Genomic DNA, 55101 nt, shown 5'->3' on the forward strand with positions numbered 1-55101 from the left:
CGGAGATGCTCACGCCGCCGAGGATGACCATGGTGATCACTTCCAGCTCCCAGCCCATCGCGATATTCGGACGGGTGCTGCCGATGCGGCCCGTCAGCAGGAAGGCCGCCAGGCCTGCCATGGCGCCCGTCAGCACGAAGAGCATGAAGCGGTAGCGGTCAACCGAAATGCCGGAGAAGCGCGCCGCTACAGGGTTGTTGCCGATGGCGTAAATGCGGCGGCCCCAGCTTGTGGCATGCAGCATGAAGCCGAACAGCGCGGCAAATACCAGCAGCACGGTGAACTCGCGCGGCAGGGATCCGAAGAAATAGCCCTGGCCCCAGTCGGCCATCAGTTGCGGATAGCCGGTGAATGCCTGGTCGCCCAGCACTACGCTGGCCAGGCCGCGGAAAACCGACACCGTGCCGATCGTGACCACGATGGAGGGCAGGGCGAAGTGCGTGACCAGCACGCCATTCAACGCGCCGCAGACAACGCCGGTGCCAACGCCCACGAACAGCAGGGACTCAGGCGGCCAGCCGGCCGTATTCGCCAGGCCCATCGCCACCGAGGACAGGGCCAGGATGCCCGCCACCGAAATATCGATCTCGCGGCAAATGATCAGAAGCGCCATGGGCAGCGCGATCAGCGCCTTCTCGCTGAAATTGAAGGTACCGTCGGCCAGGTTGTCCAGATCGAGGAAATGCGGCAGCAGGGCGCCGTTGATGGCAAAGACGGCGATCAGCAGCAGGACCAGCAGCGACTCCCAGCGCCCCATCAGGGCGCCGAACTTGAAGTTGGGACGGTCGAGAATCGTATAACGTGATGTGCTTGGAGCGGACATGAGCGGGACGGAGTTCATACAGCACTCCTGGCAGTGTTAGTCAGATGCAGCGGCAGGATCTGGCGGCCCTTGCTGCGGCTTCCGCGTGCGTTGATCAGCACCGCGGCGAGGATGACGATGCCCGTGAGGGCGCTTTGCCAGAACGGAGAGACTTTCACGACCGGCAGCGCGTTGCCGATCACGGCCAGGAACAGCGCACCGAGCACCGCGCCCAGCACGGAACCGCTGCCGCCGGCGATGCTGATGCCGCCGATCACGCAGGCGGCGATCACGGTGAATTCGAAGCCGTAGGCGATTTCCGTGTAAGCGACGGCGTAGCGCGCCACCCACAGGTAGCCGCACAGGCCCGCCACGGCGCCGGACAAGCCATAAGTCCACAGCAGGCGGCGCGCAATCGGAATGCCCACATAGCGCGCGGAATGGGGTTCATTGCCGATCGCATACAGGTCGCGGCCGAAGCGGCTGTAGCGCGCCACGTACCAGGCCACCAGCACCGCCACCGCCGCAATCCACACCAGGTGCGTGAGCCCGAGAAAACGCTCCAGCGGGAAGGCGATGAAATTCGCCGGCATCTGGTGCGAATTGACCCAGGCGCCGCCGGACAGCACGAATACCAGCCCGCGATATACGCTCATCGTCCCCAGCGTGACCACGATGGGCGGCAGTTGCAGGTAGCCGATCAGCCAGCCGTTGACGAGGCCCAGCACCAGGCCAAGCGCGGTCGCCACCAGCACGATCACGATGAGCGGGGTGTCGGGCGCGCGCGATGCGATCAGCGCCGCCGCCATGCCGGACAGTGCCAGGTTGGATGCAACGGAAAGGTCCACGCCGCGCGTCACGATCACCAGCATCTGCGCCAGCGCGAGCATGATCAGCAGGGTGCTGTCCGTAAGCAGGTTGCCCAGGCTGGGCAAAGTCAGGAACACGGGAGCGCGCATGCCGACCAGCAGGATGAGCGCGACGATCGAGAGCGCCAGTTGCGCCTCGCGTTGTTTCAACAAGTTCATACCATCTCCAGCGCGGATGCCGCCGCCACAACGCTTTCCGGTGTGGCCTCCTCGCGGCTGAATACCTGCTTCACATGGCCCTGGTGCATGACGACCACGCGGTCGGCGAGTCCCAGCACTTCGGGCAGTTCGGATGAAACGAGAATCACGGACAAGCCCTTCTCAACCAGCTGGCTGACGAAGCGGTGCACCGCAGCCTTGGAACCGATATCAATGCCCTTGGTCGGCTCGTCGAGAATGATCACTTTGGGCTGCGTCGCCAGCCACTTGCCCAGCACGACCTTCTGCTGGTTACCGCCGGAAAGCTCGGACACGTTCTGCGTCAGGTGGGACGCTTTCAGCTCCAGCTGCTCGCTGAAGTGGCGCGCAATCGCACATTCCTCGCTGCGGCGCTTGCGCAGGAAGAAGCCGATGCGCGGCAGGATGGGCAGGGTGATGTTCTGCATGATGGGCAGCGACAGGTGTGCGCCCTGGTGCTGGCGGTCTTCCGGCACATAGGCAATGCCCTGGGCGATGGCGTCCTGCGGGCAGCCGATCCGCACTGGTTTGCCTTCCAGCGTCACGCTGCCGCTCACATTGCTGGTCAGGCCGAACAACGCCTGCATCACTTCCGAGCGGCCCGCGCCCACCAGGCCATAGAAGCCCAGGATCTCGCCGCGGCGCAGCTGGAAGCTGACGTTGTCGAATTCCGTCGGATGGCACAGCTTCTCGACTTCCAGCAGCACTTCGCCCGGCGCTACGTCCGCCTTGGGATAGGCGTTCTGCACGGTGCGGCCCACCATCAGCGCCACCAGCTCGGATTCGCTGATGTCCGCCAGGGCGCCGTCGGCAATGAATTGCCCATCGCGCAGCACGGTGTAGCGGTCGGCCACGGTGAAGATTTCGTCGAACTTGTGCGAGATGAAGATGACAGCAGTGCCGGCGGCGCGCAGCTGGCCGATGATGCGGTACAGCTCATGGATTTCGCGCTGGGAGAGGGAAGCGGTCGGCTCATCGAGGATCACCACGCGCGCATCCTGCGACAGGGCGCGGGCGATTTCCACGAAGTGGCGCTGCGCCACGCTCAGGTCCTTCACGCGGGCGCGTACCGGCAGCGAGACTTCCAGCCGTTCGAACAGCTTCTCGGCTTCGGCTTCGATACGCTTCCAGTCGATGCGGCCGCCGCGCGACGGCTGGCGACCCACATAGATGTTTTCGGCCACCGTGAGTTCATCGAACATCACGGTTTCCTGGTGCACCGCGGTAATGCCTGCGCGCTGTGCATCCTGGGCGCAGGTGAACTTCAGTTCCTCGCCGCCGAGACGGATGCTGCCTTCATCCGGCGTGTAGATGCCGGTAAGCGTCTTGACGAGCGTGGACTTGCCGGCGCCGTTCTCGCCGATCAGCGCCATCACTTCACCGGCGCGGACCGAGAGACCGACCTTGTTCAGGGCCGCGATGCCCGCAAAGCGCTTGCTGATGCCGGACAACTCCAGCACGGGTGCCTGGTTATGCTGCATGGCGAATCAGAAGATCTTGGAGAACTTGTCAACGTTCTCCTTGTTGTAAGTGAACGGCGGCGCCATTGCGGCATCGCCGTGCGAATCCAGCACGATGGAACCCATGCGGCCGGCATTGATGCTGCCGCCTGCCTTCGCATTCGGATCGCCCTTCACGAAGCCATAGGCAGCATAGGTCGCTGCATAGCCAAGGTCGATCGGATTCCAGATCGCGAATTCGCGCACCGCGCCGCTCTTCACATGGCCGGCCATTTCGGACGGCAGGCCCAGGCCCGTCACGAAGACCTTGCCCACCAGGTTCTCGTCCACCACCGCCTTGCTGGCGGCGTTGATGCCCACCGTGGTCGGGGCAATGATGGCCTTCAGGTTCGGATTGCTGCGCAGCAGGCCGATCGCTTCGCGGTAGCTCTTGTCCGACTGGTCGTCGCCATAGACGGTGGCCACCAGTTTCAGCTTCGAGAATTCCGGCTTCGCCAGTTCATCCTTCATCACCTTGATCCAGATGTTCTGGTTGGTCGCCTGGGCGGACGCGGACAGGATCGCGATCTCGCCGGCGCCGCCGATGGCGTCCGAAGCCATCTGGATCTGCTTCAGGCCGATCAGTTCAGCGTTGGAGGGATTCAGGTGCATATTGCGGCCTTCTTCGGCAATCGCGCTGTCGAAGGAGATGACCTTGATCCCGCGCTGCATTGCTTTCTTCGTGATCGGAACGAGGGCGTTCGGATCATTCGCCGAAATGACGATCGCGTTCACTTTCTGGCTGATCAGCGAGTTGACGATTTCGATCTGGCCTTCTGCGCTGGGCGTGGTGGGGCCGGTGTAGATGATTTCCACGTCCTTCAGCTGCTTCGCCGCTTCGTCGGCGCCGGCATGGGCCGCATCAAAGAAGCCGTTGCCCAGGTTTTTCACCACCATGGCGATGCGCACTTTCTCCGGCTTTTTCTCGCCGCAGCCAACGACGGTCGTGAGCATGCCCGCGGCCACTGCCGCGATAACTAATCTTCTGAGCTTCAATGCGATGTCTCCGTGTGATAAAGCGCTGCGGACTGGAAGTCGAAATTCGGTGCGAAAGCGGGGAGCTCACAGGCTGCGGCAGCGCTTCCGGCGCTACGGTCACCACATGCACGCCTGATTGCTCAAGCAACTGCACCGCGGAGTCGGAGGCATTGGTATCGGTGATCACGGTCGAAACGCGATTCAGGCCGCACAGGATCAGGCCCGCCTTCTTGGCGAATTTCGAACTGTCGGCCAGAACGATCAATTCCTCGGCCTGGCTGATCAAACGCTGCTCGGCCTGGATCAGCAGAGGGTCGGCTTCCATCAACCCGAGCAGGGACAGGCCATACACGCTCATGAACATCTTGGCGGCGTAATGGTGCTGGGTGATGTCGTTGTCGAAGGGGCTGAGGATCACGTTCTGCTCACGATAGACCTTGCCGCCGGGCAGAATGATCTCGTTATCGCTCGATACCAGCAGGCGTTCCGCCATCAGGAAGGAATTCGTGAGGATCTTCAGGTGCTTGTCCGTCAGGAACTCGGCCATCATGAAGGTGGTCGTGCCGCCATTGATGATGATCGTTTCACCCTCGCTGCACATGCCGGCCGCGTAGCGCGCAATGGCGCGCTTGCGCTCCGCGTGGCACTGGATGTTGTTCTGGAAAGTTTCGCTCGAAAGCTGGAAGCCGCGCTTCTTCTGCGGCAAATTGGCTGCTCCGCCCCGTGTGCGCGTAAGCAGGTTACGTGCTGCGAGCCAGCTGATGTCCCGCCGTACCGTGGCGGGGGATGCGCTGAGCCACTCGACCAGCTGAGGAACACTGGCAGTCGTATGTTCCGCGAGCAGCTTGAGCAAACGTTTACGGCGCTTGTGATTCACCATTTTCGTCTCCTTGTTGTGTGCCATCCTCAGGTCGTGTGGTGCGTCCGGGTGGTCACTTTATTAAAACAAGGCTAATCATTTCACCGTCCAGCGTCAATCAGAAGTTGATCAATCCGGTGATTATTTGGCGAGCAGATGGTGATCAAATACGGATTTCGATCATCATTATGATTATTCAGTTTCTAGTCATCATGTTGATTGCTTCCGCGTTGACACCACCCGGCCGCCTGATTTCTACTGGCTTCCGGTTGCCGTGATGGCAAAAAACGGACGCAATTCAACACGGAGATAAGTAATGCAAGATTCAAAGCAGAAGGCAGCGATTGAATCGCTGTGGGACGATGCGAAGGCCGCTTCGATGAGCGAACCAGAGCTGCTGTTGTACCGTTCCAACCTGCTCGGATCGGACCTGCGCATCACCAATTTCGGCGGCGGCAATACCTCCGCCAAGGTGATGATGGAAGATCCACTGAGCGGTGAGCAGGTTGAGGTACTGTGGGTGAAAGGTTCCGGCGGCGACCTGGGAAGCATCAAGATCGACGGTTTCTCCACGCTTTACATGGAGAAGCTGCAGGCCCTGAAGCAGCGCTACCGCGGCCTGGAGCACGAAGACGAGATGGTCGCCTACCTCCCGCACTGCACCTTCAACCTGAATCCGCGCGCCGCCTCGATCGATACTCCGCTGCACGCCTACATCGACCGCAAGCATGTGGACCACATGCACCCGGACTCCGTGATCGCCATCGCCGCCTGCGCCAGCAGCAAGGCGTTGACCGCGAAGATCTTCGAAGGAGAACTGGGCTGGCTGCCGTGGCAGCGTCCCGGCTATGACCTGGGACTGAAGCTGGAAGCCTTGTCGAAATCGCAACCTGAACTGAAAGGCATCATCCTGGAGGGCCACGGCCTGTTCACCTGGGGCGATACCGCCAAGTCCTGCTACGAAACCACGCTGAACATCATCAAGCGCGCCGAGGAATGGCTGGCTGCGAATGTGAAGCAGCCGGTGTTCGGCGGCGCCGCGATCGCGCCGATGGCTGTCAAGGAGCGCGCCGACCTGGCCGCCCGCCTGATGCCTATCCTGCGCGGCAAGATCAGCAAGACCGAATTCAAGCTGGGCCACTTCGACGACAGCGACGCGGTGCTGGAATTCGTCTGCAGCCGCGACCTGAAGCCGCTGGCCGCCCTGGGCACTTCCTGCCCGGACCACTTCCTGCGCACCAAGATCCGTCCCTATGTGATCGAATTCGATCCGGCCAAGCCTGATTTCGATGCGCTGGTCGCCAGCCTGGATGCCGGGCTGGAAGCCTATCGCGCCGATTACGTGGCCTACTACGAGCGCTGCAAGCGTTCCAACAGCCCGGCCGTGCGCGATGCGAACCCGATCATTTACCTGATTCCTGGCGTGGGCATGCTGTCCTTCGCCAAGGACAAGGCCACCGCCCGCATCGCCGGCGAGTTCTATGTGAACGCCATCAACGTGATGCGCGGCGCGAACGGCGTGGACTCCTACGTTGGCCTGCCGGAGCAGGAAGCATTCGACATCGAATACTGGCTGCTGGAAGAAGCAAAGCTGCAACGCATGCCCAAGCCGAAATCGCTGGCCGGCCGCATCGCCCTGGTGACCGGCGGCGCAGGCGGCATCGGCCAGGCCGTGGCGCGCCAGCTGCTACAGGAAGGCGCATGCGTGCTGCTGACCGATATCGACCAGGAAGCGCTGACCGACGCCCATCAGGTCCTGAACAAGGTGACAGGCAAGGATAACGTGGCCAGCATCATCGCCGACGTGACCAGCGAGCAGGCCGTGGAAGACGTACTGCGCGAAGCCGCGCTGCGCTTCGGCGGCGTGGACCTGCTGATCTCGAACGCGGGCATCGCATCCTCCGCACCGCTGGAAGACACCACGCTGGATATCTGGCAGCGCAACCAGGATATCCTGGTCAAGGGCTACTTCCTGGTCAGCCGCGGCGCGTTCCGCATCATGAAGCAGCAGAAACTGGGCGGCTCCATGGTGTTCGTGGCGTCGAAGAACGGCCTGGTGGCATCGGCCGGCGCATCGGCCTATTGCACCGCCAAGGCGGCCGAGATCCATCTGGCGCGCTGCGTAGCGCTGGAAGGTGCGCCACATGGCATCCGCGTCAACGTCGTCAATCCGGACGCCGTGATCCGCGGTTCCCGCATCTGGGATGGCAAGTGGAAGCAGGAGCGTGCACAATCGAACAAGATCGAGGCGGACGACGTGGAAGCCTTCTACCGCGACCGCAGCATGCTGAAGCGCAGCGTCCTGCCGGAGGATATCGCGGAAGCGGTGTACTTCCTGGCCAGCGACAAGGCAGGCAAGAGCACGGGTAATGTGATCAACGTGGATGCCGGCAACGCCGCAGCCTTCACGCGATAGTCAGACCGCACAAGCGGCAGAGCAAAGGAGACATGATGAGTGCAGTAATCGACCAGGGCCAGGTGGCCGCACATAACGCCACCCTGCAGGCCAACCTGGATGCCGACTACGCCGCATTGGGCGGCATGCTGTCGCGCCGCGGTGTGGACATTGAAAAACTGACCGCGGCAGCGCAGGGCTTCGCGCTGGCCGTTCCCAGCTGGGGCGTGGGCACCGGCGGCACGCGCTTTGCGCGCTTCCCCGGCAAGGGCGAGCCGCGCAATGTGTTCGAGAAGATGGAGGATTGCGGTGTCATCCACCAGCTGTCTCGCGCGACTCCTCTTGTTTCCCTGCACTTCCCGTGGGATAAGACGGATGATCCGAAGGCCCTGCGGGAGCAGGCCGCGTCCTACGGCCTGGGTTTTGATGCAGTCAACTCCAATACCTTCCAGGACCAGGCAGGCCAGGCGCATACCTACAAGTATGGCAGCCTGACCGCCCAAAGCGCGGAAGTGCGCGCCCAGGCCGTGGCGCATAACATCGAGTGCATCGAACTGGGCAAGGCGCTCGGTTCGAAGGCGCTGACCGTGTGGATCGGCGACGGCGCCAACTTCCCGGGCCAGCACAACCTGCGCGGTTCGCTGGAGCGCTACCTGGACTCCATGCGCGACATCTACGGCGCGCTGCCGGAAGACTGGCTGGTGTACATCGAGCACAAGCTGTTCGAGCCGGCCTTCTACGCGACCACCATCGCGGACTGGGGCACCAGCTTCGCCTGCGCCCAGCAGCTGGGCGAGAAGGCGAAATGCCTGGTGGACCTTGGCCATCACGCGCCGAACACCAATATCGAAATGATCGTGGCGCGCCTGGCGCAGTTCGGCAAGCTGGGTGGCTTCCACTTCAACGACAGCAAGTATGGCGACGACGACCTGGATTCGGGCAGCATCAATCCCTTCCAGCTGTTCCTGATCTTTAACGAACTGGCCGATGCAACCCAGCGCGATGCGGCGCTACGTCCATCCTATATGCTGGACCAGTCGCACAATGTGACCGATCCGATCGAAAGCCTGATGAACAGCGCAGCCGAAGTGCAGCGTGCCTTCGTGCAGGCTGCCCTGGTCGATCGCGAAGCACTGCGCGGCTACCAGGAAGCGAACGATGCGCTGCAGTCGGCGCAGGCGCTGAAGCAGGCTTATCGCACGGACGTGAGCCCCATCCTGGCGATGGCGCGTGCACGCTCGGGCGGCGCGATCGATCCGGTGGCGTTCTACCGCGCGTCCGGCTATCGCGAGCAGGCTGCCGTGCGCCGTCCGGCCAAGGCAGGAGCAAGTAGCAGCGGCATTGTCTGAGCCGTGCGCCGGCTCTCCCTGGCATGCCTGGCGGCCGTAACGCTGGGCAGCGCGGCTGTTGCCGCGTCCTCCGCCATTGCATCCGGCGCCGGTGCGCAGGCCTCCGCGCCTGCGCATTCCGACCGCATCGCTGACGTCCTGGCGCGTGTTGCCACGCCGCCGGACGATGCGCGCGCGATGGTGCGCTGGTGGTGGTTCGGTCCCGCCGTCAAGAACCCCGAGCTGGAGCGCGACCTGCGCGCGATGAAGGCGGGCGGCTTCGGCGGCGTCGAAATTCAGCCCGTCTATCCGATGGAACTGGACGATGCCACGCGCGGCATCCGCAACGTTCCCTATCTCTCTCCCGAATTCCTCGATTCGATCAGCTTTGCCAACAACAAGGCGCATGATCTCGGCCTGCGCGTGGACATGACGCTGGGCAGCGGCTGGCCCTTCGGCGGTCCGCACGTGTCGGTTGCCGACTCCGCCGGCCGCCTGCTGCAGCGCGTGGTCGAAGTGCCCGCCGGCGCGGCGTCCGTCGCGCTGCCGCCTGTCGCCAGCAGCGAACAGTTGCTGGCCGCCTTCATCGGCGCCGGAAATGCCAGGGAGTTCGATGCGACGCGCCTGGCGCCGCTGCCCATCGGCGCATCGTCCGCCGGCCGCACGGCCCTGGCGCCCGCTGCCGCGCCGCGCGTGGCCGTGTTCTACGTCGCCAGCCACACGGGCCAGCAAGTCAAGCGGCCCTCCCTGGGGCGCGGAAGGCTTTGTGCTCGATCACCTGAATCGCCGCGCCATCGACAATCACTTGCGCGTGGTCGGCGAGCCTTTGCTGAAAGCCTTTGGCGACAAGCCGCCTTATGCCGTTTTCTCGGACAGCCTGGAAGTCTATAACACCGACTGGACCGAAGACTTCCTCGCCGAATTCCAGCGCCGCCGCGGCTACGACCTGAAGCCGCACCTTGCCGTGATCTTCACCGGCCAGGGGCCTGATGCCGCCGCGCTGCGTCACGACTGGGCGCTGACGCAAACGGAGCTGGTCAACGAACGCTATCTGACGCCGCTCGACGACTGGGCGCGCAAGCACCGCACGCAATTCCGCTCGCAGACTTATGGTGAGCCGGTGGTCACCATGTCCAGCAACCGGCTGGTCGCGCTGCCGGAAGGGGAGGGGCCGCAGTTCCGCACTTTCTCCTTCACGCGCTGGGCGACGTCGGCCGGCCATCTGTACGGCCGCAACGTGATTTCCGCTGAAACCTGGACTTGGCTCAATTCCCCCGCCTTCAGCGCCACGCCGCTGGACATGAAGGCCGAGGCGGACCGCATGCTGCTGCAGGGCGTGAACCAGTTTATCGGCCACGGCTGGCCGCATACGCCGTCCGTGGTGCAGGAGCCTGGGTACGCCTTCTATGCAGCCGCCGTGTTCAATGACCACCAGCCGTGGTGGAATGTGATGCCGGATGTGAATGCCTATCTGCAGCGCACGAGCTATCTTCTGCGCCAGGGGCGCCGGCCAACGAGGTGGCCGTGTTCCTGCCGGTGGACGATGCCTATGCTTCGATGAATCCGGGTCATATGTCGGTGTCTGCCGAGATGGGGAAGTTCGTAACGCCGGCGCTGATGGAGCAGGTTTTGGACGCCGGGCACAATATCGATTTTGTAGACGCTGAATCCGTGCTGGCGCTGGGCATTACGCATAAGGTGCTCGTGATGCCGCGGGTCTCGCGCCTGTCGCCTGCGGTGCTGGCGAAGCTGGATGCCTATGTGCGCGGCGGCGGCAAGATCATCGCTGTCGCCAGCAAGCCTTCGCTGGCGCCCGGCTTCGTTGACGCGTCGCGCCTGACCGCGCAAGTTGCCGCTGCCTCGCGTGCGCTGTTCGCGCGCAGCGGCGTGCAGTATGTCGCGGACGATGCTGGGGTTGGCGCCGCACTCGCCCGCGCCGTTGCGCCGGACTTCAAGGTCGCATCCTCGGCCTCCGACGTCGGCTTCATCCACCGCAAGCTTGCCGATGGCGACCTCTACTTCATCGCCAACACCAGCAACCGGCCGGTCCGCACCAGCGCCACGCTGCGCGCCGCCCATCGCCACGCGACGTGGATTGACCCCGCCACCGGCGCCGCCAGCCCCGCGTCGTCTACCGTGCCCGCTTCGCCGCGCTCCGCGCTCCCGCTGACGCTGGCCCCCTACGAGTCGCGCATCCTTGTCCTCACCGACGCCCCCGCTGCGCTTCCATCCGCGCTCCGCGCCGCCGCGTCCGCGCTAGGCCAGGCCTCGGCTAGCGGCGAAGCCGTCCTCGCGGACCTTAGCCGGGACTGGCTGGTCACCTTCCCGGGCCGCGCGTCGGAGCCGATGGCCACGCTGCAATCGTGGACAGAAAACGAGTCCACGCGCTTTCTGTCCGCCGAAGTAAGGTACGAGAAATCGGTCAACCTGACCGAAACCCAGCTGCGCGCGCCGATCGCAATCGACTTCGGCGAAGGCAAGCCGCTGGAGTCGACGCCGAAGGTACCGGCGGGGATGCGCGCCATGCTCGAAAGTCCGATCCGCGAAGCGGCCGTGGTCTTCGTCAACGGCCAGCGCGCCGGATCCCTCTGGAAGCCGCCATACCGCCTGGACATCACGTCCTGGCTGAAACCAGGCAGCAACAAGATCGAAGTCAGGGTCGCCAACCTGTCGCTGAATATGCTGGCCGGACAGGAGCGCGCCGACCACAGGCTGCTGTGGGCGCGCTACGGCCAGCGCTTCGTCCCGCAGGACACGCAACTGATTATCCCGCACCCGTCCGGCCTGCTCGGCCCCGTGCGCCTGCTGGCAGGGGAGGCCAAATGAAAGGGCAAGTCATGATCAACTGGATCCGCACGGCCGCAACCGCCGCCGCGAGCGCAATGCTGCTGCTGGCTGCCAGCAGCGCAGGCGCCAAGAACGTCAGCGTCGCCGACTTCGGCGCCAAAGGCGATGGCGCCACCCTGAACACTCAAGCCATCCAGCGCGCCATCGACGCCGCGGCAAAAGGCGGCGGCACGGTAAGCTTCCCGGCCGGCACCTACCTGACCGGCTCCATCTTCGTGAAATCCGGCGTGAAGCTGCGTGTGGACAAAGGCGTCACCCTGCTCGGCTCACAGAAGCTGGCTGACTACCCCGTGATGGCCACGCGCATTGCCGGCATCGAAATGAGCTGGCCCGCAGCGCTGGTCAACGTCTACGAGCAACAGAACGCGTCGATCGAAGGCGACGGCACGATCGACGGCGACGGCAAGATCTTTTGGGACAGCTACTGGAACCTGCGCAAGGAATACGAGCCGCGCGGCCTGCGCTGGGCGTCCGACTACGACGCCAAGCGTCCGCGCCTGGTCCAGGTCTTCAACAGCAAGAAGGTGAAGGTCGGCGGTGGACTGCTACTGCGTCGCTCCGGCTTCTGGACGCTGCACATCTGCTATTCCGAAGAAGTGACCGTCGATAATGTCGTCATCCGCAACAACGAAGGCGGCCGCGGACCGTCGACCGACGGCATCGACATCGATTCCTCCAGGAAGGTGCTGGTGCAGCGCGCCGATATCGCCGTCAACGACGATGCCCTGTGCATGAAGGCCGGCCGCGATTCCGACGGCCAGCGCGTGGGGCGTCCCACCGAAGACGTGATTGTGCGCGACTCCATCGTCCGCGACGCCGCCGCCGGCATCACCTTCGGCAGCGAGACCGCGGGCGGCTTCCGCAATGTGGAGGCTTACAACATCACGGTCGAGGGCAATGTCCCGGTGGGCATCCTGTTCAAGTCCGCCCACACGCGCGGCGGCTTCGGCGAGAACCTGCGTCTCCATGACTTCAAGATGACCAATATCACCGTGGTGCTGCGCATTACGATGAACTGGAATCCGAGCTACAGCTACGCGAAGATCCCGGACGAGATCAAGGACTATCCGCCCTACTGGAAAGTACTCGCCACGCCCGTGCCGCGCGAGAAGGGCATTGCGCACTTCCATGACGTGAAGATCTGGAACATCAAGGCGACCGGCGCCACCACGGCCTTTGAAGTCAGCGGCTACAAGGAAGCGCCGCTGCAGCGTTTTACTCTCGATAACCTGGACATCCAGGCCAGCAAGGGCGGTCATCTCTACGACGTGAAGGACTGGACTTTCAGCCGCGCCAAGCTGGCGCCGTCCTCGCCCGTGGAAATGGAAGACGCCAGCGCTGTTCGCGGCCTGCCGCCCGGCAGCACCATCGTGCGCCCCGCGCGCCCCCAGGAAGATCCATCGAAGAAGAGCTTTGAGGAGCAGGATAAGACATGACCACCCGCAACCAAGCACCCCGCATCGCGTCGCTGGCCGCGGCGCTCCTGCTAGCCGGCTGTGCGAGCGCGCCGGCGCCAACGCAGCAGGCAGCAGGCAGCTACCCGATGCCAACGCCGGCCATGCAGGCCATCATCGACAAGGACACGAGCCGCTTCTTCGGCGACGCGCCGGCAGACGGCGGTCCGCTGGCGCAAGATCTCTCGCCCGCGCTGACCCCGGAAGCAATCGACAAGGCGCTTAGAAAAGTCGCCGACTGGCAGCTGGATCGCACGCAAAAGCACCTTGACCGAATCTGGACATCGGCCGTCCTGTTCACCGGCTTCATGGCCGCCTCCGAAGCGACCGGCGACAGGAAATACCGCGACGCCATGCTGACCATGGCCAAGCAATTCAACTGGGACCTGAAAGGCCCATACCCGAACGCCGACGACATCAGCGTCGCCCAGACCTACCTCGAACTCTACGCCGAGGACGGCGGCCAGGGGCGCATCACCGCCACCCGCGCCCACCTGGACGTCCTCCAGCCGCTGGATACGCTCAGGCCCGGCGATGCGCGCCTGCCCTGGTGGTGGTGCGACGCGCTGTTCATGGCGCCGCCGGTCTGGGTAAAGATGTACAAGGCGACGGGCGACAAGAAATACCTCGACTACGTGCACGAGCAATGGCGCAAGACTTACGAACTGCTGTACGACAAGGAAGAGCACCTGTACGCGCGTGACGTGAGCTACATCCCCAAGCGCGAAGCCAACGGCAGGAAGATCTTCTGGTCGCGCGGCGAAGGATGGGTGATGGGCGGGCTCCGCGCGCACACTCGACTACATCCCGCAGGACGATCCGAACCGTCCCTTCTACATCCAGCAACTGAAGGACATGTCCGCGCGCATCGCCGCGCTGCAAGGCAAGAACGGCCTGTGGCACGCTGGGCTGCTCGACCCCGAAGCCTGGCCGCTGCCGGAAATCTCCGGCTCCGCGCTGTTCGTGTACGGCATGGCCTATGGAGTGAACAAGGGCTATCTGGACGCGAAAATCTACAAGCCCGTGATCGAACGCGCCTGGGCAGGCATCCTGCAGCATGTGTATGCGGACGGACGTCTCGGCGGCATCCAGCAGACCGGCGCCGAACCGGCGTTCTACCGGCCTGCATCCAGCTTCAACTACGGCGTCGGCGGCTTCCTGCTGGCCGCGTCCGAACTCAAGAAAATGGCGGTGAACAAATGACTACGCGTGCATTCCGCATGAAACTCAAGCCCGGCATGGTGGAGGAGTAGAAGCGCCGCCACGATGAACTGTGGCCGGACTTGGCCAAGGCGCTGAGCGAAGCGGGCATCTACGATTACTCCATCTTCCTGGATGAAGAAACCCTGCATCTGTTTGCAGTGCTCAAGCTCAGGCCGGACAACAGCATCGAGGAACTGCCGCAGCAGCCTGTGATGCAGAAGTGGTGGGACTATATGGCGGACCTGATGGAGACGGTGCCGGGAAACCGTCCCCGCGAATGGCCGCTGCAGCCGATGTTCTATTTCGCCTGAACGGGAGTATTCAGCAGGCCGCGGGCGCGCAGCCATTCCTCGGCGCGCTTCGGCCAGGCAGACGCGGTGCCCAGGTTGTCGCGCATGCCCATGCCATGGCTGCCCTGTTCGAACAAGTACATCTCGGCTGGCACCTTGTTGCGGGTGAGGGCCTGGTAGAACAGGATGCTGTCTCGACCGGCACCGCCTGGTCGGCCTGGGTGTGGATCAGCAGAGTGGGCGGGGTTTGCGCAGTGACCTGCTTTTCGACAGACATCAGCTGCATCAGTGCCGGCGAAGGCGAGGCGCCCAGCAGCGACTTGCGCGAGCCCATATGCGCCGCCGGTCCGTCCAGCGTGATCACGGGGTACATCAGGATCAGGAAGTCCGGCCGTGCGGACGTGGCGTCGAGCGCCGCGCCGGTGCGGCCGATGGGATTGTCGAACAGCGTGCCGGCGCTGGCCGCCAGATGGCCGCCCGCCGAGCTGCCCATCACGCCGATGCGTGCAGGATCGATGCCGAATTCCGCGGCGCGCGAGCGCACCAGGCGCACGGCGCGCAGCACGTCCTGCAGCGGGGCAGGGTGGCCGAACTCCTGGGCGCGATAGTGCAGGACAAAGCTGGTGACGCCCAGGGTGCTCAGCCAGTTGGCGTACTGCTCGCCCTCGCGGGCATTGGCCATGCGCACGTAGCCGCCGCCCGGTGCGATGATGACCGCGGTGCCGTTTGGCCGGTCCACGGCGGCGTGCACCACGGTGATCGAAGGTTCGCTGACGTTGGAAACATAGCCGTCCTTGCGCACTTCAGGACCGATATTGCGTGCACCGGGCACGCCTTCGGGCCACAATGGGATATCGGCAGCGGATGCCAGCGCGGCGCTGACGGACAGGATCAACAGGAGCAGTGTTTTTTTCATTCGGAGTCCAGATGGTTAAACAATTTCTTGCGGCTGCAATGCTGCTGGCCGCCGGCGGCGCCGGTGCGGCGGACATGTTCAATGGCCGCGACTTCAGCGGATGGGAGCTGCGCACCGAACCCGCAGCATCCATCGCGAGCGTGTTCAGTGTACAGGCAGATGGCGTGATTACGTCGGCGGGGCAGCCGCTCGGCTTCCTTGCCACGACGGCGAACTACCGCAACTACAAGCTGCACGTGGAATGGCGCTGGCCGGGCAAGACGGGCAATGGCGGCGTGCTGCTGCACATCAGCCCCGGACCGATGGACCGCGTGTGGCCCCTGAGCCAGCAGGTGCAGACCAAATTCGGCAGCGTGGGCGACTTGCTGCCGATGGCCGGCGCCAGCTTCAGCGAACCGCTCACGGGCGACAAGCCGCCGGTGAAAGCGCATATCGCGGCCAGCAGCGAGCGCCCGGCGGGCGAGTGGAACAGCGCGGACATTGTCAGCCGCGACGGCACGATCGAGGTGACCGTCAACGGCGTGCTGCAGAACCGCATCAGCAATGCCGCGCCCCGCGAAGGGCGCATCGGCTTCCAGCTCGAAGGCACGCCTTACGAGCTGCGGAACGTGCAGCTTGTGCCGCTGGACTGAGCGCATCACTTCCGCTTCAGCCACTCCTCGGGGACGGGCACGATGGCAATGTTCATTGTGCGCCCGTCCTCGGACAGCATGGCGGACTGGATCTCGATCTTGGTGCCGTCTGCATTGAAGGTCGGGTGAATATGGTCGGCCGCCGTGGTCTTGTGGCCGGTGGTCAGCATGATCATTTCGCGCGTGCGGCGGTCGATCAGGTACAGGCTGCGGCTGAAGTCATCGCCCACCGCCCAACGTCCGTCGGAGGAGCCGTGGACGTGCCACAGGCCGCTGCCGGAGGGCGTCTGGCCGGCTATCGTCATTTCACGAGTACGCAGATTGACGATGGCGAGGCCGGTCGGCTTCTCGCGCGTGCCGGAATTGCCCCAGCCGGCGTCCTGGCCCGGATTCGCGCCTCCCACGCCGGTTGCGGGCGCATCGACGCCGCCACCGCCGCCCGGCACGGGACGGTGGCCCATGATGGCCATCGCCACTTCATCCTTGCCGATCACCGCCTCGTGCGTCACCCACTCGTAGGGCGCTTCCGGGTAGAGCGGGCGCAGGCCGGTGCCGTCGGCGAGCACGGTCCAGGTGCGCTGCGGCGATTTGCCGCCGGTCTCCCAGCAGAAGACGATTTCGCCTGGCTGGTACAGGTTGGCCTGGATATGGCCGATCTGGAAAGGCACGGACACCACGTGCTTGATTTCGCCCGTCCTGATATTCATGCGCGCGATGCCGTTCGGGCCTGAGCCCATATTGCGCGGGCCGAAGTTGTCTTCGATTTTCGTGCCCGGCTTCAGGTGGCGCGCGGCTTCCGTTTTGCCGACGCGGAAGTAGACCCATTCTTCGTCCGCATCCAGCGCCATGTCGCCCCCGGCTTCCAGTTCGGCGGGGGGTGATGCCGGCCACCCGCTGGTAGCTGTCGGCAGGCTTCATTGTGCCGGCTTTGCTGTCCGCGAATACGCGGGCCAGGTCCACTTCCACGATCTGCAGCTTGCCGGGTGCGCTATCCTTGCGCATGAAGTAGAGCTTCATCGATTTGCGCGCGAGATTGAGCATGCCCATGTAGCCGCCTTCGCTGACCTGGACAAGGTCGCCCGTTTGCTCGTTGACAGCCATCGCTTCGCCGCGCACGCGGTTGGAACGGAACACCAGCCATTGGCCGTCGGACGTCCATTGCGGGTGGGTGGGGTAGATCTTCGAATCACCGTGCGGCTGGCTGGTGAGGAAGGTCAGCATGGTGCCGGTGACCGGGTCCTTGACGACTTTGCGCTCGGAAGGGAAGCGCTTGCCGATCTGGGCGTGGGCGGCGGTGGAAAGGGTGAGCGCCACGCACAGCAGGGCGCAGCTTGTCAGTCGGGTCATCGGTGTCGGGCTCAGTGAGTTGAGAGATTTTGATTGTGTTCCCTTTTGTTCAGTCACATTGCTCATTTTCTTGATTCTTTATACGAGGAACGCTTATGCCTAAAGCCGCTCGCTTAGAATTGGTTCGCATGAACAGCTACCTGAAGGCGCTCGCTTGCGCCACCATTCCAGTCATCTTCTGCGTTGCGTGCGCGGAGCAGCAGGCTGTCCGTCCGGCGGCCGTGAACACCGATCCGGCGAAGGCGCAGGTCGTGCTGCCGGAGCCGGCGAATGCTGCATTGCCCTCGCTGATCCTGATCGGCGATTCGACCGTGCGCAATGGCCACGACGATGGCCAGGGCAAAGGCGCGGAAGGGCAGTGGGGCTGGGGTAATCCTATCGCGGCCTACTTCGATCCGTCAAAGATCAATGTGGTGAACCGCGCGGTGGGCGGGCTGAGTAGCCGCACATACCTGACCAGCGGCCACTGGGAGCGCACGCTGCACTTTATCAAGCCGGGCGACGTGGTCATCATGCAGTTCGGGCATAACGACAGTTCGGCGCTCGAACGACCCGTCCCGCGCGCGCGGCACGATTCGCGGGTCCGGCGAAGAGAGCCAGGAGATCGACAATCTCCTGACCGGAAAGCGCGAGACGGTACACAGCTACGGCTGGTATTTGCGCATGTATATCGCAGAAATTCGCGCACGCGGTGCGACGCCGATCGTGGCGTCGCCGATTCCGCGCAAGGCATGGGGCTCGGATGGACACGTGGTGCGCGCCCGCGGCGACTATGCCGGCTGGGCGGCCGAAGTGGCGCGCCAGCAGAATGTGGGCTTTATCGATCTGAATGAAAACGTGGCGCGCCAGTATGACGCGCTAGGGCGCGATGCGGTGATGAAGCTATTCCCGCTCGTGACGCCGGATGAACGGGTGCATACGAATATGGCTGGCGCGGAGTTCAATGCGCGCGCCGTGGTCGCCGGCATCAAGGCGCTGCGGGTTGCGCCGCTGCTTGCCGCGATGTCGCCTGGCGCTGCGGCGGTGCCTGCTGCCGAAGATGACCGCCCCGTGGTCGATGCTGCCCGCGTTTCCGGCGAACAGCCGCGCGATCCCCGGTTGCCATCTGTTTTCCTTGTTGGCGACTCGACGGTGAAAAGCGGCGGGCAGAATGGCGCAATCGGCTGGGGCGAGCGCATCGCCCAGTATTTCGATACCTCGCGCGTGAATGTGGTTAATCATGCGATTGGTGGTCGCAGCAGCCGGACCTTCTTTACGGAGGGACGCTGGGATCGCGTCCTGTCGCAACTGAAGGCTGGCGACGTGGTGCTGATCCAGTTTGGCCACAATGACGGCGGTCGCATCGGCGACCCGGCCATGAAGAATCGCGCTTCGGGCCGCGGGCTTGGTCCGGAGACGGTTGAGGATACGCGTCCCGATGGCACGAAGGAGCAGGTGCATACCTTTGGCTGGTATATGGCGCGCTACGTGGCCGACGCGAAGGCGCGCGGCGCGGTTGTCGTGCTGCTGTCGCCGGTGCCGCATCGCGATGCGTGGGAACAGGGGCGCGATTTCGCTACCTTTGCCGAGTGGGACCAGGAAGTCGCCCGCAGCGGCGGCGCGCTGTTCGCCGACCTGACCGTGGTCGTCAGCGACGGCTACCGCCAGCTCGGCGCCGCCACCGTGAACGGCTACTTCTCCGACGCCCGGACCCACACCAATGACGCGGGCGCCCGCTTCAACGCGCAGCGCGTCATCGCCGCCCTCAAGGCTCTCCCCGGCGCCCCCGTCACCCCCTGGCTGTCCCCCGACGCCGCCGCCATTCCGCCCGCCGCCTCCGCACACGTCGCCCCTAGCGGAGCTCCCGCATCCGCCACCGCGTCCCGGCCAGCCAGCGCTGGCCTCGCGCTATCCTCTGCCGCGCGTCCGGCCGGCGCGCCGACTGCTGCTGCGACGGCGCTGGCCCAATCCTGCAAGACCTGGGGCACGAAAGGCGCGCTGCTGTACGCTGACAAATTCGACACGGGCCTGAAGCAATGGCAGCCCGAATACCGCCCGGCCCCCGGCGCGAGCATCGCAGCAAGCAAGGGCAAGCTTCAAATGAACCTCCCGGGCGACGCAACTCTCTGGTTCAAGCAAGCACTGAAAGGCAACGTCCTGATCGCCTACAAGCGCAAGATGATCATGAACGGCGGCCCGAACGACCGCCTGTCCGACCTGAACCAGTTCTGGATGGCGAAAGACCCGGACAATAAAAACCTGTTCACAAGGGACGGCACGTTCAAGCAATACGACAACCTTACCCTCTACTACGCGGGCATCGGCGGCAACAGCAACACCACCACGCGCTTCCGCAAATACGACAAAGGCGAGCGCACGCTAATTGCGGAAAACAGCGAACTGCTGCAGCCGAACAAGGAATACAGCATCGAGATCGCCGTGTACGACGGCTGCACGCGAATGAGCGTGGACGGCAAGGAGTATTTCGCCTACCGCGACCCAGATCCCCTGCGTGAAGGCCACTTCGCCTTCCGCACCACCCACTCGCACCAGGAAATCCGCGATTTCAAGGTTTATCAGCTGAAGTAAGAACAAAGAGAGAGACGAACGCATGAACCGAAAGACCCCACTGCTGGCCGCCATCCTGCTCGCCCTGTCGCTGCCCGCATTCGCCGCCCAGCAAGCGCCGGCCAACGACATGACAGCACCGCTGCACCTGATGAAGCCGGACTATCCAACGCCGTATGGCACGCCGACCGTGGCGGAAGTAAGCAAGGTGCTGGACCGCGTGTTCAATTACCTGGACGCGGTCACCCCGGCCAAGGTGATCGACAAGAACACCAACCAGGAGATCAAGGATTTCAGCAAGCTGGATGACAATTCCGTCTTCGCGCCAGGCGACTACCGACTGACCAGCTACGAGTGGGGCGTAACTTACGCCGGCATGCTGGCCGCCGGCGCGGCGACCGGCGAAAAGCGCTACACCGACTACACCAACAAGCGTGTGACCCTGCTGGCCGACCTGGCCAAGCCAACGCTGGCGCGCCTGAAAGCCAACCCGCAAGCCAAGTCGCCGGTGCTGCGCGCGCTGGAGCCGCACGCGCTGGACGATATCGGGGCTCTGTGCGTGTCCTTCATCAAGGCCAAGCGCGCCGGCCTGCAGACGGATGTAACCCCGCTGCTGGATTCCTGCCGTACCTTCATCGGCACCAAGGAGCACCGTCTGGGCGACGGCACCCTGGCCCGCCTGCGTCCGCAACCGGACACGCTTTGGCTGGACGATATGTTCATGGGCGTTCCGGCCTGGGCCAACCTGGGCAAGATGACCGGCGACCGCAAGTACTTCGACGAATCCGTCAAACAGATCCAGCAATTCTCGCAGCGCATGTTCAACCCGCAGAAGAACATCTATATGCACGGCTGGGTGCAGGGCATGGACGCGCATCCTGAGTTCCACTGGGCGCGCGCCAATGGCTGGGCGGTGATGACCATGGTCGAAGTGCTGGACGTGCTGCCGGAAGATCATCCGGGCCGGAATGCCTTGCTGCAGCAGCTGCGCGCGCACGTGAAGGGCCTGGTGTCCTACCAGGACGGTACCGGTTTCTGGCACCAGCTGCTGGACCGTCCGGACAGTTATCTCGAAACCTCGGCCACTGCGATCTACGCCTACTCGATGGCGCGCGCGATCAACAAGGGCTATATCGACCGCGCTGCCTATGCACCAACCGTAATGCTGGCCTGGAATGCCGTCGCCACCAAGGTGAACGAGAAGGGGCAGGTTGAGGGCACGTGCGTGGGCACAGGCATGGGCTTCGATCCGGCCTTCTACTACTACCGTCCGATCAATGTGTTTGCGGCACACGGTTACGGCCCGGTGCTGCTGGCAGGTGCGGAAGTGATCAATATGCTCAAGTCGCAGAAGTTCGAAATCAATGACAGCTCGCTGCAGCTCGTCACGCGCAAGTAAATTTGCCGTTGCCGCCATGCGCCGCGCCGCGGCGGCGCTCTGGCTGGCCGCAGCGCTGCCGTCGTTCGCTGCGGACTGGGTGCACGCCGGCGCGCAGCGCGGCGATTTTCCGCTCGCCACGCGCGCAGCCAGCGCCGCGATCGTGTATGACGCAGCGGATGCGCGGGTTGTCGGCCTCGCAGCACGCGACCTGGCGGCGGACATGGAGCGTGTCACTGGCCGCAAACCCGCCGTAGCAAACGAAGCGCGCGGCCCGGCCGTACTGGTCGGCACGCTGGGCAAGAGTGCCCTGATCGACGCGCTGGCAAAATCAGGCAAGCTCGATGCCGCCAGGCTGCGCGGCGCCTGGGAATCCTTCATCATCACCACTGTGGAAGCACCGCTGCCGGGCGTGCCGCGTGCGCTGGTCATCGCGGGCAGCGATCCGCGCGGCACGGCTTACGGTGTATACGAACTTTCCGAAGCAATCGGCGTCTCGCCGTGGTACTGGTGGGCGGACGTGCCGGTAGCACGCAGGGACGCGCTTTACGTGGGCGCCGGTACGCGCCGTTTCGGTCCGCCGTCCGTCAAATACCGCGGCATCTTCATCAACGATGAGGACTGGGGTTTGCAGCCCTGGGCTGCGAAGACTTTCGAACCTGAGAACGGCGGTATTGGCCCGCGCACGTATGGCCGCATGTTCGAACTGCTGCTGCGGTTGAAGGCCAATACGGTCTGGCCTGCCATGCATCCGGGCACGCCGCCGTTCAATGCCGATCCGCGCAATGCTGCGCTGGCCGATGAATATGCGATCGTCATGGGCTCCTCTCATGCCGAGCCAATGCTGCGCAATAACGTGGGCGAGTGGAAGGCGCCTCACGAGGATTACAACTATGTGAGCAATGCGGACGGGGTGCGGCGCTACTGGGAAGAGCGCATGCAGTCCAATGGACGGTACGAGAATATCTATACGCTGGGAATGCGTGGCATCCATGATTCGTCGATGCAGGGGGCGAAGACGGATGCAGAGCGGGTGGCGCTGCTGCAGAAGATTTTCGCCGACCAGCGCGGGCTGCTGGCGAAATATGCGCTGCCCGAGGCGCCGCAGATGTTCTGCGCTTACAAGGAGGTGCTGCCGTTGTACCGCCAGGGATTGCAGGTGCCGGATGATGTGACCATCGTCTGGCCGGACGATAACTTTGGCTATATCCGCAATTTCAGCGGCGCGGCGGAGCGGGCGCGCAGCGGCGGGGCAGGGGTGTATTACCACTTGTCTTATTTGGGTGCGCCGCTGTCGTATCTCTGGCTGTATACGACGCCGCCGGCGCTTGTTTGGGCAGAGATGTCACGCGCCTACGCTTCCGGGGCGGACAGGATCTGGATTGCCAATGTTGGCGATCTGAAGCCGGCCGAGATTGGGACGGAGTTCTTCCTGCGGCTGGCGTGGGATGCTGGCCGCTGGGGCTCGGATGCCCAGCTGGCTTTCCTGCGCCAGTGGGCTGGGCGCGAGTTTGGTCCTGCGCTGGCGGGGGACGTTGCAGGCATCATGGGCGAGTACTACCGGCTGAATTTTTCGCGCAGGCCGGAGCATTTGCAGTGGTGGCTGCCGAAGAAGGCGCGTCGCCCCAGCGATTTGTCCGCCGCCGAAGTCGAGACGCGGCTGGCGGAATTTGCTTCGCTGCGGCGGCGGGTTGAGGCTGTGCGCGCACGGTTGCCGTCTGCGGCGGCGGACGCGTTCTTTGAGCTTGTAGAGTATCCGGTGCTGGTTTCGGCGCTGGCGAATGAGCGTTTCTTTGAAGGGGAGCGCGGGCGTGTGGACGCGGCGCTTGCTGCTGACGCGGCGCTCACGCAGCTTACCGCGCGCTGGGATGGCGCGCTGGCCGGCGGTAAGTGGCGGCATATCATGTCCGCCGAACCGGCAGATGGACAGTGGCGCTCGATGCGCATCGCGAAGTGGACGCCGCCCGCCAGCGACTTCGAGCGCGGAGCGGGCTCGTCGTCGGGACTGGCCGCGCGCGGTGGAATGCGGATTGAGGCGGAGGCGTTTCAGCGGCAGTTTGCTGGTGCGGGCTCGCGCTGGGAGCGTGTCCCTGGGCTTGGCCGAACCGGCGACGGCGCAGTTGCGATCCTGGGTAGCGCCGCCAGCGCGCGCAATGCGGGCGCTCGCGCGGCCGGGGCGGACGGTGACGAGGGCAAGGGCAACGGTCAGGACGCTGGTGGGAAGGGCGAGAGCGCCGGCGAGGCTGGGGCGGCGCGGCTGGATTACGATGTGGAACTGGCGGCGGGCGAGTACGCCGTGCGCGTGCATATGCTGCCGACCTTCCCCAGCGCCGGCGGCGGGCAGATGCGGCTGGCGGTGGCGCTGAATGGCGAGGCGCCGCAGGCAGTCACAGTGGATGTGCCGGATGGCGGGGCGGCTTGGGCGCAGGGTGTGCTGAATAACGATCGCGTCGCCAGCACGACGCTGCGGGTTGCTGCGTCGGGCCGCCACACGCTGCGCCTTTATGGCGCTGATGTGGGGCTGGTGGTGGATAGCATGGAGATCGTGCCGCTGGGACGGTGACGCGTGCCGAGGACGCGGCGGCGTCAGACGTCGCCCCCAGGGCCCGCACCGCCGCCGCCCGGGCCGCCGCCGCCGGGACCGCGGCCGCCGCCGCCACCGCGCGGGCCGAAGCCTTGGCCGCGATTGCCCGCGCCGGGGATGGATGTTCCGAAGCGGTAGGAGAGGCCGAAGTAGATGACGCGTCCATCAAATTTGCGGGACACGTGTTCGTCGAGGATGGACGTCTGCGTCACCGTCTCCTGGTGATTCTGGTCAAACAGATCGGTCACATTCAGCACCAGGTTCAGTGACGGCGACACGGTATGGCGCAGGCTCACGTTCACCGTTGAATTGGGCTTGCGATAGCCCTGGCCGAACAGCGTGCGTCCCTGTCCCTGCAGGGCAAGCTGCAGCTGGTCCGCATCGGTCAGCGAATAATTCAGGCGAATGCGTCCGCTCAAGCCATTGGCCGTGCGGCGCGCCAGGGAACCGTCAACATCGTAGAAACGGTTTTCACGGCGCGACAGATTGGCGCTGGCATTGAGCGACAGGCCGGGCATCAGCTTCCCGCTCATGGTGAACTCCAGCCCGCCCGCGTGGCTGCCGCCCACGTTATCGCGCGTGGTCAGCAGCACCGTATCGCTGATGAAGTACTTCTTCTCCAGGATGGCATCCTTGTCACGGCTGTAATAACCGCGCAGGTTGGTTTCCAGTCCGGCGACCTTCGTCTCGTATCCCAGCTCGAAGGAATCCGTCTGCGTCGGACGCAATTGCGGATTACCGGACGATACGTTGAATTCATCGCGATACACAATGAAGGGATTCAGGTCATTCGCGGCGGGCCGCTTGATGCGGTGGGCGTAGCTGAAGCGGAGATTGGTTTCCTCGCCTGCCTTGTAGGAAGCGAAGAAGCTCGGAATATAGTCCACATAGCTGTTCGTCGCCTGCACATTGCTGGTGAGCTGGTTGATGTCCAGGTCCGTATACCGGTGCGCAAGCCGCCCAGCACACCCCAGCGCTCGTTCAGCCGCAACTGATACGAGGCATAGAGCGCATAGACCTTTTCCTTCAGCAGGAAGCGGTTGCTGCGGATCGTGTTGACCGATTCCGCCAGCGTGTAAGGATCGATATTCGTGTAGATCGTGTCAAAGCTGTTGCGGTTCTGCGAGATCTTGTAGCCCAGTTTCAGCAGGCCCGTATCGTCCGGCCGCTCATAATCGCCCGTGAAATCGGAGATGCGGTTGTTGGTGTCATTCTCCTGCATGCTGCGCGAATTCACCGTGCCGGGACTCTGCACCGCATATATGTTGCGGTAATCGCTGTCGCTGTCGTTCTTAGAACCAGTGATGCGCAAGTCCAGCTTCAGGTTCTCGCCAGGCGCCTCGAACTTGTGGTCCCAGCGGGCGCCCAGGCCGTAATTGCGGCTGGTGCCGCTGCGCATGGAGTTGCGGACGTAATCGCTGACCAGCAGGTCCGACTCGTCGAAAGTCTGGTAGTGGTCCTGCGAGCGGTTGTCGTTGCTGCGGTGCTGGTAGGTGACGCTGCCGACCAGCGTATCGTTCTTGCCCAGGTTGTAGGTAACGCCGCCGTTGGCGCTCAGCGAATCGTTCAAGCCATTCGAGGTGCCCATCTGCGTGCTGTGGCTCACGCTGCCGTCGCGCGGATCGATGCGGTCGCGGACTGCCTCGCTATCGTAGTTGCGGCCGTCGCGGCGATAGCTCATGCCGCCCTGGTAGCCCCATAGCCCTTCGTTGTAAGTCCCCGAAACCGCCGCATTGCGGCGGCCTTCGACGCCGGTGTTCGCATTGACCACGCCAGAACCGCCGGGCCGGCGCGTGCGCTTCATCACCAGGTTGATGATAGGCCCGCCGCCGGCCTCGTTGCCGAACTGCGCGCCGGGATTGTTGATCACTTCAACGGAATCCAGGTCCTCGGCGGGAATCGACATCAGCCCCGCGCCGCGGTTATCGCCCTGCAGCATGGCGGAAGGCTTGCCGTCGATGAGGATTTGCACATTGCTGCTGCCGCGCAGTTGCACCGCGCCGTCCGGATCCACGTTCACGGAAGGCACATTGTTCAGGGCATCGGCCGCCGAACCGTTCGAGCTGGATACGTCCGACTTCACATCATAGACCTGGCGGTCGATGCGGTTGGTCGGCCGTTCGGCGGACACGGTCACGCTGGCAATGCCTTCGTCGCCGGCCGGCGACGCGGGCGCGGGCGGTGGCGCCGGGCGGGCCTCTTCCTTCTTCAGTGGCGCCCTGGCTGGCACAGGCACCACCGCCTGCTGCGCCGCCGCTGATGCCGCCGCTGCCAGCAGCAGCATGCCAAAGCCGGTTTCCTTCTTCATCATGGGTTCCTGGGCGATTCGTAAAACTCTGCTTCAACGATGGACAGCACGCCGCGCGGCTCGCGATTCGCGCCCGTGTCGCGTACGGCCTTGGGATCGAGCTCGGTGATCTTCAACGCGTCGCCGTCGACCGTGGCGCCGGTCAGTTCGACCTTCACGCTGCTGCCCTGTACGGGTTTGAGCGGCAGTGTAACGTAACCCAGCCCCTTCGGCGTATCGCCAGTGAAGACTTCCTGGTCGTCCACTGTGATGCGGATCGGATAGCTGCGCTCGCGCCAGCCGGACAGCTTGAAGCTGGCTGCCGTCAGCGTGGCCGGATGTTCCAGCGTGTAGGAAATCCAGCGTTTGCCCGCTTCGGCGCTGCTGGTCCAGACGGTGGATTCGTCATCGTCGATCGACTTCGCCGCGGCGTCGGCATTGCTGCCGGCCGTGGCGCCGGTCAGGGCCACCGATAGACGCGAGGGCTTGAACGATGGGCCGGGCGGAGTGGGGCCGCGCTCCAGATAGGAGGGCAGGCCGTCCGATGGGCTGCTCGCAGCCAGCCCGCCGGACTGCGCGACTGAGTGGGTACGCAGCGTGACGGTGGCGGGCTGCAGGCCTTCGGCGCTGGCGCGCAGCGTGATGTCGCCGGCCTGCGTGGTGCTGCGCACCAGCACGCGGTTCACGCCGCCCTCGACCGGAAGGCTGGTCTTCAGGATGTAGTTGTCCGGACCCTGGGCGATGCCGCCGCGCCATTCGGCCGGGCCTTCGAGCCTGAAGTCGACCATATTTAGGGCGACCGGATTGCGGCGGCCGTTGGCGTCCACCACTTCGACTTCGAACAGCGCCAGGTCGGCGCCATCGGCGCGCATGCCCGCCGGGCCGGTGATCGCCCTCAGGCGCAGCGCAGCCGGGGCGCCGGCAGTTTGCAGCGCGGCCCGGGCGACTGGCTTGCCGTCCGCCCCGTAACCGACGGCTTTCAGCTCGCCCGGCTCGTAGGCGACGTCCGCGAAAGTGTGCAGGAAGCCGGCGCTTCTTGCGCCGCGGCCCAGCGAGCGGCCGTTCAGGAACAGTTCTACCGAGTCGGCGCTGGATACGACATTGACGGTCTTGCGCGTGCCGGGCGCGTAATTCCAGTGGCCGATGATGTGGGCGCGCGGCCGCTCGACGTCCACCCAGCCGTCCCACATGACCTGGTGGGCAAAGTAGCCATCCTTCGGGATGCGCATGGCGTCCACCTCGCCGCTGCGGCGGTAGTTCTCGGCGCCGCGGTGATGGGTATTCGTGTCTGAGAAGATGATGTTCACGCCGCCGCTGTTCACGCGACGTCCCGTGCCGGGCCGCTCGGCGTAATAGTCATACCAGCGCAGCACATTCTCGACAGCGTGCGTATCCTGGTTGCGGTTGTAGACGCTGGCGTCCTGGCCCTTGTAGAGCGGGCCGTCGCCGTTCTTGTGGAACGGCGGCGAGAATTCGTCCCAGTACTTGCGCAGGGCTTCATCGCGCGAGTATTCCATCGACCAGAAAGGCTGGCGCGCGCTCTTGTTCACATACAGCATTTCTCCGCCGTATTCGTTAGTGCGGTTGCCCAGCATGTCGCGGCTGCCGGACGCGCGGCCGCCGTGCGCATCGTACTGGTCGCGCAAGGCCTTCATCTCCTGCATATGCTCGTCGGACACGCCACGGTTGCCGGATTCGTAGAACAGGATGCTCGGGCTATTGCGGTTGTAGATGATCGCGTCGCGCATGACGGCGATGCGCTGCTCCCAGCGGCGGCCGGTGACATCGGCTTCGGCGTCGCCGGCGGGCATGGCCTGCATGATGCCTTGCCTGTCCAGCGATTCGATATCCTGCTTCCACGGCGTGGTATGCATCCAGCGCACCAGGTTGCCGTTGCCTTCGACGATCAACCGGTTGCTGTAGTCGCTGAGCCAGGGCGGCACGGACATGCCGACCGATGGCCATTCATTGGACGTGCGCTGGGCGTAGCCGTGCACCTGGATCACGCGGTCGTTCAGCCTGACCATGCCCGAGCCGAATTCGGTCTTGCGGAAACCGGTGCGGGTGCGCACGGTGTCCACCGGCTTGCCGTTCACCTTCAGCGTGGTGTCCACGTCGTAAAGATAGCCATAGCCCCAGCTCCAGAAATTCAGCCTGCCTACGCTGGCTGCTGCGCTTACGGTGCCGGTGGCGCCGGCGGCCAGTGTCAGCTTCGGACCGGAAAAGGCCGCCACGGCCTTGCCCTCGCGGTCGAGGATTTTCACCTCGTAGCTGAAAGTGCGCGGCTGCGCGTATTCGTTGCGCACCTGCGATTCGGCGTGGATGCTGGCCGTGCGCGCGGGCACGTTGAAGTCCGAGGCGTAGATATAGACGCCGGTGGTGCCGAGCGAGGAATACAGGGGCAGGGTCTGATACAGCTTGCCCGTCACGTGCAGGCGTACGTTCTTCGGGATGCCGCCGTAATTGGCGTTGAAATTCTTGTCCGCCCACTGGTAGCGCTGGCCGGTGGCCTTTTCCGCGGTAGTCCCAGGCATTGTCCGTGCGGACGGCGATCACGTTGTCGCCAGCCTGTGCGACATCGCTGATATCGACGCCGAAGGCCATGATGCCGTTTTCGTGCAGGGCCAGCGCCTTGCCGTTGACGAAAACTTCGGCGGCCTGGCGCACGCCTTCGAACTCAAGGAAGATCTTGCCGCCGATAGCGCCGGCCGGCAGCCGGAAGGTCTTGCGGTACCAGGCGATGCCTGTAGTGAGGTCGGCAATATCCTTGTGGAAGGCATCGTCCTCGTTCCAGGCGCGGGGCAGGGTGACGGGCTTCCAGGCGGCGTCGTTGAAGCCGTGCTGGCTGGCGGTTGCCGGATCGCCGACGAACAGGCGCCAGCCGGGGTTGAAGTCGTAGACGGCGCGCTGTGCGGGCGCTGCGTGTGCGGCGCCGGCCACCAGCAATGTTGCGATGGCGAGTGAGCGAGGTGTCATCATGTTAGTGGAGAACGGTTGGCAGCAGCGCCTCGAGCTCATTGGCCCAGCTGGCGTAACCTTCTGCGGTCAGGTGCAGCTTGTCGCGGCTCAGGCCTTTCCAGTTGTCGCCTTCAGGCGTGAACTTCGACGCCAGGTCCAGGTAGAACACATTGCGCTGGTCCGCCAGCGGCAGGAGCAGCTTGTTCGCTGCCGCCATCTTGTCGGTGGCGCGGGCGTTCGGCAGGATGCTGCACAGGATGATTTTCACGCCCGGGAATTTCTGCTGCGTGGCAGCGATCACGGAATGCACGCCGCCGGCGATTTCCTCCGGCGTGTCGCCGATATTATCGGTGCCGATCATCAGCACGGCCACTTTCGGTTTGACGAAAAGAGAGGTCGAAGTTCTGCAGGCGCCACAGAACGTGCTGGGTCTTGTCGCCGCCCAGGCCGAAGTCGAAGGCGCGGTCTTCGAAGCGCTGCTGCCACAGCGGGCCGCCGGCGCCCCAGCGCCATTGCTCGGTGATGGAGTCACCGATGAAGATGATGTCCGACTGGCGGCCCTTGCGCAGGGCGAGATAATCGTTGAAGTAGGTCTGGTAGGGAACGCGCGCTTCGTAATTCTGCGGACTGGCGGCCGTGGTCGCGCCGCCGGCTGCAGCCTGCAATTGCGCGACGGCGCCGGCCGGGACGGCGATCACGGTGCCGTGGCGGATGCGCTGGGCCGTGCCCTCGTCCGGGAAACGCATCTTGTCGCTGACGTCTTCCCAGTTCACGAGGTCGCGCGAGCGCATGGCGCCGTAGTGCTTGTCCTTGTAGGCGTCGAAGTAGACCAGGTATTCGCTGCCGGCCTTGATCGCGGTCGGGCCTTCCACCCACACGCCGGGAGGCGTGATAGGTTTGCTCAACTGGCCAAAGGGGCCTTGCAGGTCGGGCGCTTCGGCGAGCTGCAGGTATTTGTGGGCGGGCACACGGGTTTCGTCCTTCACCAGCAGGTAGTTGCGGCCGTCCGCGCGCAGGAAGGTGGCGTCGATCACGCTGAATCCGGGGTCGTAGAACAGCTTCGTGGGCGTGAAGGTGATGAAGTCCTTCGTGGTGGTGGAATACATGCGGTGGTTGTACTTGCCTTCCGGGGACTCGGCTGGCGCCGGATATTTGTCCGGCACGGTGGAAGCCCAGAAGATCAGGAATTCGCCGCGCTTGTCGTCGTAGGCGATTTCGGGCGCCCAGGCGTTCAGCACTTCCTTTTCATGCGCCATTACCGGCAATTCCTTCTGCTCGGACCAGTTGATCAGGTCTTTGGAGGAGGCGTAGCCGATATTGTTTTCGTTCCAGCCGGAGGTCCAGACCATGTGGTAGGTGCCGTCCGGGCCGCGTACGATGCAGGGATCGCGCATCAGCTTCGATTTGCCGACTTTTGGCGTAAGGAAGCTGCGGCCGCCGGCGACCCTGGTCCAGTTGTAGGCGTCGGTGCTGGTGGCGAAGTGCAGGCCATCTTCGCCGTTGCCTGTGAAGTAGGCGAACAGCCAGGCGGTGCCGGCGTTGTTGGCGGCGTTGGTTTCGTCGCCCAGCGGAACGCTTACCCGGTGCGCCGGGGCTGGCCGGGACGGCGAATTTCTCGACCGCGTCCGGACGCGCCGGATCGAGTGCCGGGACCTCGGTGTCGATGTAGCGCGCGGCGGCCAGCTTGTTGTCGCGAATGCCCTTGATTACCAGCTTGGCCAGCTCATAGCTGCCGTAGTTGTTGTGGTGGGTGTTATCGATTTTGCCCGGTGCGGGGCGCGGCGAAGGCGGCTTTCGATTTTTCCGGTCCCAGCGCTTCGTAGAACGGCTTGCTCATCGCGTTCAGGTCGATGAAGGCGGTCTTTAGTTCCTGCGCGGACTGTTTCGCGGCATTGGCGTAGTCGATCAGGGACGGAACGACCTTGCCGTTGGCGTCGAAATTGCGGCGTTCCATCGAGGACATGATGACCGGGATGCCGCCGTGAGCGCGGATGGCGTCCACGTGAGCCTTGATTTCGTCCTTGTAGGTGGTGAAGGGACCGCCTTTGCCTTCCTTGATCTGCTTCTGGTCGTTGTGGCCGAATTGCATGAGCACCGTGTCGCCGGGGCGCAGTACGCTCAGGATCTTGTCCAGCCGGCGGCGCTGCAGCGAGTCGCGGTAGGTTTCGCCGGATTCGCCGTGGTTGGCAACAGCGATGCCTGGCTTGAAGAAGCGCGGCAGCATCTGGCCCCAGCTGTTATACGGCTCGCCAGGCTGGTCGCAAACGGTGGAGTCGCCGAGCAGGAAGATGGTCGGTGACTTTACCGGCTTGATATCGATCGACTGCACCGACGGGTTGCTGCCATTGAATTCGAGCGTGAGGCGCTCGTCCCAGGCCCAGGCTTCCTGCACGGTTTCGCGCGGCGCCTTCAGTTTGACTTCGCCGGCTTCAACGCCTTTCACCGCGGCGATGCGTGGCGTGCGGATGTTGACCGTGAAGGTCTTGGTGGCCGTTTTCCCGGCGGCGGTGTGCACGTTTTCCAGCATCAGCCGGCGCAGTTCAGCCTTGACCGTGGTCGTTGCTTCTTCAGTGCCGCCGAGTTTTACTGTGACGCTGTAGTTGCCTTCGGGGAGGTCTACAGAGAAGTAGTACGGTTTGCCGCCTTGGGGAGCGGCGCCGGGTTCGAAGCCGTAGCCGCGCGACGGGAGTATGTCTGGTCGGGCGTGACCGTGGCGCGGGCGGATTTCGGCGCGGCCGACGGCGCAGCTGCCGGCGCGGCAGGGGCGAAGTCAAAATGCCAGGTGTCGGTCGTCGGCGACGCGGCAGCGCTGGCTGCTGCGCAGATGGCCAGCAGCGCGGCGCAGGCCTGGTGGACGCCGCGCGGCAAGCGCGATGCCGCTGGCGGCTGCGGGGCGTCGGACCTCGGGCGGGCGGCGGAGAGATGGGCACGCGTGAACATCATTTCAACTCGATCTTGATTGGCGAGCGAACGCGCGCGCTTTCGGCGGCGATGAACTGGTCCCAGGCGGCCTTGCTGGCGTATGGACTGCCGCGGCTCCACGCGGCGCCAATGTAATAGCGCAGCGGCTTGCCGGATTCCACGGGCGCGGTGATCAGCTCATTGAGCGAGTCCTCCGCGTAGCCCGACGCCGAGGGCACGATGACGGCGACGCCAAAGGCGCCATTGCTCTTCTGCTCGACCCACTGGCTCAGCGAACCGGCGCCACGGGCGGGGGCGACGACAGGTGATTGTCCCTTGTCTGTCGGATTCTTGTTCAGGCCCAGCGCGGCCGTGAGGCGGGGCGCGCCGGAGAATGTGAAGGTGCTGTCGATCTGGTCGAAGTAATGGCCAGCGTCCACGGTGAAACGCTTGACTTTCAGACACCTTGGCGCCGGCGGCATCCCAGCTGTCATACGACAGTTCGAAGATGGCGCGGATCGGGCCATTGGCCAACACCTTCCAGCTGGCGTAATTGCGGCCCGTGTACAGCGCCTTGCCATCCCAGATACCGATGCCGCCGGCGCCGCGCGAGCGGCCGACGTTGTACATGTCCATGCCCTCGCCTTCGTCCTTGTGGTAGTGGTCATGGCCCTTGTTGTACCAGCGGTCGACGATAGGATAGCTGACGCGCTTGAACCAGATATCGAGGCCGCTGGTGACCAGCACTTCCTTGTCGCTGCCCGGCGCTGCCGGGGCGCCAAGGGCGGGGCCGTAAGTGCGGTGGGCGACCTTGTCGTTCTCCCAGGCGAAATCGTCCAGCCGTTCCGGCACGTAGCGGGCGAACACTTTGGAAGGGAAGGGCGCAGTCAGCGAGCCGCTCTTTTCGACGGTGAAGGTGGCGCTATGCTCGCCCGCCGCGAAATCATGCTGGAAAATCAACTCGCCGTAGGCGATGCCCTTGCCCTCAGGGTCTTTCGCTTCCGGCAGCACATTGGTAACCTGGTAGGGCAGCACATTGCCCTTTGCATCGCGCACCGTGATCTGCTGGAGCAGGGCGCCCGGCAGCGCGCGGTTCACTTCCGCCCACGGCACGGAAATCGTTTCCGAAGGGCGCGCCTGCGCCAGGTCATGGCTCGCGGTAATGGTCAGGCGCTCGGCAGCCTGGGCGCAGCCGGCGGCCGCGAGGAAGAGAAGGAGGGCTTTGGTCTGCATGGTCTCTCGTTGTTGTAGTCATAAAGGCGCTTCGAGTATTGAATTTCACGCATGGACAGTCAACGGAGACAGGATCATTAATCATGTAAATGAGCAGATACAGTTTTGGTTTTCGGGTCAGGCACGAAATGCTACATGAGCTCGCTTGCAAAGCGAGCTCGATGTAGCATTTCGTGCCTGACCCAAAACGCGGGTGCCTGTATAATACTGCAGCCCCGATGAAGGACATTGACGATATGACCATTCCGACTTCTGAAGCCGCCAATGACAACGCCGCGCCGCGAGGCCGCCGCCTGTCTGTCGCGCCGATGATGGACTGGACGGACCGTCACTGCCGTCACTTTCACCGCATCATTTCCCAGCACACCTGGCTCTATACGGAAATGGTGACCACGGGCGCCCTGGTATACGGCGATGTTGAGCGCCACCTGCGCTTTAACGAGGAAGAGCACCCGGTCGCCCTGCAACTGGGTGGCTCCGATCCGGCGGACCTGGCTACCAGCGCAAAGCTGGGCGAGAAGTGGGGCTACGACGAGGTCAACCTCAATTGCGGCTGCCCGTCCGAGCGCGTGCAGAAGGGCGCTTTCGGCGCCTGCCTGATGTCCGAGCCGGAACTGGTGCGCGACTGCGTGAAGGCGATGAAGGACGCGGTGGATATCGACGTCACCGTGAAGCACCGCATCGGCATCGATTATGAAGAGAGCTACGATTTCGTGCGCGATTTCGTAGGCACGGTGGCGGAAGCCGGCTGCACGACCTTCATCGTCCATGCCCGCAATGCGATCCTGAAGGGCCTCTCGCCGAAAGAGAACCGCGAGATCCCGCCGCTGAAGTATGAATACGCCTATCAGCTGAAGAAGGATTTCCCGCAGTTCGAGATCCTGATCAATGGCGGCATCAAGACCGTCGAGGAAATCGACGCGCACCTGCAGCACGTGGATGGCGTGATGCTGGGCCGCGAGGCTTATCACAATCCCTACCTGATGGCGTCCTTCGACCAGCGCTATTACGGCAGCAGCGCTCCGCAGAAGACGCGCGAGGAAGTGCTGCGCGCGATGATTCCTATATAGCTGCGCAACTGGCAAGCGAAGGCCCGAGGGGCTGAAGCTGAATTCCATTACCCGTCATATGCTGGGCCTGCTGGCCGGCATGCCGGGCGCGCGCCAGTTCCGCCAGACCCTCTCCGACTCCCGCAAACTCGCCGCCGGCGATCCCCAGCTTCTGCTCGAAGCGCTTAGCCGGACTCCGCTCGCTGCTTAAACCGGAAAGGCTGGTGTCAGCCACGATGTGGCTGACACCTGGTTAAGGCCGCTGACTCCGAACAGGTGTCTGCCACATCGTGGCGGACACCAGCCTCTGCTTTGGGTTTCCCATCATTCCTTCGGCACAACAACACTTTCACCAAAGAAATAACGTTTGCGTGTTTTTTGAGCAGATTCTGCTTGCCCTGCGGCAATAAGGGCAACTATAATTTCTGATAGACACACAATCACCCTCGATTTCCTGTGTGTTTGCGGTCGAAATACGACAGGTTTCGGCTCTTGGCGAACGGCAACTTTGCATTCGCAGTCATTGTTTGCTACTGTCGATACTTGCGTGGAAGCAAGGGGCAGTGGGTGCAGACAACATTTGCATTCCCTGTGCAATCAACAACGTGTGTCATTAATAATTAAAGAGCCGAAATGAATTTGAGCAAAATGAAAGTGGGGACTCGCCTGGGTCTCGGGTTTGCACTGGTACTGGTGTTCCTGGTCGCCGTTACCGTGGTGGGTATTTTCCGCATGGCTCAGATCCAGGACCGATTGGATCATGTTGTTAGTGTTAACACTGTTGCGACCCGCCTGGTGGTGGACATGCGCAACAACGTCGCCGATCGCATCACCTCCCTGCGCATCCTGACCCTGATGGCCGACGCCAGCGATATGGAGCCGGAAATGGCCCGCATCAAGGAGCAGGCCAAGAAGTATGACGAAGCCGCCAAAAAGCTGAGCGCGCTGTACGCTGCTAACGCTACCCCAGAAGAGAAAGCCCTGCTGGCGCAAGTGAAGGAAGCCGAAGTCGTGGCCATGCCTGCCATCGCCAAGGCCTCCGAACTGTGGCTGGCGAATGACGCCGTATCCGCCACCAAGATCCTGATCAAGGAAATCCGTCCTGCGCAGAAGAAGTGGATGGAAGGCCTGGAGCAGCTGGCCAGCCTGGAAGACAAGCTGAACGAACAAGTGAAGACGGATGCCGCTGCCGGTTTCTCCAGCGCCCGCCTGTTCATGATCATCATGGGCGCCGTCGCCGTGCTGATGTCCGTGCTGGCAGCCTGGGTGATCACCCGCGGCCTGCTGAAGCAGCTGGGCGGCGAGCCTGACTACACCGCGGCGATTGCCGGCTCCATCGCCAACGGCGATCTGTCCGTGCAGATCGACACCGCTTCCAACGACAAGGATTCCCTGCTGGTCGAAATGAAGGAAATGCGCAACAGCCTGGTGGGCATCGTTGGCCAGGTTCGCACCGGCACGGAAACCATCGGCACCGCTTCCCGCGAAATCGCTGCCGGCAATATCGACCTGTCGTCCCGTACCGAAATGCAGGCTTCCTCGCTGGAGAAGACCGCTTCCGCGATGGAAGAACTGACCTCCACCGTGAAGCAGAACGCGGACAATGCCCGCGAAGCAAACCAGCTGGCCGCATCGGCTTCCGACGTGGCACGCAAGGGCGGCGCAGTCGTATCGCAAGTGGTTGACACCATGAGCTCGATCAACGAGTCCGCCAACAAGATCGTGGACATCATCGGCGTGATCGACGGCATCGCCTTCCAGACCAACATCCTGGCGCTGAATGCTGCGGTTGAAGCAGCTCGTGCCGGTGAACAGGGCCGCGGCTTCGCCGTGGTGGCCTCCGAAGTGCGCAACCTGGCCCAGCGTTCCGCCGGCGCCGCGAAAGAAATCAAGTCCCTGATCGGCGACTCCGTGGAGAAAGTGGAGCGCGGCTCGAAGCTGGTGGGCCAGGCTGGCGTGACGATGGACGAAGTGGTGGCTTCCGTACGCCGCGTGACCGACATCATGGCCGAGATCGCCAACGCATCGCAGGAACAGAGCGCCGGCATCGAGCAGGTGAACCGCTCCATCATCGACATGGATGCAATGACCCAGCAGAACGCCGCGCTGGTGGAAGAGTCCGCCGCCGCTGCACAAGCGCTGCAGGACCAGGCCACCGAACTGGCCCGCGTGGTTTCGATCTTCAAGCTGGAAGCCGGCGAAGAACGCATGCTGGCCGCACCGGTTGCCGCTCCGGCTCCGGTCGCAACCCAGCACGCCGTGGCAGTTGTACCGAGGCCGGCCGCGCGTCCTGCACGCAAAGCTGCCGCTCCGGCCGCTGCGCCTGAAAAGAAGAAAGTCGTCGCTGCTGCAACCAGCGCCGACGAATGGGAAGAATTCTGATCTGAGCTGTACCCGCCGCCGGGTCACGAGTCCGGCGGCGCTAATAACAAGTTTTTCAATAATCGCTTTTGGGAATTGTAATGAATAAGCATCTGATTGGTTTTATCGCTGCCACCCTCCTGTCCGGCGCCGCCTTCGCGGGCGAAACCCCGGCCGTTTTCGACGCCAAGAACTGCAAGGCCGACTATCCAAAGGCTTCGCTGCTGAATGAAGAGCAGGGCACCGTGTCCATGTCCTTCCTGGTGTCCGCTTCCGGCGAGGTGCTGGATTCCAAGGTCGAGAAGTCTTCCGGCTTCAAGAACCTGGACAAGGCCGCCATCAAAGCCATCAGCGCATGCAAGTTCAAGCCTGGCACCAAGGACGGCGCGGTCGCCCAGACCTGGACCCGTGTCGACTACGCCTGGGCCCTGTAATTCCTGACCTTTCAGTTTCATAACCATTTAGGGGAACGAGATGTCTACGAAGTCTAGTGTTGTTGCAGCAGTGCTCTTCATGAGCGCATCGGCCGCTTTCGCGGGCGAAGTACCAGCCTCCTTCGACGCCAAGAGTTGCAAGGCAGAATATCCGAAGGCATCCCTGATGAACGAAGAGCAGGGCACCGTGTCCATGGCCTTCCTGGTCACCGCTGGCGGTGATGTGAAGGACTCCAAGGTCGAGAAGTCTTCCGGCTTCAAGAACCTGGACAAGGCTGCCGTGAAGGCCATCAGCGCCTGCAAGTTCAAGCCTGGTTCGAAGGACGGCGCACCCGCCGAAACCTGGACCAAGGTGGACTACGCATGGAAACTGGACTGAATCTCGTCCCTCGGCAAAGCAGGAATTGACGGCCCGGTCGCAGTGACGACGGGCCGTTTTTCATTGAGAGGCAGAGGATCAGAGTTTCAGGAACCAATGGCGGCGGTAGCAGGCCCTCAGCACCAGAAACAGGATTACCAGGTAGATCAGGCCAAAACTGAACGACGCCGCATAGGGATCGAGCCCGCGGCTCAAGACCTCCTGGCCAGTGCTTCGGATGGATGCGTAGGCGCCGCCGGGAGCAGCCCAGTTGTGATCAAGCAGCGGTGCGACCAGAAAGCAGGTCACATAGGCCAGCAGAGGATTCGCGCCGTAGACCTGCAGCGGGAACAGAACCGCGTCGGATTTCGGAAGATCGGCGAGCAGCGTGAACAAGCCCAGCAGGGCCAGGGAAAAGCCTCCGCTGAACAGCACGAAGGTCGCGGTATGGATATTCTTGATGATCGGGCAGATCCCGCTCAGTGCCAATGCTGCCGCCATCAAAGCCGCGCCGGCGGCAAAGGCCGTGAGCACCGGGCGTCTTACCTTGCCGCTCATATAAGCGAGCCCGGCCAGGACGCCGATCAATATGTTGGCGCAACTCGTATAGACGTTAAGCAGACCGTCCGGATCGAAGAGCACTTGGCCGTTCACCGGCCAATAGATGAACATGTGTGGGACGGTGAACAGGCCCCGGTCGATATAGGCTGGCCAACTGCCGAGCGGGTCGAAGCGTGGTGCGCCGAAGCCGGGCACCGGCACGAAATAGAGCAAAGCCCAGTGGGAGACGAGGATAAAAGCCATAGCGGCGCACAGCAACTGCGGCTTGAACACCGCTTCACCGTTGGCGGAACGTCGGGTAGCCATCAGGACAATGCTGAACGCCAGCGCGAAGGCCAGGCCGATTTTCTGCAGCACACCGGGAAAGCGCATATGGGCGACGTCAAAAACGGGATATCCGTTCAGGAACAGGCCCACCGCGACGAGCACCGCCGCGCGCCACAGCCCGCGACGCCAGAGAACGGCCTTCGACTGGCCAGCCTTCATCCGCTTCGAGAGGGACAGCGGCAGTGCAGCGCCGATGCAGAAAAGGAAGGCCGGCGCCACCATGTCGATCAGATTGCCGCCTTCCCATTTCGCATGGATCATCCAATCATATTCCTTTTCCCATGCTCCAGGAGTCAGATTGAAGAGCATGCCAATGATGCTGAGTCCACGCAGCCAGTCGAGCGCCTGCCAGCGCATCGCCGTCGAATTCGTCATGTTTTCCCCGTCCAAACATCCAAAAAGAATAAGCAGGCAAGTGGTCTGCCACCCTGTGGCTGAGTTCGGCACAATTCTCGCTTAAATCCATGGACAATCGGCTGGTTTTTTTCGCGCCAAGTCCGCGCAGCTTCTGTTAATCTGCAACTATCGTTTGCATGGATAATGTTTTTATGAAAGTCCTGTTTTGCCTTCCCCTGATCGGCCTGCTGGCCTCCGGCTGCTCCATGTGGCGCAATCCGAACGATCCGGCCAAGGATAAGCAAACCGTTGTGGTGGTCAATTCGCTGACCTGGACCAATCCTGTGTCCGGCAGGATGGACGGCACGCGCACCAGCTGGCCGCTGTCGGCGCTGGCGAACCACGAGGAAGTCTTCCCGCTGGCCCAGATCAAGCACTGCCCGCAAGGCTTGCCCTGCGCCTGGGGCGTGCTGAGCGCGGCCCGCAGCACCACGCGCTACGCCTATGAGCCGGGCGGCATCACGCTCGACCTGGGACTGGACGTGGACGTGCACCGCCGCCAGCAGGACCGCCGCCGCAACTATCACACTTCGCTGGCGGTGCCGGCCGACGTGCCAGCCCTGAGCTATCAGAAGAACCTGCTGCAGACGGTGGCGCTGCCCTACGGCCGCGTCTACCGTGTGGAAATGGATTACGGCATCAGCTATGCGATTTGCGCCCAGCGCCTGGGCGAAGATGGCAAGGCGATCGACAAGTGCGATATCCCGTATATCTAAGCGTTTCCCGCTGTAAGGGAATGTAAAACCGCGGCAAGCGCCGTTCAAATTCTCTATAGTAGGAAGTGGGAAGGAGATTTTTATGAAGACCTTATTTGTCCTGCCGGCAGCAGCTGTGATCCTGGCAGGTTGCGCAGTTCCAGCGCAGCAGCCGTACTACGCACAGCGTCCGGCAAATCCGTATGAATGGCATACGGTGTCGTCAACGCCTGTGGCTCCCGGAACGGTAGCGTCCCAGGGTGGCCGTGTCGAGTACACGACCGAGCCGGCGCCAGTCTATGCGCAGCAGCCAGTGTATGTTGAACAGCCGGTATATGTGCCTGCTCCGGTTTATGCGCCAGCGCCTGCTTACTACTATCCGCCGGTATCGATCGGGCTGGACTTCGCGTTCAGCAACCGCCGTGGCGGTGGCTGGTGGCGCGGCCGTCACCGTTAATAAGCGAAGAAGGGGATGTGGGCCAGTACGTCTGCTGTCACCAGCAGGAAGGTGGACGTGGCCACCAAACCCAGCAGCAGCGCGCTGCCTGCAACAGGATGATGGGACATGATGTTCTCCTTAATCATGTGCCCATCTTATGCCGCCGAGCCGTCTGAAGGCATCGGCCAAAAGACCAAGCGTTTGTAGGACAATTGCTCGTCGTTAAGTAACTAGCCTTTTGCTCTTTTCCCACGTGATGTTGGACGATTCCGGCGCCGTGTCCATCGCATCCGCCAGCTCCAGCCAGGCTTGCAGCTTTTCCGGCTGACGCAGGGTAATCCCCGTACCATCGATATAGCCGATGTATTCCAGCATTTTCGCGTCCATCTTCGCCTTGGACACGGTGGGCGCCGCCATGACCATGCGGTCGTAAGCCTTGCGGGCCTTGTTTTCCCACTTGTGCAGGCTGCTCTCATCGAAACGGTTGGCCTCGAAGTAGACCATCAGCGTGCCGTCCGGATTGCCGAAGGCGACGATGCCCGAGCCTTTGCGGATGGTGGTCGAGCTGGTGAGGTCGAAGTGCTCGGTGGGCACGAACACGCCGGCACGGCCGTCCTGGCTTGGACGGCCCACCGGGGTGTCCTTGCTGTAATGCGAGATCCCGGCAATAGTATTTTCGGCAGACATACACTCATATCCTGATGCAAATAATATGAGCATTTTACTGCCGAAAAGATGTCATACGACAACATTCAACCTTTTATTTTTGTAACGTTGTGATGCCGCCGCGCAACCCGGCGCGCAGACGCGACCGGTGCGTCGGCGTCAGATTGATCACCTCCGGCGGTGCGCGCAGCAGGTCGGTCGCCACCAGCGCCCGCACATCGCGCGCTGCCGCCAGCGCCTCATCGCTCTCCGCCACGCCCAACCACACCAGGTGCGGCCCGTCGCTGCGGACCGGCAGCTGCGGGAAGTTATTCGCCGCATCCAGCGTGACCAGCACGCCCGCCTCGCGTATGCCGGCCTCCTGATAGCGCCGGAAGCTCGGCTCCGCCAGCGCCGCGAACTTGTCCATGCAGCCCGGCTTGGGCGTGCACAGGATCGCAATTGCCGCGCCCTGGGCTCCGTCCGCCTCAAGCACAGGATCAACCGCCGGCAGCAGCGGCACACCGCGCTCCGGGGTGAGGGGACGCAGTAGCAGCACGTTATCGCTGTCCGTCATCAGCCCGTTCAGTGTGGAGCGGTGCTCCTGCCAGACCGGCCCGTAGTAGAAGGCCGCGTTGACGATGGCGCGGTCCTCATAGGTCTGGAAGCCGCGCATCCAGATGAAGCCGTTTTCATTGTCGCGCTCTGCGAACTGTCCCAGCGCCATCGCGCCGAGCTGCTGGAAAGCCTCCGGGAACAGGGTCTCAAAGTAGCGCACGAACTGGTCGCGCTTGCCGTCCACCGTCGTATAGCGGCGGAATTCGATTACGGGAAATTTGCTCATGGCGTCCTCTGCTGATTGAAGCGGCCAGCATATGCGGCCATGCGGACAGTTTCTGCCCTGATTGTTGACGCGCCACGCAATTCCCCGTATCTTGTTATCGATAACCAATAAGGAGACAGGAATGCGATTCATCAGTTTCGCGATCGGTGCCCTGGTATCTACTGCAGCTGCCGCGGCGCCAACGGTCGTGACCATCGATGCCGGCAAGCCCGGCGCGGTCATCAGCAAGAACGTGTATGGACAGTTCGCCGAGCATCTCGGCACCGGCATCTACGGCGGCATGTGGGTCGGCCCGGACTCTCCCATCCCGAACACGCGCGGCTGGCGCAATGACGTCGTCGGCGCGCTGAAAGACTTGCACGTGCCGGTCGTGCGCTGGCCCGGCGGCTGCTTCGCCGACCTCTATCACTGGCGCGACGGCATCGGCCCGCGCGACAAGCGTCCCTCGCGCATCAACGCCAGCTGGGGCGGCATCGAAGAGAATAATGCCGTGGGCACGCACGAGTTCTTCGACCTGATCGAGCAGATCGGCGCGGACGCCTACATCAGCGGCAATCTCGGCTCGGGCACCGTGCACGAGATGGCGGAGTGGATCGAGTACATGACCGCCGGCGGCAATTCCTCCCTGGCCCGCGAGCGCGCGGCGAACGGACATCCTGCGCCGTACAAGGTCGCCTTCTTCGGCGTCGGCAATGAAGCCTGGGGCTGCGGCGGGTCGATGACGGTGCAGCATTACACGAACCTCTACAACCAGACGGCGACCTTCCTGCGCGCGCCGAAGGAAACGCAAATCATCGCTAGCGGAGGCACCGGCAACGAAGGCCATCCGACGCTGTGGACCGACTACATCAGCAAGAACGTTCCCGAGCAGTGGACGATGCGCTTTGACGGCATCAGCTTCCACTACTATGTGCAGCCGCCTGTCGGCAACTTCCGCAGCTGGGCGCCGGCGACCGGATTCAATGAGGATGCGTGGATCGGCACGCTGAAGCTGGCACTGCGCATGGAGAAGCTGGTCGCGGACAATGTGGCGCTGCTGGAGAAAAACGATCCGAAGAAGAAGCTGACTTTCGCGGTGGACGAGTGGGGCACCTGGTACGAGTCCACGCCCGGCTCCAAGCCCGGGTCACTGGCCCAGCAGAATACCTTGCGCGATGCGATTGTGGCGGCGCTGAACTTCAACATCTTCCACGCCCATGCCGACCGCGTGCGCCTGGCCAATATTGCGCAGATGGTCAATGTGCTGCAGGCGATGGTGCTGACCGATGGCGACAAGATGGTGCTTACGCCGACCTATCACGCCTTCAAGATGTACCAACCGTTCCAGGATGCTACTTCGCTGCCTGTGCGGCTGGCCAACTCGCCGCGCTATGCGTTCGGCAAGGAGTCCATTCCCGCTGTGAGCGCCTCGGCCGCACGCGGCAAGGACGGCAAGCTCTATGTGGCGCTGGTCAACACCGATCCACGGCATGAGGCTGAGGTGGCGCTTGCCGTTTCCGGCGCCCGCGTCGCCACCGCCACCGGCAGCGTGCTGACCGCCGCGGCCATGGACGCCCACAACACCTTCGCCTCCGCGCCCGTCGCCCCCGCACCGTTCACCGCCTCCGCCCAAGCCGGCAAGCTCACCGCCCGCCTGCCTGCGAAGTCGGTCGTCGTGCTCAGCCTGAGCGAATAACCCGCGCCCCCGTCCCCCGCCGCCTGCCGCCTGCCGCGCCTCCGCGCCGCGCGCGGCGGCCCCGGCGTCGGCCGCACAATTTCCTCCTTGACTTCCGCCCCTCCATAACCGATGATGTGTTAATCGTATGCGATTTAATAGCGAAATATATAAGGAGTACTTATGGAAGCCTACATCCCCGTCAACTGCGAATTCCACGACCATCTCGAAGACTTCGCGACCCTGCGCAAGCCGGTCAGCATCAGCTACCTCGACGAGAGCGGCTCCGCCCAGCAGCGCACCGCCGCCATCACCGACGTCTTCGCCCGCACCGGCGCCGACTGGATCACCCTCAGCACCGGCGACCTGATCCGCGCCGACCGCCTGATCGAAGTCAACGGCTTCCGCCTCGACGCCTTCCCGCCCTCCTGCGCGCTGGACTAACAACAAAGCCGGCACAAGCCGGCTTTTTGCTTCGTTTGCGTCGCGCCGCGGTCAGGGGACGGGAAACTGGCTCTGCTCGTATTGATCCACCATGTCAATCAGCGCCGCAAAGCGTTCTCCCTCCGGCGTTTGCGGCTGCGGAGGATCGTCAAATAGCACAGCAAGTTCGCGGACTGCGAGCTCATATTCTTCCTGGCTTGCAAGCACCTGCCTGTTCATCTCAATACTCCATATCGACAGTGGCGGCGTCGATCTTGTCATACTCGGTGTGAGTGCCGATGAATTTAATGTACATCGCCTGGAAGTCATAGGCAACGCATGCTATCAGGCGAAACCGGTGGCCGCCGATATTGAACACTATGCGGTTTCGGGCCACGAAGCTGGCCGAGCGATCAAAAGCCTTGATATCAGCTGGAGTGTGCCAGGTGGCTCTTGAGGCAATCGCGAGCCACGTGCGAAGGGGAGGTTCAGCTGGAGGATGGGACTGCCAGAACCGGACCAGTGTTTGTTTTTTGATCACTCTCATTGGAGGATCGTAGCCTTCGGAAGGGCGCAGGGTACTGCGTCGCGTCAAGCAAAAAACAAAAAAGGCTTGATGCCGGAGCATCAAGCCTTCTTCGTGAATTCGGTGGGGTGGCTGATGGGGCTCGAACCCACGACAACAGGAATCACAATCCGGTAGCGAACTTACTGCAAGTCATTGATAACAAAAGATATTGCAGTTTTATTTTTCCGACGATGCCGCAATTTATCACACCATTTCATGCGGGTTTGCGGTCACCCGTCGGAAAATTCTATCACTCCGTGGCGCTTGCTTTCTTCACTTTTCGGCGGTCGTAATGACGGTGGGTTGTGGCCGGATTGGCGTGCGCAGCGAAGTCGTAGGCATCTACCGAACGCTTATCCAGCTTGGTTGTGATCGCTGCCGGCCGGATGTCCAGAGGGGCAAAGTATTGGACGTGTTGTGTGAGCGTCTTCTCGGTCACGGCACCGTCGATGTTCGAGATATAGGCGAGCATTACCTCCTGCCAAGATGACGCCAGGCCGCCTTTCGTGTAGCTCTTGCCGCCCGCTGCTGGAAACATGTAAGTGGACTCCTTCGGCCTGACCCGCTCGTCTTTCCGGATCCGCTTGATCCAGTAGTAATACGTGGGCTCCTTCATGCCAACAGCAGCCGTGGCGCGCTTCGCGCTCTCGCCTTTGGCAATCAGGATAGCAACGCGCGCCATGAGCTCGGCTACCTCAGTGGGCACGGCCGGCATGAATACCTGGGCTTGCTCGATCCGCTTCACAACCATGCGCAGCCGGGGCGACCATTCGCGCAGCTTCACAACCTCAACCTCGCCGCGCTTACGCTTCGCGCCGATCGTTTCCACGCCTTGCGCGGTGCAGGCCGTTTTCAGCATGGGGCGGACCTCGGCGGTCCTGAAGCCAGTGAGGTAAGTGAATAAGGCCATGCAGCCCATCAAGCGCGCAGTGCGATTGTCCTGGCGCTGGCACCAGAGGTAGAACTGCACGACCTGGCTGCGGCTGATGACGCGCGTGTCCTTGTCGGTCTTGTTCTGCATCATGTCCGTGAACGGGTTGGCCTCTATCACGCCCCAGCGCACGGCGTAGTGGCAGATCGTGGACATGAGCGACAGTTCTTTATTGGCCTTGGCTGGCGCTCCGGCGCTCGCCCGGGCGTCCAGGTACTGGTAGCCGTGCACGGTCTTGAGCGACATCGGCGCCATCTGGCCGAAGAACGCCTTCAAATTCTTGTACGTGGAGGAGCGAACCGCTTTGCCTTCCTTCGACTGATCGCGGTAGTGTGTCGGCGCCACTTCTTCCTCAAAGCGCTCGATCAGCGAGGCGACGGATCCGGCAACGACCTGGCCCTGCTGGATGTCCAGCGCTTTGCGCCGCGCGATGCGTTCGGCGTCGGCGATGGCGGCGCGGTCGCCGGTCGGAGCAGTCGCCAGCGTCTCGCTTTTCTTGTCGGCGTGCTGGTAGTAGAAGGACACCTTGCGCACGCCGACGTACTTCTGCACGCGCTCAGCGCCGCGCAGGAATTCTCTACGTGGCGAAGGCTTGGAGGTTTGGGGCTTCGGCATGCTTCGTGTTCGCTTTCTCTTCGGAAATGCCCATCTTGCGGTCGTGATAGGCGCGCGCCACGCGCGGCAGTCCGGACGACCCCACTTCGAACTTCCAGCGATTCATGGTCAGCCACGTGACCATCTTACTCCGCTGGTTCGGCTTGCACTGAACTAGCTCGGCCAGTTCATCGGCGGACAAATAGCTGATGTGGCTCATTCCGCATATCCTTTCATATCCGACATCACTCTCTCCTTCTTAAGCTTTCAGATTCTTTTCCACTACTGGATCGCGCTGGCCAGCCTCATAAGCCTTCTGCCACCATACCCATGCCTGGTGCGTGGTTCCCATGTGATACGAGCCGTCTGGGCGCTTCCGGTGAGTAAACCGCGCTCCCAGCACATCTGCTCGAAGAGTATTTGCATTTGGGTCATGAGGCACCGTCGATTCTCGCTATCGCGGCCCGAATGTCTATCACAGCGCGACCGCCTAAATTTGGAATTCGCATCAAGTCATCATCCGACAAGGCCCGTAATTCCTTAATGGATGAAAAGCCAGCCTTCAAAAGACGGTTTCGGACGCGAAAGTTGATATCCAACCCCGTGAGATCCTTTTGCGCAGCCAGGCAAGCGCTATTCAACTTCGCCAGCACATCACTAAGTTCCAACAGCTCGGCGGCACTACTCAATTCGATAGTTATCTTCATGCTGCCGCTCCTTTGCACTCACACCGCTTACCAAACGCAGTATTGGTGCCGGCGCAGACTTCACATGCTGGCGCTGGTTGGCGGAAGAGGGTGAGCACGTCGGCGGTCGCATAGAAGTCTTCAAAGCCAATCCGCCCGTGCTGGCCGCCGCGCATCTCGCGGCTGTAAGCCGCCAGCCCTTCCACTCCTGCACGGATGGCAGCGAGCTGTGCTTCGGCTTTTATTGCGCGTTCACGCCAAGGTTGCACCAGCATGTCGATGCCGGCTGCAATCTTCTGCCGCGCAGTTTCTACTGGCATCAGGCCCTCGGAGTTGTAGCCACCACACGAAAGCTGGAAACAGATTTCTCGCACCAGATCGCAGTATGGCTCTGCTCCTTCCACGCGTGCCTGGGTCAGCTTGGCGTCGATGTATGCGGTCTTCTGGCGAAAGCCTTCTTCTGTCCAAAGAAGCGTTCCCGCGCAAGTCAGATACATAGCGCGAAATTCTGGATCGTCGGCGATGCTTGGCTGTACGTGCTCAGGGGCGGCAGCAGCCGAATGCGCATCTTTTACGCGATCCAAGGCCGCAGCCTTTCGCGGATCTTTGCGACGCTCCGCTACCAGATCTTGAATCGAGATACCGGCTGGCGCTTCCTCGGCCTGTGGTGCAGCGGCGGCAGGTTTTCGGCATGGCACGGTCACTTCAACGAATACAGCTTCGGTGCTGACCCGATTATCAAACGGATGAAATGACTGAGTCGGCTTCAAGATAGGAATGGTCTTCTCCGCAAATAATTCCGGTACTGCGCTTGCCTTGTGCACAGTGAGTCCAGAGCCGCAATGATGGCATTCGTACTGTGCGTACTCTTTCGTCTGAAATTTCGGCTCCAGCACGGCAGCGGGTTTGTTCTCGTTATCTGTCATTTTGGTTGCTCTCCTGGTGGCGGTTACATGCCGTGATGGTCGAAGAATCGTTTTGATGCGCGCAGCTTTAGCAAGAGGCTCGCAAGGCGGTGCTGCTCGCTGAGTAGGCCAATGCGCAGTTTTCCATTCTTTGATCGGCCCAGAGGCTCATTCAAAGCTTTTCCAAGCGCCATGCTTATAGCAGCCTCAGCATCTTCAAGCACTTTGGAGATTTCGTTAGCCATTCCCTTTCTCCCCTATGGCGGCATCGCCAGTAGTGGACATGGCGGCACGGTAAGCGATCAGTGCTTCATAGGCTGGATGGATCAACTTGTGTGCAGCATTGCCGGCGGTGTTCATCTTCTGATACTGCGGGTTTGTGTCGGGACCCGGCCAGCCAAAGCGCTTTGCTGCTTCAATAGCGGCGTTGTATTCGTGGACGGCCGCAATTCGTGCCGTCTCGGCGTCAAGCCATGCAATCACGTCGGCAGGCAGGACCGCATCCCGACTATCCGCCTGTGCTGGTGCTTGGGCAGCGGCATAGAGAGGCTGGCCGACTTTCACGGTCACGTTGGGCAGAATGTCAGCCCACATGCCATCGTCGTTCGCGTCGACCACCGCCACTGGCTGCATCGCTGTGGGAGCCGGATCGGGCAAACTTACGAGCAGTAAAGTCTTCCCATCCTTCGAGCCATCGCCAAACACTGGTAGATCGATGTCCCGCCCGTCCGATGTGCGGCCCACAATGGCATATTGCGCGTTCAGTAGGCCTACGAAATAAGGCTCAGTTGGCGTTGGGATGGGCTGCGTTGTGGGAGCAGCAAGCGATTTCTCGGCGGCCAGGGCAGCACGCGCGCGCCACATTTCACCGGGCTTGCCGTCCCAGTGTCGGCTTGCATGCCACAGAACCATTTCTTCGCTGGGTTCCTTTACTGTTTTCATGACTTGCGCACGATGCGCTGCGATGAATGCCTTATATTCGTCATCCTGCTCAAAAGGCTTTGTCGCTTCATCCAGTGCGGAAGCATTGCAAATCTCCGTTCCGCCGCACTTCACGCAGAACGGCGTATCGAGTTCGTCAATGCGTGCGATCAATTTCGGAATGCTCGACAAGACAAATTCGATGTCATCATGCGGCGCTTCGCGCGGATCGATGTAGCATGCGATACGATTCTTCGCATCTTTCAGTTTCTGCAATTCTTCGTTATTCATGATTATTCCTGGTGGGTGTGGGCGGTTAGGGGCGCACGTGGTTTTCGTTGCGCTGCTCGATGTCGTGCAGCGGTACCGTCTGTCCCTTCAGTTCATGGGTACAGTCATCAAGGTATTGCGCGTTGCCGTCATTGATCCAGGTGTGGCAGAGGAAGTCGGTGCCGAAATAGTCCACGCCCTCGGTTTTCACACTGGGGCGCAAGGTAGGGGAATCGACGCTGCCGTTCCAAGTCCAGCAGTTCGTGCCGTCGCGCGTGCCTTTGAGGATCACAGGAAAGGTGATCCTGCCGCTCGGTCCGGGAATGTTCAGGGTGATGTGCGTGCATTCTTCGATGGCGCAAGGCTCGTAGCCTTTCGCGGGAATCAGCTTTACTGGTTGTGCTTTCATATCGTCCCTTACGGTTATTCAGGTTTAGGCTGGATGGCAGCGATAGCGGCGCGCTGACGGGCAATCGAATCTTTCGCTGGATCGCAGTCGCAACGCTCATCGCGGCAGTCCTGATAGCCACCATGGGGAAGCGATCGCTCGCAGCCTTCGTTACATGGCTCCCAATCCGGAACAATCTTCGGCTTGTCCTGCGCTACCTGGCTGGGGTGTGGTGCTGGAGAGAGGGCGGCAGATCGGCAATCCTCACATACGACGATGCCGGGTAATTCCATGTGGCGAATGGCGATCCTATTCGGCAACTTCCCACAGCAGAAGCAAGATGGCGGCAGCATCGGGCCTGTGGCGTGCTTGTTGTAGAACTTGCGCTCGGTATCACTTGCCAAAGCCTGCGCCATACGCGCGGCATGACGCTCCAGAGCATCGCGGCTCATTTCGCTGTAGTCCGGTTGCGTGAATTGTGCTTCCACCTTCGCAGCCTGTGCAGTCTGCCCACTGGCGCTGAGAGCGGCGCGAAGGTCGGCGATTTCGGCTTCCCTGTGGCAAATCGCTCGCTCAGAACGATAGAATGCTTGACCAAGACCAGCGATGACCTCCATCCTCCAACCTTCTTCTGTTCGCTCCTGCCAAGTCTTCACCGGCAATTCCGGCTTAGCTACGCAAGTCTGCGATGCGGCGAGAGCTGCTTCTGCGGCTTGAAGGCGGCGAACGGCTTCCTGTACGCGGCTGTAAAACTGGAAGCGGCTAATCTCGTCCGACATCGCCATTTCGTAGGGCATCTGCAAGACACCGTAAAACATCAGGTCGCTCATGGCTTATCCTTCGATGTGTAATGTGGCCAGCCGTAATCACGGCGGTCAAATTCTTGCGCTTCCAGATTGATCGGGTCGCCGCTGCACTCATCCCACAGCCCGTGCTTCAGCAGATAGCTTTCAGGGACCATGCGCAGCAGAAGTCGCGTAATTGCACTAATCATGGCTTATCCTTGTTTACTTACTGGAGAGGCGGGGAGAACCGCGGCAAGCGTTCTGCGGGCACCGGTTGCGATTCGTTCAGCCTCGGCTTCATCCGTTTTTTTTACGACACGGATTGCGCACCAGAGCAAATCAATCAGTCCTGAGATCCTTGCCGCCTGCGCCTGGCGCTCATCCTCCCGCGCCCACTGGTCAACCTGCCAGCAGATATCCTCCAGCCGCTTTGCGACGTGCTCTGGGTGCTTGCCGCAGTTCGCATCGAAGGTTTGTTCGATGCGCTGCATTAGTGCTTCACGTGTGGTCATCATTTCTCCGATCCTCATTACCAGCTCCGCAGCCGCCTCGACAGAAGTTCCGGCTTGATCTCGTCACCGAGGCCTGGCCGCGATGGTTCGGGCGCTGCTGCCTCGACCACCTCACGCTTGCCGGTGCCTTTGCATTCCGCGCATACTGAGACGAAGTACATGTAGGGCAGTTGGCGCGAGCCGTAACCGCTGCAATGCGGGCAGTCCTCAGTAGCCGGGTGCTGCAGCGAGGCGTCCAGCACGTCGCCAATCGTTGCGATGCTCATGCATCCCTCGGCTTACGCACTTCAATGCAGGAGAGCTTGCGGCGCATTTCATCCGGCATTTCAGCCTCGCGCACGGTTGCCCAGCACTCGCTCTGGTTGCGGAACTCGCCCATGACGCCGAAGACGACCGGCTCACCGGGACCAGACAAAAGGATGATGAGAAGCGAGATCAGCATGATTTCTCCGTGAGGTGAGGCAGTCAAAACAACCAGGATCAGCAACGCGCCCACCTTCACAGTCCGGCGCGATAGGGCCGTCTATTTCGATCCAGCGCGCAACGCGAACAACGGTGTCGCCTTGCTTGTATTCGTGCCATCCATCCTGAACGACATAAGGGCGGCCGTTCGGGCGTGGGTTGCTGTGGCAGGAGTGGAGGCTCATGCTGCAACCTCTTCAACCTTGGCCGCGTCATACTTCTCGATGCCCCAAGCCAACGCGTAGCAGCACCAGACGATGCTATGTGTATATTCGGTGAAGTCGCGTTCGAACAGGTCTTCAAAGTGCCAACCGTATCCCCGTCCACCGCTGGCTGCGTTGAAGTGGAAGTCAAATGCGGCGTATTGCGCGCGATCACCGCCATCCTCCAGTGCGCGCATCACCTCGTCGTCAACAGCTTCCCAGAGGTCGCGGCGCCCGTCCTTGTTAAGCGAGCCGCTTTCCTTGGCGTCTCGCATCCAGCCAACCCTGTATTCGTTGATGACGCGCTTGAACTTGTCCTCATCGAATTCCTTGACCTTGCCGCCGCCGCGGCTTCCATCCACCGCGATCAGTTTCTCAGTCCAATAGCTCAAGTTGATTTTCAGCTTGCTGGCGCCATCCTGATACTTGCGATCCGTGCGGAAGAACTCGAACATATCCGTCGTCCGCTGGAACACGTAGGTGCCCATATCTCCGGTGTAGCAGAGGTGCCCCGGCCAAGTAATCAGGTCGAAGTAGTAACAGCTGGTGTCGGGCCGCTTGAAGCGAATGTGGCGGTTCACGCCATCGTCCCGGATGACCTGCATCTGATGCTCGGCCACGTCCTTTAGGAAACGCGCCTCACTTCCGTCACGGTCGATCATGCCGCCTCCCTAGCCTTAGCTTCATTCACACAGTTAGAGCACTGCGCACCAACTGGAGCAGGGCTACCCGTAGTAGATGCACCCATGAAGCTCATCAAACCCATGAGCTTTGCGGCGTGTTTGGCGCAGCAGTGCACCGGTCCAGTCGGGCAGTGCACAGTGCGCGTGGCGGGGAAGGTGAGGTCGATCATGCTGCCTCCTTGTCGGTAGTCTGCTTTGCGGTCGGCGCCATGATTTCAACGGCCGCCACCAGGAAGAGTTGCCCCGACTGCGAGCCCGGAGGCAAGGCTTTCGCAAGCTCGATTGCGGACTTGAGCACCCCTTCTCCAGTTTCAACCATGCGCTCACGCACGCGGACAATAACCGGCTCAATCGTCTTGAAGTACAGTTCGTTGAGAATGTCGCGGTGCATGGCGCGGACCTTGTACAGGTCGGCGGTCAGCTCTACGGCGCGCTCAGCCTTCTCACTGCCGCCCACAGTCACTCTGTCGATGGTCGCGCCGTGCTGTCGCATCAAGCCGATCATGCTGGCGGTTTCAGCTGGTTGGTCGTCATCGGCCAAGCCGCCCAGCGCTCCCACCAGATCGCGCAGCAACTTCGCCAGTTCGCCTGTCGTCAATGCGAAATCGGCATCGAAGCGTTCTTCGTCGTTCCGCGTTGACGCTTCGTTTTCCTTCAGGATGTCCAGAGGCTTGATGGACTTCACATCCAGCGCTTCAGTCAGCACGAAGCTGATCTTGCTGTCCCAGGTCATGGCCAACTTGACGCACTGCTTACCGGCTGCAATGTGGCGGCGCACATCATCGGCTTGCAGTGAGCGCTTATAGGTCACGGATGCTTTGTTTTCGCCCGCTGCTCTGATCGTCGCATCCTGGTCGATGGTGAAGCCGGCCGGCGCCTCGTCTTCATTCAGCCATTCGGTCATCACGGAAACCGGCGAGCGCTTCACGCGCAGCGATTCCACCGGCAGACGGTCCACGGCTTTCAGGAGGTGCTTGATCACGTCGTCAGCGCGCGATGCGGTGCCGTCCACGCAGAGCCACCCGTTGCGAGGGTCGATCCAGACTTGCGTAACAGACTTTTGAGGGAAGGCGCGTGGCAGCATTTCATCGAAGACGCGCTCTTTCAGTTCCTTGAAGGCCTTTTTGCCGGGCGCGAAGCCTTGCTGGTCTTCCAGTTCCTTGGCGCGGGCCTTGGCGGCTTCGTTGACGACTTTGGATGGCAGTAAGCGCTTGTCCGTGCGCAGGTTCAGCAGCCACTGGCCGTGGACGACGTGAACCAGTTCACCACCACGTGGGGCGATCCAGCCGCTGCGCATCAGGTCGGAGCCTGTAAGGTCCGCGAACTGGCCAGGGATCAGGGCGGCCGCCAGTGCTTCGGCGGTGATGCCGGGACGAAGGCGGTAGATTTGGAGTTGCTTGAACATGGCTCAGTCCCAACGATCGATTTTGTAGGATTGGATTTGGCCGGCAGATGTCACGCGCACATTCACTGGGAATGCCTCGCCGCCCTGGCGCAGGTCGATGCCGATAGCCGAACCGTCTTTCAAGCCTTCCATATTGGCGCGCTTCGAGAAGCTTTCGATGGTGCTGCGGACTTCGCGCAGTTCGGCGCGCAGACAGGCCGGGAAGAGTGCATTGCCCGCAACGCGCGTTTCGCGCGCACCGTCCACGAGAAGGATGATGCCGTCGCCGTGGTGTTTGAAGTGGTCGGTACCTTCGTCGTTCCAGCGGGCGGGGAGGCGGGTGATGCCGACGACGTTGACCCAGCCAACGGACAGGCCGTATTGCGATGGCATTGCGCCGCCGTGCCACACATACCATGCAAATGGGTGATCCCACTGGAACAGCTTTGGCGCATCGGCTTCGACCGCTGTCGTAATGGCGATGAAATTTGCGCGACTTCCAAGCTGGACTTCGATCTTTTCAGCGTCTGGCGCGACGGTGCGCGCGAACTTCTCCATGGTGATCGAAATGGCTGGCGGGGCCATGCTCATGGTCGTAGCGGCACCCTTAGGGATCAGATGGCCGAACACACCGCCCTCCGGCTTGACTGGCTGTGCGCGAGGCTCCCAAATCTTCGGGATCTCGTCCAGCCGCGCGATGCGGCGCTTCAATGCTGGCGCCAAGCCCAGTTCGGCAAACATCTTCTCGGCTGCGGCGATGTTGCCGGCTGAAGGCGCGGCCTTTGGGCGCTGATAGCGCAGCGGATGCATCTTGGCATTCCACGCTGCTTCGGCCTGCTCGAAGCTTTTACCCGCCTGAATATCATCTAGCAGCGTTGCGATCATGCTGGAGCGCGGATGGCAGAAGCCAGCCGGGGCGCTCGCAACGAGGTGCCAGGTGGTGTTATGCATGTTCATGCTGTCGGCGCGGGCAGCGTGCAGATCGACCAGGAATTGGGCTTGGCCGAGTACTGCTTCGCTGTTGCCCAACTGATCATTCTTCAAAAGGCGCAGTGCGGTGTCGCAGGTATCCTTGCTGTATTCGGATAGGGCCACGCTGACGGAGTTGTATTCTTCGCGCTTTTCCGAAGCGGCCTGAAAGGCGTTTTTCAGGCGCGATCCACGGAAGATGCGGGAGGCGACAGGGCGCACGCCGAAGTGATGCCAGACTGCGCGGGTGGCCTTCGCGACACTGACCAGGGTGCCATACTGCTGCTCGCTGGACAGGAATGGCATGGTGATCTTTGCTCGGCGCACCAGGCGTGCCATGGCGGCGATTGCGGGCTTGTAGTGCTCGGGCGCGTCCGCCTCATCCCAGATGGCAGGGATCAACAGGCCATTCGTTGCGCCGCCGCTGGTATCGACCATGACCAGGCCACCGAAGCGCTCGATGAACTGCTTGCAGCACGAACAGGTGTGGTACTGGCGGTCGGCGGCATCGGTGAACGATGCCAGATAGGCCTCGTACAGGCCGGCAGCATCGGTTTCGAAGATCGGGCCAGTGATGGTGTTGAAGCGATCATTGATGCGCTGGACGTATTCGTCGTAGTCGCTTGAATGGGTGTTGAGCACGCGCTCGATGACTTCCATGTTCTCTCCGTTAGGTTGCGGCTTCCGCCGGTACTTCGTTATGGTTTCAAACTGAAAAATTCACTTGGCTATTACGTTCAAGCGATGCAAAGAGCGGAAAGAGCCCTTCAACGCTCTTGGAAACGATGTGTGAGATCTCTCCATCGTTATCCACCAGGATTTCGTAAGTCCCATCCTCCATTGACAGGAGGGTGAGTAAGCGGCCTTTGACTTCGATGGTCATATCAGGCCTTGCCGTCACCGGTAGGTGCCGGCGTGGTCGACTTCTGCGCCTCCAGGTCGTCCTGTGCCATCTTCGCGCGATAGGTTGGGCTGCGCATTGATGTGCGATGCATGCGGTAGTTGCGGATCGCCTCGAGATCCAGCCTGGCGATGCGTTCGGCTTCGGTTTCGACTTTGGATTTCATGGTTACCTCACTCGGAGCACGATGGGCGCTTCGGGCAGAACCACTTACCCTTGCAGCGATTAGGGTCCGAGCAGCGGGCGCCCAATCCATCGGACGGCGGCAT

55 protein-coding genes and 6 pseudogenes (1 of these 61 running past the window's edge) are annotated in these 55101 nt (G+C 62.3%); 22 read left to right on the forward strand and 39 right to left on the reverse strand.

Annotation, left to right across the window (positions count from 1 at the left end; translation table 11 throughout):
- The 5 genes in view from ACHMW6_RS05840 to ACHMW6_RS05860 are tightly spaced (at most 6 nt apart) and all read right to left on the reverse strand, a layout consistent with a single transcriptional unit that may run on beyond the window.
- Positions 1–841, reverse strand: partial view of an ABC transporter permease gene (locus ACHMW6_RS05840; protein ID WP_395406198.1) — the 5' portion only. It extends 176 nt beyond the left edge of the window; only the first 841 of its 1017 coding nucleotides appear in the window; its start codon is at positions 839–841; its stop codon lies off the left edge, out of view.
- Positions 838–1830 (reverse strand): ABC transporter permease, encoded by a 993-nt coding sequence (locus ACHMW6_RS05845; protein ID WP_395406199.1) that lies wholly within the window; start codon positions 1828–1830, stop codon positions 838–840. The genes ACHMW6_RS05840 and ACHMW6_RS05845 overlap by 4 nt, the downstream gene beginning before the upstream one ends.
- Positions 1827–3329, reverse strand: coding sequence for a sugar ABC transporter ATP-binding protein (locus ACHMW6_RS05850; RefSeq protein WP_395406200.1), 1503 nt, complete (start codon positions 3327–3329; stop codon positions 1827–1829). The genes ACHMW6_RS05845 and ACHMW6_RS05850 overlap by 4 nt, the downstream gene beginning before the upstream one ends.
- A gap of 6 nt (positions 3330–3335) precedes the next feature.
- Entirely contained in the window at positions 3336–4301 is a 966-nt protein-coding gene (gene rhaS, locus ACHMW6_RS05855; protein ID WP_395406201.1) for a rhamnose ABC transporter substrate-binding protein, read from the reverse strand.
- A complete protein-coding gene (locus ACHMW6_RS05860; RefSeq protein ID WP_395406202.1) occupies positions 4210–5205 on the reverse strand; it encodes a DeoR/GlpR family DNA-binding transcription regulator in 996 nt (331 codons plus the stop codon). The genes rhaS and ACHMW6_RS05860 overlap by 92 nt, the downstream gene beginning before the upstream one ends.
- Before the next feature lie 295 nt (positions 5206–5500).
- Here ACHMW6_RS05860 and ACHMW6_RS05865 point away from each other — a divergent pair, with 295 nt between their 5' ends.
- The 9 genes and pseudogenes from ACHMW6_RS05865 to ACHMW6_RS05905 form a co-directional block, all read left to right on the forward strand.
- The gene (locus ACHMW6_RS05865) at positions 5501–7600 is read left to right on the forward strand and encodes a bifunctional rhamnulose-1-phosphate aldolase/short-chain dehydrogenase (protein ID WP_395406203.1); all 2100 of its coding nucleotides are present in this window, start codon (positions 5501–5503) and stop codon (positions 7598–7600) included.
- Positions 7601–7635: 35 nt separating this feature from the next.
- Entirely contained in the window at positions 7636–8928 is a 1293-nt protein-coding gene (rhaI, locus tag ACHMW6_RS05870; protein ID WP_395408542.1) for an L-rhamnose catabolism isomerase, read from the forward strand.
- 3 nt (positions 8929–8931) lie between these two features.
- Positions 8932–9798, forward strand: a complete 867-nt coding sequence (locus ACHMW6_RS05875) for a glycosyl hydrolase (protein WP_395406204.1) — start codon at positions 8932–8934, stop codon at positions 9796–9798.
- A complete protein-coding gene (locus tag ACHMW6_RS05880) occupies positions 9719–10468 on the forward strand; it encodes a glycosyl hydrolase (RefSeq protein ID WP_395408543.1) in 750 nt (249 codons plus the stop codon). The genes ACHMW6_RS05875 and ACHMW6_RS05880 overlap by 80 nt, the downstream gene beginning before the upstream one ends.
- Positions 10432–11733, forward strand: coding sequence for a glycosylhydrolase-like jelly roll fold domain-containing protein (locus ACHMW6_RS05885; protein ID WP_395406205.1), 1302 nt, complete (start codon positions 10432–10434; stop codon positions 11731–11733). The genes ACHMW6_RS05880 and ACHMW6_RS05885 overlap by 37 nt, the downstream gene beginning before the upstream one ends.
- The gene (locus ACHMW6_RS05890) at positions 11730–13190 is read left to right on the forward strand and encodes a glycoside hydrolase family 28 protein (protein ID WP_395406206.1); all 1461 of its coding nucleotides are present in this window, start codon (positions 11730–11732) and stop codon (positions 13188–13190) included. The genes ACHMW6_RS05885 and ACHMW6_RS05890 overlap by 4 nt, the downstream gene beginning before the upstream one ends.
- A 122-nt stretch (positions 13191–13312) precedes the next feature.
- Positions 13313–13927, forward strand: a pseudogene (locus ACHMW6_RS05895) (glycoside hydrolase family 88 protein); the annotation flags it as partial.
- Between the two features lie 118 nt (positions 13928–14045).
- Positions 14046–14411: a glycoside hydrolase family 88 protein gene (locus ACHMW6_RS05900; RefSeq protein ID WP_395408544.1), complete on the forward strand. Its 366-nt coding sequence runs from the start codon at positions 14046–14048 to the stop codon at positions 14409–14411.
- Positions 14412–14473: 62 nt separating this feature from the next.
- A pseudogene (locus ACHMW6_RS05905) lies at positions 14474–14722 on the forward strand (L-rhamnose mutarotase); the annotation flags it as partial.
- 10 nt (positions 14723–14732) lie between these two features.
- Here ACHMW6_RS05905 and ACHMW6_RS05910 read toward each other — a convergent pair.
- On the reverse strand, positions 14733–15617 hold the full coding sequence (locus ACHMW6_RS05910; protein ID WP_395406207.1) for an alpha/beta hydrolase: 885 nt from the start codon (positions 15615–15617) through the stop codon (positions 14733–14735).
- 11 nt (positions 15618–15628) lie between these two features.
- Between ACHMW6_RS05910 and ACHMW6_RS05915 the strand changes: the two genes are divergently transcribed.
- Positions 15629–16249, forward strand: a complete 621-nt coding sequence (locus tag ACHMW6_RS05915) for a DUF1080 domain-containing protein (protein ID WP_395406208.1) — start codon at positions 15629–15631, stop codon at positions 16247–16249.
- Positions 16250–16254: 5 nt separating this feature from the next.
- Here ACHMW6_RS05915 and ACHMW6_RS05920 read toward each other — a convergent pair whose 3' ends face one another.
- Positions 16255–17097: a hypothetical protein gene (locus tag ACHMW6_RS05920; RefSeq protein WP_395406209.1), complete on the reverse strand. Its 843-nt coding sequence runs from the start codon at positions 17095–17097 to the stop codon at positions 16255–16257.
- 627 nt (positions 17098–17724) lie between these two features.
- On the opposite strand from ACHMW6_RS05920, the gene ACHMW6_RS05925 reads away from it, so the two are divergent.
- The 4 genes from ACHMW6_RS05925 to ACHMW6_RS05940 are packed head-to-tail and all read left to right on the forward strand — an operon-like array spanning position 17725 to position 24084.
- Positions 17725–18429: an SGNH/GDSL hydrolase family protein gene (locus ACHMW6_RS05925; RefSeq protein ID WP_395406210.1), complete on the forward strand. Its 705-nt coding sequence runs from the start codon at positions 17725–17727 to the stop codon at positions 18427–18429.
- Positions 18347–20164 carry a DUF6250 domain-containing protein gene (locus tag ACHMW6_RS05930; RefSeq protein WP_395406211.1) on the forward strand — a complete coding sequence of 606 codons (1818 nt, stop codon included), beginning with the start codon at positions 18347–18349 and terminating at the stop codon, positions 20162–20164. Before ACHMW6_RS05925 ends, ACHMW6_RS05930 begins: the two co-directional genes overlap by 83 nt.
- Before the next feature lie 22 nt (positions 20165–20186).
- Positions 20187–21542 (forward strand): glycoside hydrolase family 105 protein, encoded by a 1356-nt coding sequence (locus ACHMW6_RS05935; RefSeq protein WP_395406212.1) that lies wholly within the window; start codon positions 20187–20189, stop codon positions 21540–21542.
- Between the two features lie 16 nt (positions 21543–21558).
- Entirely contained in the window at positions 21559–24084 is a 2526-nt protein-coding gene (locus ACHMW6_RS05940; RefSeq protein ID WP_395406213.1) for a glycosyl hydrolase 115 family protein, read from the forward strand.
- A gap of 23 nt (positions 24085–24107) precedes the next feature.
- On the opposite strand, the gene ACHMW6_RS05945 is transcribed toward ACHMW6_RS05940, so the two are convergent.
- From ACHMW6_RS05945 to ACHMW6_RS05990, 10 genes and pseudogenes are all read right to left on the reverse strand, one after another.
- Positions 24108–24992 (reverse strand): outer membrane beta-barrel family protein, encoded by an 885-nt coding sequence (locus ACHMW6_RS05945; RefSeq protein WP_395406214.1) that lies wholly within the window; start codon positions 24990–24992, stop codon positions 24108–24110.
- Positions 24887–26416 carry a TonB-dependent receptor plug domain-containing protein gene (locus ACHMW6_RS05950; RefSeq protein ID WP_395406215.1) on the reverse strand — a complete coding sequence of 510 codons (1530 nt, stop codon included), beginning with the start codon at positions 26414–26416 and terminating at the stop codon, positions 24887–24889. The genes ACHMW6_RS05945 and ACHMW6_RS05950 overlap by 106 nt, the downstream gene beginning before the upstream one ends.
- Complete coding sequence (locus ACHMW6_RS05955; RefSeq protein WP_395406216.1) at positions 26413–28926, reverse strand: DUF4982 domain-containing protein; 2514 nt, start codon at positions 28924–28926, stop codon at positions 26413–26415. Before ACHMW6_RS05955 ends, ACHMW6_RS05950 begins: the two co-directional genes overlap by 4 nt.
- A gap of 37 nt (positions 28927–28963) precedes the next feature.
- Positions 28964–29410 (reverse strand): annotated as a pseudogene (locus ACHMW6_RS05960) (sugar-binding domain-containing protein); the annotation flags it as partial.
- Positions 29373–29711: a GDSL-type esterase/lipase family protein gene (locus ACHMW6_RS05965; protein ID WP_395406217.1), complete on the reverse strand. Its 339-nt coding sequence runs from the start codon at positions 29709–29711 to the stop codon at positions 29373–29375. The gene ACHMW6_RS05965 and the pseudogene ACHMW6_RS05960, both read right to left, overlap by 38 nt.
- Complete coding sequence (locus ACHMW6_RS05970; RefSeq protein ID WP_395408545.1) at positions 29695–30990, reverse strand: family 43 glycosylhydrolase; 1296 nt, start codon at positions 30988–30990, stop codon at positions 29695–29697. The genes ACHMW6_RS05965 and ACHMW6_RS05970 overlap by 17 nt, the downstream gene beginning before the upstream one ends.
- A 113-nt stretch (positions 30991–31103) precedes the next feature.
- Entirely contained in the window at positions 31104–31877 is a 774-nt protein-coding gene (locus tag ACHMW6_RS05975; protein WP_395406218.1) for a rhamnogalacturonan acetylesterase, read from the reverse strand.
- 89 nt (positions 31878–31966) lie between these two features.
- The gene (locus ACHMW6_RS05980; RefSeq protein WP_395406219.1) at positions 31967–32293 is read right to left on the reverse strand and encodes a hypothetical protein; all 327 of its coding nucleotides are present in this window, start codon (positions 32291–32293) and stop codon (positions 31967–31969) included.
- Positions 32290–32832: a DUF4861 family protein gene (locus ACHMW6_RS05985; RefSeq protein WP_395408546.1), complete on the reverse strand. Its 543-nt coding sequence runs from the start codon at positions 32830–32832 to the stop codon at positions 32290–32292. The genes ACHMW6_RS05980 and ACHMW6_RS05985 overlap by 4 nt, the downstream gene beginning before the upstream one ends.
- Positions 32759–33484: pseudogene (locus ACHMW6_RS05990) on the reverse strand (DUF4861 family protein); the annotation flags it as partial. The gene ACHMW6_RS05985 and the pseudogene ACHMW6_RS05990, both read right to left, overlap by 74 nt.
- A gap of 308 nt (positions 33485–33792) precedes the next feature.
- On the opposite strand from ACHMW6_RS05990, the pseudogene dusA reads away from it, so the two are divergent.
- The 4 genes and pseudogenes from dusA (at position 33793) to ACHMW6_RS06010 (ending at position 37707) form a co-directional block, all read left to right on the forward strand.
- A pseudogene (gene dusA / locus ACHMW6_RS05995) lies at positions 33793–34744 on the forward strand (tRNA dihydrouridine(20/20a) synthase DusA).
- A 422-nt stretch (positions 34745–35166) separates the two neighbouring features.
- Positions 35167–36915, forward strand: coding sequence for a methyl-accepting chemotaxis protein (locus tag ACHMW6_RS06000; RefSeq protein WP_395406220.1), 1749 nt, complete (start codon positions 35167–35169; stop codon positions 36913–36915).
- Positions 36916–36995: 80 nt separating this feature from the next.
- Positions 36996–37328 (forward strand): energy transducer TonB, encoded by a 333-nt coding sequence (locus ACHMW6_RS06005; RefSeq protein WP_395406221.1) that lies wholly within the window; start codon positions 36996–36998, stop codon positions 37326–37328.
- 40 nt (positions 37329–37368) lie between these two features.
- Complete coding sequence (locus tag ACHMW6_RS06010) at positions 37369–37707, forward strand: energy transducer TonB (protein WP_395406222.1); 339 nt, start codon at positions 37369–37371, stop codon at positions 37705–37707.
- A gap of 78 nt (positions 37708–37785) precedes the next feature.
- On the opposite strand, the gene ACHMW6_RS06015 is transcribed toward ACHMW6_RS06010, so the two are convergent.
- Complete coding sequence (locus ACHMW6_RS06015) at positions 37786–38949, reverse strand: acyltransferase family protein (RefSeq protein WP_395406223.1); 1164 nt, start codon at positions 38947–38949, stop codon at positions 37786–37788.
- 173 nt (positions 38950–39122) lie between these two features.
- On the opposite strand from ACHMW6_RS06015, the gene ACHMW6_RS06020 reads away from it, so the two are divergent.
- On the forward strand, positions 39123–39686 hold the full coding sequence (locus ACHMW6_RS06020) for a hypothetical protein (protein ID WP_395406224.1): 564 nt from the start codon (positions 39123–39125) through the stop codon (positions 39684–39686).
- A gap of 82 nt (positions 39687–39768) precedes the next feature.
- The gene (locus ACHMW6_RS06025) at positions 39769–40122 is read left to right on the forward strand and encodes a hypothetical protein (protein ID WP_395406225.1); all 354 of its coding nucleotides are present in this window, start codon (positions 39769–39771) and stop codon (positions 40120–40122) included.
- Between the two features lie 204 nt (positions 40123–40326).
- Here the strand turns inward: ACHMW6_RS06025 and ACHMW6_RS06030 are convergent, their stop codons facing one another.
- Together ACHMW6_RS06030 and ACHMW6_RS06035 are read right to left on the reverse strand one after the other, a co-directional pair.
- Positions 40327–40791: a hypothetical protein gene (locus ACHMW6_RS06030; protein ID WP_395406226.1), complete on the reverse strand. Its 465-nt coding sequence runs from the start codon at positions 40789–40791 to the stop codon at positions 40327–40329.
- 73 nt (positions 40792–40864) lie between these two features.
- Positions 40865–41593, reverse strand: a complete 729-nt coding sequence (locus tag ACHMW6_RS06035) for a hypothetical protein (protein WP_395406227.1) — start codon at positions 41591–41593, stop codon at positions 40865–40867.
- A gap of 121 nt (positions 41594–41714) precedes the next feature.
- Between ACHMW6_RS06035 and ACHMW6_RS06040 the strand changes: the two genes are divergently transcribed.
- On the forward strand, positions 41715–43268 hold the full coding sequence (locus ACHMW6_RS06040) for an alpha-N-arabinofuranosidase (protein WP_395406228.1): 1554 nt from the start codon (positions 41715–41717) through the stop codon (positions 43266–43268).
- A 162-nt stretch (positions 43269–43430) separates the two neighbouring features.
- Positions 43431–43691 carry a hypothetical protein gene (locus tag ACHMW6_RS06045; RefSeq protein WP_395406229.1) on the forward strand — a complete coding sequence of 87 codons (261 nt, stop codon included), beginning with the start codon at positions 43431–43433 and terminating at the stop codon, positions 43689–43691.
- Between the two features lie 51 nt (positions 43692–43742).
- On the opposite strand, the gene ACHMW6_RS06050 is transcribed toward ACHMW6_RS06045, so the two are convergent.
- From ACHMW6_RS06050 to ACHMW6_RS06140, 19 genes and pseudogenes are all read right to left on the reverse strand, one after another.
- On the reverse strand, positions 43743–43910 hold the full coding sequence (locus tag ACHMW6_RS06050; protein WP_395406230.1) for a hypothetical protein: 168 nt from the start codon (positions 43908–43910) through the stop codon (positions 43743–43745).
- A gap of 1 nt (position 43911) precedes the next feature.
- The gene (locus ACHMW6_RS06055; protein ID WP_395406231.1) at positions 43912–44217 is read right to left on the reverse strand and encodes a type II toxin-antitoxin system HigB family toxin; all 306 of its coding nucleotides are present in this window, start codon (positions 44215–44217) and stop codon (positions 43912–43914) included.
- A 271-nt stretch (positions 44218–44488) separates the two neighbouring features.
- Positions 44489–45721 (reverse strand): hypothetical protein, encoded by a 1233-nt coding sequence (locus ACHMW6_RS06060; RefSeq protein ID WP_395406232.1) that lies wholly within the window; start codon positions 45719–45721, stop codon positions 44489–44491.
- Between the two features lie 25 nt (positions 45722–45746).
- Positions 45747–45983: a DUF4224 domain-containing protein gene (locus ACHMW6_RS06065; RefSeq protein WP_395406233.1), complete on the reverse strand. Its 237-nt coding sequence runs from the start codon at positions 45981–45983 to the stop codon at positions 45747–45749.
- 211 nt (positions 45984–46194) lie between these two features.
- Positions 46195–46470 (reverse strand): DNA-directed RNA polymerase subunit alpha C-terminal domain-containing protein, encoded by a 276-nt coding sequence (locus ACHMW6_RS06070; RefSeq protein ID WP_395406234.1) that lies wholly within the window; start codon positions 46468–46470, stop codon positions 46195–46197.
- Positions 46467–47375 (reverse strand): hypothetical protein, encoded by a 909-nt coding sequence (locus ACHMW6_RS06075; RefSeq protein WP_395406235.1) that lies wholly within the window; start codon positions 47373–47375, stop codon positions 46467–46469. The genes ACHMW6_RS06070 and ACHMW6_RS06075 overlap by 4 nt, the downstream gene beginning before the upstream one ends.
- A 23-nt stretch (positions 47376–47398) precedes the next feature.
- Positions 47399–47599: a hypothetical protein gene (locus ACHMW6_RS06080; protein ID WP_395406236.1), complete on the reverse strand. Its 201-nt coding sequence runs from the start codon at positions 47597–47599 to the stop codon at positions 47399–47401.
- The gene (locus ACHMW6_RS06085; protein ID WP_395406237.1) at positions 47592–48566 is read right to left on the reverse strand and encodes a hypothetical protein; all 975 of its coding nucleotides are present in this window, start codon (positions 48564–48566) and stop codon (positions 47592–47594) included. Before ACHMW6_RS06085 ends, ACHMW6_RS06080 begins: the two co-directional genes overlap by 8 nt.
- 25 nt (positions 48567–48591) lie before the next feature.
- Positions 48592–48954, reverse strand: a complete 363-nt coding sequence (locus ACHMW6_RS06090; RefSeq protein WP_395406238.1) for a DUF6527 family protein — start codon at positions 48952–48954, stop codon at positions 48592–48594.
- 14 nt (positions 48955–48968) lie between these two features.
- The gene (locus ACHMW6_RS06095) at positions 48969–49763 is read right to left on the reverse strand and encodes a hypothetical protein (RefSeq protein WP_395406239.1); all 795 of its coding nucleotides are present in this window, start codon (positions 49761–49763) and stop codon (positions 48969–48971) included.
- Positions 49760–49927 carry a hypothetical protein gene (locus ACHMW6_RS06100; RefSeq protein WP_395406240.1) on the reverse strand — a complete coding sequence of 56 codons (168 nt, stop codon included), beginning with the start codon at positions 49925–49927 and terminating at the stop codon, positions 49760–49762. Before ACHMW6_RS06100 ends, ACHMW6_RS06095 begins: the two co-directional genes overlap by 4 nt.
- Before the next feature lie 3 nt (positions 49928–49930).
- On the reverse strand, positions 49931–50233 hold the full coding sequence (locus ACHMW6_RS06105; RefSeq protein ID WP_395406241.1) for a hypothetical protein: 303 nt from the start codon (positions 50231–50233) through the stop codon (positions 49931–49933).
- 14 nt (positions 50234–50247) lie between these two features.
- Positions 50248–50496 carry a hypothetical protein gene (locus ACHMW6_RS06110; RefSeq protein ID WP_395406242.1) on the reverse strand — a complete coding sequence of 83 codons (249 nt, stop codon included), beginning with the start codon at positions 50494–50496 and terminating at the stop codon, positions 50248–50250.
- Positions 50493–50672, reverse strand: a complete 180-nt coding sequence (locus tag ACHMW6_RS06115; protein WP_395406243.1) for a hypothetical protein — start codon at positions 50670–50672, stop codon at positions 50493–50495. The genes ACHMW6_RS06110 and ACHMW6_RS06115 overlap by 4 nt, the downstream gene beginning before the upstream one ends.
- Positions 50673–50873: 201 nt before the next feature.
- A complete protein-coding gene (locus ACHMW6_RS06120) occupies positions 50874–51557 on the reverse strand; it encodes a hypothetical protein (RefSeq protein ID WP_395406244.1) in 684 nt (227 codons plus the stop codon).
- A 550-nt stretch (positions 51558–52107) separates the two neighbouring features.
- Positions 52108–52983: pseudogene (locus ACHMW6_RS06125) on the reverse strand (recombination-associated protein RdgC); the annotation flags it as partial.
- Between the two features lie 3 nt (positions 52984–52986).
- Positions 52987–54591 carry a hypothetical protein gene (locus ACHMW6_RS06130; RefSeq protein WP_395406245.1) on the reverse strand — a complete coding sequence of 535 codons (1605 nt, stop codon included), beginning with the start codon at positions 54589–54591 and terminating at the stop codon, positions 52987–52989.
- A gap of 46 nt (positions 54592–54637) precedes the next feature.
- Entirely contained in the window at positions 54638–54814 is a 177-nt protein-coding gene (locus ACHMW6_RS06135; RefSeq protein ID WP_395406246.1) for a hypothetical protein, read from the reverse strand.
- Position 54815: 1 nt separating this feature from the next.
- Positions 54816–54998 (reverse strand): hypothetical protein, encoded by a 183-nt coding sequence (locus ACHMW6_RS06140; protein WP_395406247.1) that lies wholly within the window; start codon positions 54996–54998, stop codon positions 54816–54818.
- Between the last annotated feature and the right edge of the window lie 103 nt (positions 54999–55101).

Origin of the sequence: Pseudoduganella sp. UC29_106, from assembly GCF_044055365.1 — a bacterium.
Lineage (GTDB): Bacteria > Pseudomonadota > Gammaproteobacteria > Burkholderiales > Burkholderiaceae_D > Rugamonas.

Excerpts from the sequence above, each read along its gene's own strand:
- ACHMW6_RS06025 (WP_395406225.1), top strand. The coding sequence starts at position 39,769 with ATGAAGACCTTATTTGTCCTGCCGGCAGCAGCTGTGATCCTGGCAGGT.
- ACHMW6_RS05950 (WP_395406215.1), bottom strand. The coding sequence starts at position 26,416 with ATGATGAAGAAGGAAACCGGCTTTGGCATGCTGCTGCTGGCAGCGGCG.
- ACHMW6_RS06070 (WP_395406234.1), bottom strand. The coding sequence starts at position 46,470 with ATGAAGATAACTATCGAATTGAGTAGTGCCGCCGAGCTGTTGGAACTT.
- rhaS (WP_395406201.1), bottom strand. The coding sequence starts at position 4,301 with ATGCTCACGACCGTCGTTGGCTGCGGCGAGAAAAAGCCGGAGAAAGTG.
- ACHMW6_RS05890 (WP_395406206.1), top strand. The coding sequence starts at position 11,730 with ATGAAAGGGCAAGTCATGATCAACTGGATCCGCACGGCCGCAACCGCC.
- ACHMW6_RS06095 (WP_395406239.1), bottom strand. The coding sequence starts at position 49,763 with ATGAGCGACCTGATGTTTTACGGTGTCTTGCAGATGCCCTACGAAATG.
- ACHMW6_RS06105 (WP_395406241.1), bottom strand. The coding sequence starts at position 50,233 with ATGATGACCACACGTGAAGCACTAATGCAGCGCATCGAACAAACCTTC.
- ACHMW6_RS05965 (WP_395406217.1), bottom strand. The coding sequence starts at position 29,711 with ATGATCGGCACCGATAATATCGGCGACACGCCGGAGGAAATCGCCGGC.
- ACHMW6_RS05910 (WP_395406207.1), bottom strand. The coding sequence starts at position 15,617 with ATGAAAAAAACACTGCTCCTGTTGATCCTGTCCGTCAGCGCCGCGCTG.
- ACHMW6_RS06035 (WP_395406227.1), bottom strand. The coding sequence starts at position 41,593 with ATGAGCAAATTTCCCGTAATCGAATTCCGCCGCTATACGACGGTGGAC.
- ACHMW6_RS05920 (WP_395406209.1), bottom strand. The coding sequence starts at position 17,097 with ATGGCGCTGGATGCGGACGAAGAATGGGTCTACTTCCGCGTCGGCAAA.
- ACHMW6_RS06020 (WP_395406224.1), top strand. The coding sequence starts at position 39,123 with ATGAAAGTCCTGTTTTGCCTTCCCCTGATCGGCCTGCTGGCCTCCGGC.
- ACHMW6_RS06130 (WP_395406245.1), bottom strand. The coding sequence starts at position 54,591 with ATGGAAGTCATCGAGCGCGTGCTCAACACCCATTCAAGCGACTACGAC.
- ACHMW6_RS06135 (WP_395406246.1), bottom strand. The coding sequence starts at position 54,814 with ATGACCATCGAAGTCAAAGGCCGCTTACTCACCCTCCTGTCAATGGAG.
- ACHMW6_RS05845 (WP_395406199.1), bottom strand. The coding sequence starts at position 1,830 with ATGAACTTGTTGAAACAACGCGAGGCGCAACTGGCGCTCTCGATCGTC.
- ACHMW6_RS06120 (WP_395406244.1), bottom strand. The coding sequence starts at position 51,557 with ATGATCGACCGTGACGGAAGTGAGGCGCGTTTCCTAAAGGACGTGGCC.
- ACHMW6_RS05975 (WP_395406218.1), bottom strand. The coding sequence starts at position 31,877 with ATGCTGGAAAACGTGCACACCGCCGCCGGGAAAACGGCCACCAAGACC.
- ACHMW6_RS06045 (WP_395406229.1), top strand. The coding sequence starts at position 43,431 with ATGGAAGCCTACATCCCCGTCAACTGCGAATTCCACGACCATCTCGAA.
- ACHMW6_RS06085 (WP_395406237.1), bottom strand. The coding sequence starts at position 48,566 with ATGAATAACGAAGAATTGCAGAAACTGAAAGATGCGAAGAATCGTATC.
- ACHMW6_RS06110 (WP_395406242.1), bottom strand. The coding sequence starts at position 50,496 with ATGAGCATCGCAACGATTGGCGACGTGCTGGACGCCTCGCTGCAGCAC.
- rhaI (WP_395408542.1), top strand. The coding sequence starts at position 7,636 with ATGAGTGCAGTAATCGACCAGGGCCAGGTGGCCGCACATAACGCCACC.
- ACHMW6_RS05940 (WP_395406213.1), top strand. The coding sequence starts at position 21,559 with ATGCGCCGCGCCGCGGCGGCGCTCTGGCTGGCCGCAGCGCTGCCGTCG.
- ACHMW6_RS06090 (WP_395406238.1), bottom strand. The coding sequence starts at position 48,954 with ATGAAAGCACAACCAGTAAAGCTGATTCCCGCGAAAGGCTACGAGCCT.
- ACHMW6_RS05985 (WP_395408546.1), bottom strand. The coding sequence starts at position 32,832 with ATGGCAAGGCGCTGTACACGGGCCGCAATTACGCCAGCTGGAAGGTGT.
- ACHMW6_RS05955 (WP_395406216.1), bottom strand. The coding sequence starts at position 28,926 with ATGCCTGGGACTACCGCGGAAAAGGCCACCGGCCAGCGCTACCAGTGG.
- ACHMW6_RS06040 (WP_395406228.1), top strand. The coding sequence starts at position 41,715 with ATGCGATTCATCAGTTTCGCGATCGGTGCCCTGGTATCTACTGCAGCT.
- ACHMW6_RS06140 (WP_395406247.1), bottom strand. The coding sequence starts at position 54,998 with ATGAAATCCAAAGTCGAAACCGAAGCCGAACGCATCGCCAGGCTGGAT.
- ACHMW6_RS06055 (WP_395406231.1), bottom strand. The coding sequence starts at position 44,217 with ATGAGAGTGATCAAAAAACAAACACTGGTCCGGTTCTGGCAGTCCCAT.
- ACHMW6_RS06010 (WP_395406222.1), top strand. The coding sequence starts at position 37,369 with ATGTCTACGAAGTCTAGTGTTGTTGCAGCAGTGCTCTTCATGAGCGCA.
- ACHMW6_RS06080 (WP_395406236.1), bottom strand. The coding sequence starts at position 47,599 with ATGGCTAACGAAATCTCCAAAGTGCTTGAAGATGCTGAGGCTGCTATA.
- ACHMW6_RS05925 (WP_395406210.1), top strand. The coding sequence starts at position 17,725 with ATGAACAGCTACCTGAAGGCGCTCGCTTGCGCCACCATTCCAGTCATC.
- ACHMW6_RS06100 (WP_395406240.1), bottom strand. The coding sequence starts at position 49,927 with ATGATTAGTGCAATTACGCGACTTCTGCTGCGCATGGTCCCTGAAAGC.
- ACHMW6_RS06065 (WP_395406233.1), bottom strand. The coding sequence starts at position 45,983 with ATGAGCCACATCAGCTATTTGTCCGCCGATGAACTGGCCGAGCTAGTT.
- ACHMW6_RS06115 (WP_395406243.1), bottom strand. The coding sequence starts at position 50,672 with ATGCTGATCTCGCTTCTCATCATCCTTTTGTCTGGTCCCGGTGAGCCG.
- ACHMW6_RS05915 (WP_395406208.1), top strand. The coding sequence starts at position 15,629 with ATGGTTAAACAATTTCTTGCGGCTGCAATGCTGCTGGCCGCCGGCGGC.
- ACHMW6_RS06000 (WP_395406220.1), top strand. The coding sequence starts at position 35,167 with ATGAATTTGAGCAAAATGAAAGTGGGGACTCGCCTGGGTCTCGGGTTT.
- ACHMW6_RS06050 (WP_395406230.1), bottom strand. The coding sequence starts at position 43,910 with ATGAACAGGCAGGTGCTTGCAAGCCAGGAAGAATATGAGCTCGCAGTC.
- ACHMW6_RS05935 (WP_395406212.1), top strand. The coding sequence starts at position 20,187 with ATGAACCGAAAGACCCCACTGCTGGCCGCCATCCTGCTCGCCCTGTCG.
- ACHMW6_RS05865 (WP_395406203.1), top strand. The coding sequence starts at position 5,501 with ATGCAAGATTCAAAGCAGAAGGCAGCGATTGAATCGCTGTGGGACGAT.
- ACHMW6_RS05980 (WP_395406219.1), bottom strand. The coding sequence starts at position 32,293 with ATGATGTTCACGCGTGCCCATCTCTCCGCCGCCCGCCCGAGGTCCGAC.
- ACHMW6_RS06015 (WP_395406223.1), bottom strand. The coding sequence starts at position 38,949 with ATGACGAATTCGACGGCGATGCGCTGGCAGGCGCTCGACTGGCTGCGT.
- ACHMW6_RS06030 (WP_395406226.1), bottom strand. The coding sequence starts at position 40,791 with ATGTCTGCCGAAAATACTATTGCCGGGATCTCGCATTACAGCAAGGAC.
- ACHMW6_RS06005 (WP_395406221.1), top strand. The coding sequence starts at position 36,996 with ATGAATAAGCATCTGATTGGTTTTATCGCTGCCACCCTCCTGTCCGGC.
- ACHMW6_RS06075 (WP_395406235.1), bottom strand. The coding sequence starts at position 47,375 with ATGACAGATAACGAGAACAAACCCGCTGCCGTGCTGGAGCCGAAATTT.
- ACHMW6_RS05860 (WP_395406202.1), bottom strand. The coding sequence starts at position 5,205 with ATGGTGAATCACAAGCGCCGTAAACGTTTGCTCAAGCTGCTCGCGGAA.
- ACHMW6_RS05850 (WP_395406200.1), bottom strand. The coding sequence starts at position 3,329 with ATGCAGCATAACCAGGCACCCGTGCTGGAGTTGTCCGGCATCAGCAAG.